Origin of the sequence: Flexivirga sp. (genome assembly GCF_051955415.1) — a bacterium.
In the GTDB taxonomy this organism is placed as follows: Bacteria; Actinomycetota; Actinomycetes; order Actinomycetales; family Dermatophilaceae; genus Flexivirga.
In genome coordinates this window covers 1-51,064 of record NZ_JBQCGS010000009.1, presented here as the reverse complement: position 1 = coordinate 51,064, position 51,064 = coordinate 1, and the positions used below count along the sequence as shown (strand labels likewise).

Here is a 51,064-nt window from a genome sequence, read left to right as displayed (position 1 = left end):
CGCCCTGAACGACCGCTACGCCTGATTCCCCTGCTTCGCCTCCTCCACAGGACGCCAGCGGCATACCGGCCGCTCAACGAACCGACACCATAAGACAGAGAGGGGACGGTGGTGGTGGGCCCCATGGGGGGCCCAACAACGTGTCCTCTCAGTCGTATGGTGTCCGTTCGGTGAGCGGCCGGTATGCCGCTGGCGTCCTGTGGAGGAGGCGAAGCAGGGGAATCAGGCGTAGCGGTCGTTCAGGGCGTCCCACATCGGCTTGTCGACCAGGCGCTGCCGCTCGGCGAAGCCGACGACCAGGTTGTCCTCCTCGGTGACGCGGCCGCGGTCGCGCAGCGCGGTGAGGGCGTTCTGCATGCCGAAGACCGCACCCTGCAGCGCCGCGTTGGCGTAGAGCACGATGCCGTAACCGGCTTCGGCCAGCTCCGGTGCCGAGACCATCGGCGTCTTGCCACCGATGACCAGATTGGCCAGCAGCGGCTGCTCGACCAGGCTCGGCAGGTTCAACACCTGCTCACGGTCGGTCAGCGCCTCGACGAAGAGGATGTCCGCGCCGGCCTCGCCGAACGCTCGCGCCCGCTCCACGGCCGCCTCGAAACCGTGCACGGCGGCGGCATCGGTGCGCGCCATGATCAGCAGGTCGTCGTCACGCCGAGCGTCGACGGCGGCCTTGATCTTGTTCACGGCCTCGTCGTCGGAGATGACCGACTTGCCCTCGAAGTGGCCGCATCGCTTCGGTGCGACCTGGTCCTCGAACTGGATGCAGTCGGCGCCGGCTCGCTCCAGCACCCGCACGGTGTGCCGCACGTTGAGCGCGTTGCCGAAGCCGGTGTCCGCGTCGACCAGCAGCGGCAGGTCGACGGCGTCGCGGATCCGGGCGGTGTGGTCGGCGATCTCGGCAAGCCCCATGAAGCCCTGGTCCGGAAGGCCGAGCGACATGTTGGTCACCCCGGCACCGGTGACGTATGACGCCCGGAAGCCCAGGTCCTGAATCACCTTCGCCGACAAGGGATTGAACGATCCGGGCACGACGACACCGGCCCGCTCGTCGACCAGTGCACGCAGTTGCTGCCTCGTCGAGGCCTGCATCAGGCGCCCTTCCCGAAATCGTTGTCCGCTGTCACGAAGAGGTCGACATACTCGTGTACCGGGGTGGCGGCGAGTGTGTCCTGGTCGAGCGACACCTCGGCGATCCGCTGCTGGCGGGTCTCGTCGAAGCGGCGGGCCAGATTGCGGCGGAACTTCGCTTCCAGCAGCGGCAGGCCCTCCTCCCGGCGGCGTCGGTGCCCGATCGGGTACTCCACGACGACCTCGTCCAGGGAGGTGCCGTCGGTGAATTTCACGGTCAGCGCGTTGGCGATGCTGCGCTTGTCCGGGTCGTGGTAGTCCTTGGTGAACTGCGGATCCTCGGCGCAATGGATCTTGGCGCGCAGCGCGTCGATCCGCGGGTCGGCGGCGACGTCGTCCTCGTAATCCGCGGCGGTGAGCCGACCGAAGATCAACGGGACGGCGACCATGTACTGGATGCAGTGGTCCCGGTCGGCCGGGTTGTTCAGCGGGCCCTGCTTGTCGATGATCCGGATGCACGCCTCGTGGGTGCGGATCGTCACCTCGTCGATGTCGTCGATCGTCTTGCCGGCGGCCTCGAGCCGGTCCCGCAGCGTGTGCGCGGCCTCGACCGCGGTCTGGCTGTGGAACTCGGCCGGGTAGCTGATCTTGAACAGGACGTTCTCGGCGACATACGAGCCGTAGGGCCGCTGGAACGTGAACGGCTTGCCACCGAAGCTCACGTCGTAGAAGCCCCACGTCGGCGCGGTCAGCACGGTCGGGTAGCCCATCTCGCCGGTGCGCGCGATCAACGCGAGTTTCACGGCCCGGCTGCACGCGTCGCCGGCGGCCCAGCTCTTGCGGCTGCCGGCGTTGGGTGCGTGGCGGTAGGTGCGCAGCGACTGGCCGTCGACGAAGGCCAGCGACACGGCGGCGAGCGTCTGCTCACGGTTCAGGCCGAGCAGTGTCGAGACGACGGCGGTGCTGGCGACCTTGACCAGGATGACGTGGTCGAGACCGACCGCGTTGAAGGAGTTCTCGAGCGCGATGACGCCCTGGATCTCGTGCGCCTTGACGATGCCCTCGATGACGGCTTGCATGGTCAACGGCTCCTCGCCGCGGGCGACGCGCTCGCGGGAGATCCAGTCGGCGACGGTGAGTATGGCGCCCGCGTTGTCGCTGGGGTGGCCCCACTCGGCGGCCAGCCAGGTGTCGTTGAAGTCGAGCCAGCGCACCAGGGCACCGTTGTCGAACGCGGCCTGGACCGGGTCGAGGACGTAGTTGGTGCCGATGACGCGGGCGCCGTTGGGCACCTCGGTGCCGGGCACGATCGGGCCCAGCAACTTGGTGGCGGCGGGGTATTCGAGGGCCTCCAGTCCGCAGCCGAGCGCGTCGATCAGGATGTTGCGGGCAGTGCTCAGCGCGAGCTCGGAGTCGATCCGGTAGTCGCGGACGTAGTCGACGATGTCGACCAGGACGTCGTCCCAGGCGCGGCCGCCGGTCGCGGATTTCGTTGTGGTGGAGTCGTTTTCACTGCTGGACAAAGCTGTTCGCCAATCGTGGATGGGGTGTATGTCGAAGAAGCACGCTGGTCGAGTAGCGACGAAGGAGCGTATCGAGACCAAGTATGTCGGTCACGAGGTCTCGATACGGGCTCGCCTAGCGGCTCGCCCTACTCGACCGACGTGGGCACGCTGGTCGAGTAGCGACGAAGGAGCGTATCGAGACCAAGTATGTCGGTCATAAGGTCTCGATACGGGCTCGCCTAGCGGCTCGCCCTACTCGACCGACGGGATCAGCGCTCGGCGAGGGGGACGAACTTCTGGTCCTCCGGGCCGACGTAGTTGGCACTCGGCCGGATGATCTTGTTGTCCGCGCGCTGCTCGAGGACGTGCGCGGCCCAGCCGGTGGTGCGGGAGATGACGAACAACGGGGTGAACATGTCCGTCGGCACCCCGAGGGCGCGGTAGCTGACCGCGCTGAACCAGTCGAGGTTGGGGAACATCTTCTTGGCGTCCCACATGACCGACTCGATGCGCTCGGCCACGGCGAAGAGCCGCTCGTCACCGGTGCCCTCGGACAGGTCCTGGGCGACCTTCTTGATGATCTTGTTGCGCGGGTCGGAGATGGTGTAGACGGGGTGGCCGAAACCGATCACGACCTCCTTGCGGGCGACCCGCTCGCGGATGTCGGTCTCCGCCTCGTCCGGGGTGGCGTAGCGCTGCTGGATGGTGAGTGCGACCTCGTTCGCGCCGCCGTGCTTCGGCCCCCGCAGGGCACCGATCGCACCGGTGATCGCGGAGTACAGGTCCGAGCCGGTTCCGGCGATGACGCGGGCGGTGAAGGTGGAGGCGTTGAACTCGTGCTCGGCGTACAGGTTGAGCGAGATGTTCATCGCGCGGACCTGCTCGTCGGTCGGCGCGGTCCCGTGCAGCAGGTGCAGGAAGTGCCCGCCGATCGAGTCGTCGTCGGTCTCCACGTCGATCCGCTTGCCGCTGTGGGTCCAGTGGTACCAGTAGAGCAGCATGGAACCGAGCGATGCGATCAGCCGGTCGGCGATGTCGCGGGCGTCCGCGTCGTTGTGGTCGTCCTTCTCCGGCAGGGTGCAGCCGAGCACCGAGACGCCGGTGCGCATGACGTCCATCGGGTGACTCGCTGCAGGCAGCGCCTCGAGCGCCTCGCGGACCGCGAGCGGCAACGCGCGCTTGGCCTTCAGTTGCGCCCGGTAGGTGTCCAGCTGGGCGGCGGTCGGCAGCGTGCCGTGGATCAGCAGGTGAGCGACCTCCTCGAAGCTGCAGTTCTCGGCCAGGTCGTTGATGTCGTATCCGCGGTAGGACAGGTCGTTGCCGTGCTGACCGACGGTGCACAAGGCGGTATTGCCTGCCGGCACCCCCGAGAGCGCGACGGATTTCTTCGGTTTCGGGGTGGTGGCTGTGTCGGCCATGACGACTCCTTGTGGGCTTGTCGGTCGAGTTGTCGGGGTTCCTTGCGTCCTTCACAACATAAGCAAACAGCTCCGTCGCGGAAACCAGCGCCCTGCTGCGAAGTTGCGACAGTTTGGGCAGTGCCGTTGCGAACTTTGCGAAGATTGACGCGTGGTCACTGGGGAGTACGCCGGGTTCGTGGTGCGCCGTGCTCGGGAGGAGGCGGGTCTGACCGGCGCGGCTCTGGCGCGGCGGTGCGCGATCTCGGCCAGCTACCTCAGCCAGATCGAGCACAACGCGCGGGTGCTGACACCACAGCTGCGCACGCGCATCGCGGCCGTGCTCGGCGTGGAGGTGCAGGAGCTGACGATCGACCCCAGGGCGCGCACCGCGGCCGCGCTGGTCGACAGTTTCGCCGAGCACCCGGAGCTGCGTGCGCTGTCGTTGTCCGAGGTGCGCCTGGTCGCCGATCAACTGCCCGGTGTCGCGTCGGCGTTGTTGAGCCTGGCCGGCGGCCGCAACGCCGACCGTGAGCGCATCGAGGCGCTGGAGCTGCGGCTCGGCGGCGACCGCGACGACGACATCGGGCCCGTGATGCCGTTCGAGGCGGTGCGCGACTTCATCGCCCTGCACCGCAACTACTTCGACAGCTTGGACCGCGGCGCGGAGGAGTTGGCCGCGCGGCTGCAGCTGCGCCCTCGCACCCGTTACGAGCAGGTCCGCGCCCACCTGCAGACGCTCGGTGTCGATGTCGTCGAGCGCCCCCGCGAGCAGTTGCACGGTCAGCGGTTGTTCGAACCGCAGGAGCGGCGGCTGCTGGTGGCCGCCGAGCTGAGGCCGGCGCAGAAGGCATTCCAGCTGGCCAGTCAGATCGCCCTGCTGACGATGGAGGAGCAGATCGCGGCATACCTGTTCACCGCGCCGTACGCCGATGAGGTGACGACACGGCTGACCCGGATCGGGCTGGCCAACTACTTCGCCGGGGCGCTGCTGCTGCCCTACCGCACGTTCCTCACCGCCGCACGACGGCTGCGCTACGACATCGAGATGCTGTCGGAGGAGTTCGACGTCGGTTTCGAGACGATCTGCCACCGGTTGAACACGCTGCAACGGCCGGATGATTCGGGCATCCCGTTCGCGCTGGTCCGCGTCGATCGCGCCGGCAACATCTCCAAGCGGCAGTCGGCGACACCCTTCCACTTCTCACGCACCGGCGGCACCTGCCCCTTGTGGACGGTGTATGACGCCTTCACCCGTCCCGGCCAGGTGCTGCGGCAGATCGCTGAGATGCCCGACGGGCGCGCCTATCTGTGGATCGCGCGCACGGTCACCAGTGGCGCGGTGGGTTTCCGCGCCCCGAACAAGACGTTCTCGGTCGGTCTCGGTTGCGACCTGTCCTATGCGCCGCAAACGGTGTATGCCGCCGGCCTGGACCTGCAGGACCGCACCCTGCGGGCGAAGATCGGCATGGGTTGCCGCGTCTGCGAACGCCCGGCCTGCCCCCAGCGGGCGGTGCCGTTCGCGGGACGGACGCTGCAGGTCGACGAGAACCGGACGCACCTGTATCCCTATGTGCACGAGGGTGATCCGGACTGACGTCAGGAACGGGATTCATCGCCGCACCCAGTTCAGCACGGTCTGCGCCTGCGACTCGGTCCACGCGGTGTGCGCGGGGGAGTCGAGCGTCCTCCTGCCTCGCGCGTCCATGAAGGAGCGCAGCTTCGGCGGCACGGAGCCCGCCCGGGCGTAGGGCGCGGCCTCCAGCACGAAGCGCTCGTCGCCGGCGGCGTCGATGAAGAACACCTCGTCGGAGTGCTGGACGTCATAGGTCAGCGCAGCGCCGGTGCGCCAGTTGTGCGGGACGGATCCCGTGGCGTCGGGGACCCGTTTGCGCCATACACCGAAGTAGTCCCAGAGTGCCTTGACGTTCTTGGCGCTGCCGGTCCACGCCTGCCAGTCCGAGGGCGGACGGGTGAAGAGCTTGCGATAGGCGGCCAGTTGTGCGGTGGTGTCCCGGGCCGGATCGACGGTCAGCGACACGAACAGCGGGGGCCGGCCGGAACTCGTGCTCTGCTCGGCCCGGGCGGTCTGGACCAGCGTCGCGGTGTCGATCGGGCACGTCTCCTGACAGAGCGTCATGACGTCCGAGAGCACCACCGTGCGCCCGGCCAGATCCTCCAGGCTGACCCGCTGGCCGGCGCTGGCGGTGAACGACAGATCGCGAACCCACTCCGGAATCTTCGAATCCATCGGCGTGCCAATCCGATTGAGCGACGCCGGAGTCGCCGGCTCGGCCGGCTTGGGCTTGGCGGCCGGCGCCGCCGAGCACGCCGTGAGGCTCAACGCGACCATGCCCCCGCCGATGCCCCCGACGAGCGCCCCGTGCCATCGATGCATGCGGCGACCCTGGCATGCGCAGCTGAACTCCGGCTGGACGGCACGCATCACTGCACAGTGCAATAGTTGCTCTATGCTGCACACATGGCCGATTGTCATGATTCCGTGTCCCGCTCGATCGACGCCGAACTCGCGGACGACGACGCGGCGAGCATGCTGGCCGGACAGGCCGACATCGTCGACGCGGTCCTCGCCGCCAACCGGGTCTTCGTGGCGGTCGCGGCGGGCGCGCTGGCCGGCCTGGAACCGGAGGTGACGCTGCCGCAGTTCCGTGCCCTGGTGTTGATCGACATCCACCGCTCGATGACCGTCGCGCAACTGGCCGACGCACTCGGGGTCGTCGCCGAGATGACCGGCAACCTCACCATCCTGGCGCCGGCGATGGTGGCGGTCGGACTCGCCTACCTGATCGTCCGGCATGACGACCGGACCATCTACCGATCCCAACTGGTCAACCGTGGCGAGGCCGTCGCGGCACGGCTGACGACCAGATCGCCGATGCAGCCAACGGCGGAGGCGATTCCGGGTGCACCGGTCGTCGATGGCGAGCGACGGTTCATCGGCACCGTGCGGCTCTTCGACGACGGAGCCGGGCGCAGCGATCAGCCGACGAACTGGAAGTGGTAGCTCTCGCCGTCGGTGCCATAGGGGAACGGGTTGGTGAAACCCCACCGCTGGGCGTTGGCCGACAACCATTTCTGGCCGGCGCCGCCCCAGCCGAACTCCTCGCCCGGTTGGTCGGTCTCGCGGAAGTCGACCGCGATGCCGTAGCCGTGGTTGGACGTGCCGGGGTATGCCGCGCGCGGGCTGCCGAACTTGTCGTACCAGTACCACTGTTCGTTGATGCTGCGGTAGGTCAGGTCGATCGCGGCGTAGTGGCCGAACTGTGCTTTGTAGGCGTTCTCCATGGCAACCAGGTAGGGCTGGACGTCGCAATTGAGATAGCGCGGCGTCGTCGCGGTGTAACCGGGGTCGAAGCGGTCCGGGGAGTTGTATGCCGCGGGGACCTGGCACAGGTTGCCCGCGGGGATCCGGCCGTTGATCGACGACGGGTCCGACGTCGAGGTCTCCAGATTGCCCTTGTGCACGTAGCCGAGACTGGTGCGCAGCCACGGGCCCGTGCCGACGCGGGTGCCGGTCACCTGGGCGTGCGGACCGTAGCTGCCGACGACGTTGTACTTCAGGCCGGGACCGGACCGGATGGTGGCCTTCGATCCGGCCGCACCCGCGTCGGCCATCACGTAACCGGTGACCGTCGTGCACCCCGGAAACCCGCCCAGCAGGTCCCACGTCATCGGACCGACGACGCCGTCGGCGACCAGGCCGCGCCCGGTCTGGAACGCCTTGACCTTCAGCAGGGTCGCGTTGCCGAAGTAGCCGTCGGCGGTCAGCCCGCCCAGCCGTTGCTGCAGAGTCCTGACCAGTGCGTGGTGCGAGTCGCCATACCGGATGGTGATCACCGAGCAGCTCGAGGTGGCCGCATGGGCGGTGCTCGCCGCCGTGCCCGCGGCCACCGGGCCGAGGCTGCTGAGGGCGAGCACCGCCACGCCGGCGAGGGTGAGTGACGCGATCTGCTTCATGAGGACGATCCACCTCGTGACACGTGTGACGACTGTGACGCTGAACCGCAACACTGTAGGGCAGGTCGTCCGATGAGTCAGCCCATCGCGCCGGCACCTACCTCCCATCGAGCAGCGGACGACGTCAGGTCCGCGAGGCGGCCGACCGACTGAGCGCCGTGAGCCTCGTTGGCGCCGAGGATCACTGCGGCCAGTTGCTGCCCGAGCGTGTCACGGTCGGATCCCAGTGCTCGCAACGTGTTCTCGGTTCGTGTGTAACTCGTTTCACTCGCGCTGACGCTCCTGACCCCGGCCGTCGACGCCTTGAGCATGTGCATCGCGAAGGTGCCGGTCGGCGCGACCAATTGCTTGTATGCCGCCTCCGTTGACGTGAGCTGAGACCGGTGTGCACGGGCGGCCGAGAAGGTCGTTGTGCGCGCCGGTGCGGACGCCGTGCGCGAGGGCAGGTAGTCGAGTCGATCATCCACCCGCAGGAACCCCGATGGGGCGAGTTCGGCCCAAAATCTCTTCCCGCGTGCTGACGGGCCGGCAGCACCTCGCGGTGCTACCGACCCATCGGTCCCCCCATCAGTCGGCCCGTCGTGGCGGGCCTGGCTGCAAGGTCAGGCTGATCCGGCTGGTGTTCCGTGACGAGAGACGAAGGTCTCGTCATCGGTATGTCCACCACGCGGGGCAGTGGCTTGACTCACGTGAGCGACCACGGCGACCGGGCACACGGCCCGGCGGATCACCCGTTGACTGACTGCTCCGAGAACGAGGCCGGCGATTTCGCGGTGGCCTCGGGTACCCACCACGAGCAGCGACGCGTTGACGCTACGTTCGACGAGTGCGTCAGCCGTCGGCGCGCATTCGTCGTGAGCCGTGACCTGCACGTTCGGATACCGGCCGGACGGGCCGGCCAGCGCCTTCGCCAAGTGCGCTCGGTGCTGCTGGTGGGCTGCCTCCATGTTGCCACCAGGCATCGGGATGCCACTGGCGAAGTCGAACCGGTCGAGTTGCCAGCACAGCACGGCGATCAGTGGCACCTTACGGCGATCGGCTTCGGCGAAAGCGAACTCGAGCGCCGCGACCCCGTCGGGCCGAAGGTCGACACCGACGACGACCGGGCCGTTGGCCTGTTTGTCTGTGACCGGTGCACGGACGATCAGGACGGGGCAGTGGGCCGCGCCGGAGACCCGTGTCGTCACCGAGCCGAGGACGGCACCGCGAACCGCGCCGACTCCTCTGGTGCCCAGTACAACCTCGCTGGCGAACCTCGATGCGTCGACCAGCGCCGCGATCGGCGAGTCCGCCGGCTGCGACCAGGTGACTGCAAGTGAGGGGTTCCGGTCAGCCAGCATGCTGACGGCTTCATCGCTGATGTTGTCGATCGGCTCGACATCCGCCGTCGAGGAGTAGTGGGAGAACAGCGTCCCCTCGGCATGGAGGATGTGCAGGGGGTTGTCGGCCTGTTGTGCTCGGTCGGCGGCCCACCGAAGGGCATGCCAGCCCTGCGCAGATCCGTCGACGCCGACAACGACGGCGCCTTGTGGGACGTGGCCGGTCATGATTCCTCCTCGATCGAGTACTGGTCGTTGGGTACAACTTCAGGATGGACGAGCCTTCGCCTCGCTCGGAGGGCCAAAGGTCCCGATTCCGCCCGCTGGGTGTCGCCGACGAATCCGGCGAACTACCGTGTCGGTATGAGCCCAGAAGATGGTTCTGACAGTGGTCCGTCACTGGTCGCCCCGGCCGCACTCGAGCTGGATGATCTGATCGGAGAGCTTCGGGCGCGCGCGCAAGCGTCGAGCCGGTCACACGAGCGGTTGGCGCACCTGTTGGACGCGGTCGTCGCAGTGACCGCTGATCTCGAACTCAGTGACGTCCTGACGCGAATAGTGCGCGCCGCCTGTGAACTGGTGGACGCCAAGTACGGCGCTCTCGGTGTGCTGGACCGCGATCGCGAGCACCTGATCGAATTCTTCACCCTGGGTCTCACCCCGGAGGAGCGGACGGCGATCGGGGACCTGCCGCACGGCAAGGGTGTTCTCGGTCTGCTGATCCGCGAGCCTCGCCCGTTGCGGCTCACCGATCTGGCGAACCATCCGGCGAGCTACGGGTTTCCGCCCCATCACCCCGCCATGCATAGCTTCCTCGGCGCACCGGTCCGGATCCGGTCCGAGGTCTTCGGCAACATCTACCTCACCGAGAAGGCCGACGGCGGCGAGTTCACCGAGGACGACGAAGCCATCCTGGTCGCACTAGCGGCGGCCGCCGGCATCGCGATCGACAACGCGCGCCTGTACGAGCGGTCGCGTCGGCAGCGTGCGTGGGTCGGAACCAGCAGCGAGCTCAGCCAGCGGCTGCTGGAGGGATCCTCCGAACGTGACGCGATGCGCTTCCTCGTGGCGGAGGGGGTGGAGCACTCCTATGCGCGCAACGGCTTCGTCGCATTGCATGACGAACTCGGCAACCTGCACGTCGTCACCTGCGACGTCGAGGCGAACGGGGGCGCATGCGACACGGTGCTGCTCGCCCCCGGCTGGCGGAGCCTCGTGCAGAAGGGCGAGCCGGTGCTGCTGGGCGTTTCGGACACTCCGGCGTCGGAAGAGGAGCAAGATCTCCTCGCCGAGTTGGAATCCGTGCTCGGGGACGGGAATGGTGAGGTCGCTGTGTTGCCCGTCGTCGTCGGCACCGAGGATGTCGGCGTGCTCGTCGTTGTCTGGGACAAGGACAGTGCCTCCCTGGCGGCGGAGATGCTGGAGCTGCTGGGCGGACTCGCCGGACAGACCGGTCTGGCACTGACCGCGGCACGGGCCCAACGCGACAGGTCGCGGCTCGTTCTCCTGGAGGACCGCGACCGGATCGCGCGCGACATGCACGATCACGTCATCCAGCGGCTCTTCGCGACCGGGTTGTCCCTGCAGGCTGCAAGCCACTTGGCCACCCATCCGACGGTGCGCGCTCGGGTCGACGACGCGGTTGATGACCTCGATCGCGCGATCAAGGACATCCGGCACGCGATCTTCGAGTTGCACGACGTCGGATCGTCGACCGCCCGGCAGGCGGTGGAAACGTTGATCACGGATCTGACCGAGGCGTTGGGCTTCCGACCCGAGATCAGGATCGAGGGGCCGGTCGATCGCTTGCCGGCGGGTGTCGTCACTGATGTGTTGGCGGTGGTGCGGGAGGGGCTTTCGAACATCGCTCGGCATGCGCGCGCCGACAGCGCATCGGTGGACATCGTCTGCGATGAGGAATTGGTCGTGCGGGTGCGGGACAACGGCATCGGCCTGCCACCCGGCACCCGCCGAAGTGGCTTGGACAACCTCGACCGGCGCGCCCGAGCGCGCGACGGCGCGCTCACGGTCCAACCGAGCGGCACGGCCGGCACCGAGTTGGACTGGCGCATTCCTGTCGACAGCGCGTTAGCAACAGCGACGAGGGAGGGCATGCTCTGATGACGATTCGCATCTTCCTGCTGGACGACCACGAGGTGGTCCGCCGCGGCATACGTGACCTGCTGAACATCGAACCCGATTTCACCGTGGTGGGTGAAGCGGCGAGTGCCGGCCAGGCCCTTCGGGAGATCGTCATCTCTCAACCCGATGTCGCCCTGCTCGACGTTCGGCTGCCTGACGGCTCCGGAATCGACGTGTGCAGAGACGCTCGATCCGCCCTCCCCAGCATGAAGGCGCTCATGTTCACGTCATACAACGACGCGGGGGCGCTGCAGGCCGCGGTGCTCGCCGGTGCTGCCGGATACCTGCTCAAGGACATCAAAGGCCCGAGCCTGGCCGATGCGGTGCGCTCGGTTGCGGCGGGGCAGAATCTGCTTCGCGACGACGAGGTCCAGCGGCTGCGTCGTTCGTGGCAGGCACCCGACACGAACGATCAGCGGTTGCGGCTGCTGACCCCGCAGGAGCGCCGCATCCTGGACAACATCGCGCAGGGTATGACGAACAAGCAGATCGCGGAGACGCTGCACCTGGCCGAGAAGACGGTCAAGAACTACGTCACCGCCCTGCTCGCCAAACTCGGCATGGAACGGCGCACTCAGGCCGCTGTGTTCGCGGCCACTCACGCCGACGAGGCACGGCGGCGGGACCAATGACCCTGGACCGGCAGCCCTGTAGAGAGCAGCGTCGATGGCATGAACTACAAGAACACTGACTCAAAGATCACTGACACAAGTACGGTCGAGTTGCCGGCATCCGAGTGCTGGGCGCTCGTGCGCTCCGTCCCGGTCGGTCGGCTCGCGGTCCTTGTCGACGGCCGTCCCGACATCTTTCCGGTGAACCACGTCGTCGATCACGGCACGGTCGTGGTGCGAACCGGCACGGGCACCAAACTGGCCGCCGCCGACCGGCAGCCGGTTGCGTTCGAGGTCGACGGGTATGACGTCGAGGCAGCGCAGGCATGGAGCGCCGTCATCAAGGGTGTCGCGCGGACCGTCGACCGCATGCACGAGGTGGTCGACGCACTTCAGCTCCCGATCTTCCCTTGGCAGGGCGGTCCGAAGCCGTGTTTCCTGCGGATCGAGCCGGAGTCGATCACCGGGCGGCGGATCACGGTGCAGGGCGGGGTCGGCTCGAGCGCACGCAGCGCCGGCGAGGGCCCGAAGCCGGTGTGACCGGAGCCGGTCAGCTGTCGAGGCGGACGGTCTCTCCTAGGCGCGGCACCACCACACACCATCCGGTCTGCTTACAGATCCGTTGGGCCAGCGCCCGTCGCGATGCGTCTTCGCCGTGCACCAGGTAGGCGAATTCGGGCGGAGTAGGCATCTCCTGGACCCAGGACAGGAGCTCGTGCGCATCGGCGTGTACGGAGATCCCTCGGCTGCAACGATCTGCGCCCAAACCGGGACGTAACGGCCGTACAACCTCAGCTCGGTTGCGCCGTCGCCGAGCAGTCGGCCCGGTGTCCCGCACGCCTGGTATCCGGTGAGGACCACCGCGTTGTCGGCATGCGGAAGCACGCTCTGCAGGTGGTGCACGACGCGACCGCCGGCTGCCATACCGGAGGCCGACACGATGATCGAAGGTTGGGGTGGCGTGTTGAGGGCGATGGACTCTTCAGCGCTCCGCGCCAGGCGCAGATCGAGATCACCCACGCTGCCAGCGCCATCGGGCTGTCGACATACACGGCACCTTCGCGGTCGAACCGGGGCGGGTGAGGTCGTCCAGCGTTCGCAGCACGATCTCGGTCCGGTCCAGCGCGAAGGGCGGGATCAGGATCGACCCGCCTCGCCGGATCGTGTCACGCACCGTCTGGGCGAGTATGTCGTGCGCCGGTGCAACCGGGTGGGTGCGTGCGGTCCCCGTAGGTAGACTCCAGGACCACGGCAGCGGCTTCCAATTGTGTTGTCGCTGCTGCCGATCCCCCGATACATGCCGCAGTCGACCAGCACTTCGCGACCTCGCGGCGGAGCAGGAACCCGCTCCCGGTGACGCCGCCCGCGGCGCCCTCGAAGGTCAGGATGACTGGTGTCGTATTACCCGTCATCACGGTCGCCTTCGGCGTCCACGGTCTCCGACCCGGACCCGGCCCCGGGGAGTCGCACAGTGCCGCTGCGGGCGACCAGCACCGGGCACGCGGCACGCCGCAGGAGACCCTGACCGACGGAGCCCAACACGAAGCTCGCAGCCTCGTGACGGCCGTGCGAACCCAGCACCAGCAACGATGCCTCCGCGCTGTGCGCGACCATCAACTCGGTGGGATCGCCCTGCGGGAAGCGGACTTTCACCGCTATCCGGGGGTGACGCTGCTGTTCGGCGGCAACCAGGCGCTCGACATCGGCGTGTTCCAGGAACCCGTAGTCGGTCGCGTGCACAGCCACCAGGGCTCGCTGGAACAACTCCGCCTCCTGGAACGCCGCGTGCAGCGTCTCGCGGTCGTTCCTGCCGCCGTCCAGACCGACGACTACAGGTCCTGACCGCTTACCGCCGGGTGCGGTCCGCACCACGACGACCGGGCAGCGCGCGTCGGCGATCAGCCCGACAGCGGTCGACCCCGTCACGACTTGCCGAAGCGGTCCGTGTGCGCGAGTGCCCACGACGATCAGCGTGGCGAAACGGGACGCCCAGGTCAGTGCGGGCAACGGCGAGCCGTACGGCTGACTCCACGTCACGGCGAGTCCGGCGCAGCTGTCGGCGAGGGCCCGCAGGGCCTGCGTGACACAAGCCGTCGGCTTCTCCTCGAACTGACTCAACCCGGGCGCATCGGGCCATAGCGGGGGCTGGACCATGTGCATCAGATGCAGGGGGAGTCCGCGGGTCACGGCCTCGGCGGCGGCCCACTCGAGAGCGGCCGCGCTGTGCGGCGAGTGGTCCAGGCCCACCACGATCGCGTGGGTCGGGACCGCCGCTTGGTTGTGGTCTTCCATCCGTTGCGCCACTGGACGCGACGGATCCGTGCCCGCGGTGCCGGCGTTCTCGACCGTGCTCATGAGTGCGCGCTCGCTGCCTTCGCGTCCGGGGCGACGGCAATCGCCGTTCGGCCCCCGCGGATGACGAGGACCGGGCAGTTGGCGGACCGGACGGCGCTCTGGCTGACGGACCCGAGGACGGCACCGCTGATTCCGCCGTGGCCCCGCGATCCGACGACGAGCAGGGCCGCACCGGTGCTGTAGTGGTTCAGGACTTCAGCGGCGCCGCCATGCACGGCGTGAGTGCTGACCTCGACCCCCGGGTGGCTTCGCGCCAGGGCCGCGACTGTCCGCCGCAGGAGCGCGGCTTGGTGTTCCTGGACCTCTTCGATCGGAAGGCCTTGCAGTTCAAGGCCGTCCACGATCGTGGAGGCGTCCACTTGCCAACTGTGCACGACGACCAGGTCGACGTGTCGGCTCGCGGCTTGTTCGAACCCGGCCTCGAGTACCTCTGTGAGGGACTTGCCGTAATCCACACCGACGACCACGGGCGCATCAGGGCGTGGGATCGGGGTGTCCGCTCGCAAGACGGTCACCGGGCATCGGGTCTGCGCGAAGAGGTGGGTCTTCACCGACCCGAGCAGCGCGTCCCTCACAGCCCCGCGCCCGTGCGAACCGACGGCGACCACCCGGGCGGCCCGGGCGCCGGCCGCGAGCCGAACGGCCGGGTCCCCGGCGGGCTGTGACCAGCTCACCTCCAGGTCGGGGTGCCAGTCGCTGATCATCACCAGGGCGTCGCGGACGACGCGCCGCATCGGCTGACGCGTCGTGTCGGAGATCGAATAGACCCAGGCCTCGTCGTTCACCACGTGCATCAGGTGCAACGGCCAGCGACGCCGGCGAGCTTCGGTGGCGGCCCAGCTGAGCGCTCGTGCGCTCTCCGCAGACTCGTCCAACCCGACCAGAACCGCCCCGAGGGGGACAGTGGTGGCGTTCATGGGAAAACCCCTTCCGTTGTGCTGTCTCCGCTCAAGCGTCGACCGAGCCCCTCCCGCCGACCAGGGACGAACGTCCTTCCGTCAGCGGAAGACGGGCCATTGGTCCCTGGGCGCCACCTCTCGCCGAGCGTGTACTCGTCGGTGACGGGTCCGTGTCGGGTCCGTGCGAGGGGCTCTTCATGACCATCAGCAGCGAATCAGCAACAACACCAGGACGATCGGTGTCGTCACCAGGTGGCGACATGATGCACGCCGTCGTGTACCACGGCGCGGGCCGGATGTCCTGGGACGAAGTGCCACGGCCGGTGATCGAGGCCAGCACCGACGTCGTCGTCCGGGTAGACGCCGTCACTGTCTGCGGAACAGACCTGCACATCCTGCGCGGCGACGTGCCGGAGGTGACACCCGGCCGGATCCTCGGTCACGAAGCGGTGGGAACTGTGGTCGCTGCGGGTTCCGGCACCGCCGGCGGCATCGGGGACCGAGTGCTGGTTTCCTGCATCTCCGCGTGTGGCAGCTGCAGCTATTGCAGGCGAGAGCGCTACGGGTTGTGTCAGGGCGGCGGAGGCTGGATCCTCGGGCACACGATCGACGGCACTCAGGCAGAGTTCGTACGGCTCCCGTTCGCCGATCGCTCGACGTACCTCCTCCCGCCGGAAGTCACGGACGAGGAAGCCCTGATGCTCGCCGACATCGGACCCACTGGTTACGAAGTCGGTGTCCGTAACGGTCGTGTCGAGCCCGGCGACACGGTTGTCGTGGTCGGGGCCGGCCCGATAGGCCTGTCCGTCATACAGAGCGCACGGCTGTTCAGTCCGTCCCGGATCATCGCTGTCGACCGGGCAACTGCACGGCTGGACGCCGCTCGACGATTCGGTGCCGACATCGTGGTCGACAACTCCCACGAGGACCCCCTCGCGGTCGTCCGTGGGCTGACCGACGGATTCGGTGCGGACGTCGCGATCGAAGCGGTCGGAACCAACGAGACCTTCGAGCTGTGCGCGCAGCTGATCCGGCCTGCCGGACGGGTCGCCAACGTCGGCGTCCACGGCGGCCCGGCGACCCTGCACCTCGAGCAGCTGTGGCCGCGCGACATCACGATCACGACCGGGCTGGTCGACACGTACTCGACTCCGACACTCCTGCGACTGCTGCAGCAACGGCTGCTGGACACCGGCCGGTTCGTGACCCACCACTTCGCGCTGCACGAATTCATGGAGGCGTATGACGTCTTCGCCCGAGCCGCCGATACCGACGCGCTCAAGGTCGTTCTCAGCCGCTGAGCCGGCACGACATCATTCTCAGGAGGAACTCATGCCAGTCGTCACCGCACGGGCCACCGCCACCGACGTGACCACCTCCGACGCGATCACCATCCGCGGATTACGTAAGAGGTATGGCGACGCCACGGCACTCGCTGCGCTCGACCTGCGAGTGGCGGCAGGGGAGGTGCACGGACTGATCGGACCGAACGGTGCCGGGAAGTCCACCGCCATCCGCATCCTGCTCGGTTTGCTGCGTGCCGATTCCGGCAGCGCCCGTGTCCTCGGGCTCGACCCGTGGACGCAGGCGACGTCGTTGCATCGGCACTTGGCCTACGTGCCCAGCGAGGTCGCCCTGTGGCCGAACCTGACCGGTGGTGAAGCGATCGACCTCCTCGGCTCGTTGCGAGGGGGCGTGGCGAGTGCACGACGTGACCAGCTGATCGAACGCTTCGAGCTGGACCCGACACGCAAAGGGCACACCTACTCGACCGGGAACCGACAGAAGGTGGCCCTCGTGGCCGCGTTGGCCGCCGACGTCCGCCTGCTGTTGCTGGACGAGCCGACGCGTGGCCTGGACCCGCTGATGACGCGGGTCTTCCAGCAGGTCCTCGCTGAGCGCAAGCAGGCCGGCCAGACCGTGTTGCTGTCCAGTCACATCCTCAGCGATGTGGACGAGGTTGCCGACTCCGTGTCCATGCTGCGCGCCGGGGTGGCCGTCAGCAGCGGCAGTCTGCAGCACCTGCGGAGCCTGGCCAGGACCAAGGTGCGCATGGACTTGCGCACCGCTCCGACGCAGAGTGAGCTCACCGTTCTCGAGGGGCTGCAGAACATCGCACTCTCCGACCTGCCCGGCCCGGGTCCGGCGCACCACCGACTGACCTTCACTGCCGTCCCCGGGAAGGTGGGTCCACTTGTCACCGCGTTGAACGGGTACGGCATCACCGCGATGGTGTGCTCGCCTCCCTCGCTGGAGGAGCTGTTCCTGGAGCAGTTCCGGACGACATCATGAACCGCCTCGCCGGGACCCCTACATTGCTGAAGGTCGCGCTACGCAGGGACCGGGCGATGATCACCATCACGCTGCTGTTGGTCGCCTTCCTGGTCACCGCCTCAGACCGCGCCACGCGCAATCTCTATCCGCCAGGCACGGCTGTCCCGGCCGGGCTGCTCGCCACGATGCGCAACTCGGCGTTCGTGGCCGTCTACGGCCAGTTGCCGCATGCGGCATCCATCGACGCCATCGGTGTCTCCAAGGCGTTGGTGCCGGCCGGGATCGCCGTCGCGATCCTGGCCCAGGTGATCGTGCGCCGGCACACGCGAGCCGACGAAGAATCCGGGTTGGCCGAGCTGATCGGCGGGCAAGTCGTCGGCCGGCACGCTGCGCTGAGCGCTGCGCTCGTGCTCGCGACGGGAACGGTTCTCGCCGGCACCGCACTGTCTGCGATCGGGCTGTGCCTCGTCGGCGCGCCGGTGAGCGGTGCCGTGGACTTCGGCTTGTGCCTGACGGTCGTGGGATTGACGGGCGCCGGGATCGCAGCAGTCAGCGTGCAGATGGCGGCCAGCACCTGCGGCACCGGGCAGCTCGGTCTCGGTGCGCTCGGCATCCTTTACCTGGTTCGCATGATCGGTGACACGACCGATCCAGGGCTGAGTTGGCTCAGCTCGATCGGATGGGCGGAGAAGTCGGCACCGTTTGCGCAGAACAACTATTGGATCGTCGTGCCCGGCCTGATCGTCTTCGCGCTCCTGGTGCAGGCGGCCTACCTCCTTCTGGACCGCAGAGACCTCGGCGCCGGCCTCGTGCCACCGCGTCGGGGGCGGGCGAGCGGACGGATCCGGGGAGCTCCCGGCCTGACGTGGCGGCTGTTGCGCGGCACGGTCGCCGGGTGGCTGGTGTGATTCGGTCTGCTCGGGCTCGTCGTGGGCAGCCTGAGCAGCACTCTGACGGAGTCGGCAGACTCCGCGGTGCAGAACATGCTCCGTACGCTCGGTGGCGGGCATGGCTCCTTCATCAACCTCTATCTGGCGACCGAGATCTCGGTCTGTGCGCTGATCGCGACGGCAGCCGGCATCGCCGTCACCGGCCACCTCGCCGCGGAGGAACGCGCTCGACGGCTGGATCAGCTGCTCGCCACCCCGCTGAGCCGCCGGCGGCTGCGTAGTTCGGTGGTCTTCTCTCTCTGCCGGCGTGGGCGCGCACGTGGTCACCCTTCGACCATCTCGCCACCTTCCCGGCGAGCCACCTCGATGTCGCGACGATCTCTGCGACGACGATCGTCGCCGTGCTCTTGACCACGGCAGGCAGCTACTTGTTCACGCGGCGCCAGATCGACTGAGAAGCAACGCATTTCGCACATTTCTGGGTTCCGGGACTTTGGTCCATGTCGGACGGATTGCGCACCGGCGACAGTGGATAGGTTCGAACAACCGTGTCGGACCATCACTTTCGCACTGTGGCCCAAGGAGCTCACCATGTTCACGTCCACCACCTCGGCAAAGCCTTCGCGGCGGCACAGAAGGGAGGGCTGCGAAGCCGCCGAACCGGTGAGCCGGGCCGCGTGGTTCCAACTTGTCCTCGTGACAGTCGGATTCGCGATCAACTTCTGGGCGTGGGCGCTGATCAGCCCGCTCGGACCGCTCTTCAGTCCTGACAGGAACAAGCTCGCTCCGGCGGCCTACGACAAGGCCCTGCACTGGTTGCCGTTCAGCGACCACCACCCGCTCACCGCCGGACAGGCGAGTCTGCTGGTCGCCGTTCCGGTGGTCGTCGGGTCGATCGGCCGGATCCCGGTCGGTGCGCTCACCGACAAGTACGGCGGCCGCGTGATGTTCCCGCTGGTTTCCGCGGCCACCATCGCACCGGTTCTGGTGCTCGGCTTCTGGGCGCAGACCTCGTATGTGGCGATGCTGGTCGCCGGCGTGTTCCTCGGCATCGGCGGCACGTCGTTCGCGGTGGGTGTGCCCTTCGTCAACGGCTGGTTCCCTCCGGCGAAGCGCGGTATGGCGCTCGGTGTCTTCGGCGTCGGCATGGGTGGCACAGCGATCAGCGCATTCACGACGGTGAGCCTCTTCAAGACACACGGCGGGGCGACACCGTTCGTCGTCGTCGCCGTCGCGCTGGCGCTCTATGCCGTCACCGCCCGCCTGCTCCGGCGCGACGCGCCGGGGCGCGTCATCCCGAAGACACCGCTGGTCAAACGGCTCGTCGGCACCGCGAAACTTCCGGTCACCTGGCAGGCCGGGCTGCTGTACACGGTCGGCTTCGGCGGCTATGTGGCGTTCTCGGTCTTCCTGCCGCTCTACCTGAAGAACACCTACACGCTCACGGCGGCGGATGCAGCGACCAGGATGGCCGGGTTCGTCGTCGTCGCGGTGATCATGCGGCCAGTCGGTGGCACGCTGGCTGACCGGCTCGGCTCCGTCCCCGTTCTCGCGAGCTGCTTCGCACTCGTGGCTGGGTGCGCGGCCATCGCGGCCGGGGAACCTCCGCTGCAGGGTTACGGGACTCCCGTGTTCCTGGCCCTGGCCGCGGCGCTGGGTGCCGCGTCGGGGGCGACGTTCGCGTTCATCGCCCAGGTAACTGACCAGGCCCGGGTCGGCGGAGTCACCGGACTCGTCGGTGCAGCCGGTGGCCTGGGCGGTTTCGTGCCGCCGTTGGTGATGGCGTACATCTACAGCACCACGCGCTCGTACTCCGTCGGAATGTGGTTGCTCGCCGTCTGCTCGATCGGAACTCTCGTGCTGGCACTGACGGTTGTCCGTCGTACCGTGCACGGGACTGCGGCACTGGACGGTGGCGGCGTCGTACCGCATCGTCCGCTGGCACGACACCCCGGGACCAAAGACCCTGTCGACCAAGGCAGTTCAGAAGCGATTCTGTGACCATGCAGACATCGACACACTCACGCACCCAGCAACTGACCACCGAGCAGTGCATTGACCTGCTCACGAAGGCCCCGGTGGGCCGGCTCGGCGTGGTCGTCGCCGGACGTCCGGAGATCTACCCGGTCAACCACTCCGTCCACGAGGGCGACATCCTCTTCCGGACGGGCTCGGGCACCAAGCTGGACGCCGCAGTCGGCGAGCACGTCTGCTTCGAGGCCGACGGCTTCGACGCCGAGACCGAGACAGCATGGAGTGTGGTCGTGACCGGTGTCGCGACCGAGGTTGCTCGACTGCATGAGGTCCTGGACCTGTTGCGACTGCCGGTCTTCCCCTGGGAGCCGGGTGCGAAGCCTCACTTGGTGCGGATCCACCCGGAGACGCTCACCGGCCGTAGTTTCGGCGCCGTCGACCTGTTGCGTACCTTCGCGACCTGACGGCCTCGGGGGTGGACACTCGGTTTGTGAAGACGCAACCCGCGATCCGCGCACGGCATCTCGACGTGTCGCTGCACAGCCACCCGGTCTTGCACGACCTCACGTTCGACGTGCCCGCGGGTGCGGTGGTGGGCCTCATGGGTCCCTCCGGGTGCGGCAAGACGACGCTGATGCGCTCGATCGTCGGCGTACAACGCGTGGCGTCAGGCGAACTCACCGTTCTCGGGCAGCAGCCCGGGTCTGCCGCTCTGCAACATCAAGTCGGATACGTCACTCAGGCGGTGAGCGTCTACCGCGAGTTGACTGTGTCGCAGAACGCGACGTATTTCGCGGCACTGCAAGGGCATTCGCGGGAGAGCGCCGACCGGGCTGTCGCAGCTGTGGGGCTCGCCGACCTGGCCGGGCATCGGGTGGATCGGCTGTCCGGCGGGCAGGCGAGCCGCGCGTCACTTGCTTGTGCGCTCGTCGGTGCGCCGGCGCTGCTGGTGCTCGACGAGCCGACGGTTGGTCTCGACCCCGTCACCCGCGAGGAGATCTGGCGTCAGCTGCAGTCGATGGCTGCGCAGGGCGCGACGTTGCTCGTCTCGAGTCATGTGATGGACGAAGCCGCGCGGTGCGACAGCGTGCTGCTGTTGCGCGACGGCCGGTTGCTCGCCCAGCTGTCTCCTGCCGAACTGCTCGACCGAACCGCCGCGTCGTCATACGACGAGGCGTTCCTGCGGCTCATCCGCTCCGGGGAAACAACGTGAACGCGCGGATCCTCGGCGCCACCATTCGCCGCATCCTGCAGCAGCTGCGTGCCGACCCACGCACTGTGGCGCTGATCGTCGTGGTGCCGGCTCTGCTGTTGACGCTGCTCTATTTCGTGTATGGCGGCGGCACCGTGTTCAATCGAATCGCACTGACAATGCTCGGCATCCTTCCGATGTTGGTGATGTTCCTGGTCACCTCGGTGGCGATGCTGCGCGAACGGACCTCCGGCACGCTGGAGCGCCTGTTGACAACCCCGCTACACCGTGCGGATCTCCTGGCTGGATATGGCATCTCGTTCACCCTGGCCGCCACCGTCCAGTCCGTCGTGCTGGTGGCCGTGAGTGTGTGGGGACTCGCCGTGACCACGGCCGGCCCGATCGTCTGGGTGCTGCTGGTCGCCGCGGTCTCCGCGGCGGTCGGGGTGGCCACCGGCTTGTTGGCCAGCGCCTTCGCACGCACGGAGTTCCAGGCCGTCCAGTTCATGCCGCTGGTGATCGGTCCCCAGATCTACCTGTGCGGTCTGCTCGTTCCGCACAACTCGATGCCGCGCGGCCTGCAGGTGTTCGCCGACATACTGCCGATGACGTATGCCGTCCGTGCGCTCGACGCCATCGGCGATCAGACGTCACCTACCGGGGATGTGCTGCGGAACGTCGCGGTGCTCACGGTGTTCGCGCTGGCGGCCCTCGCGCTCGGTGCTGTCTCGATGCCCCGTCGTACTCGCTGAATGACGACGACGCTTGCCGAGAAGTTACCGATCTCTCTCATCAGGAGCGCACACACGTTGCCCCGGCCATGGACCTTGGTCGCTGTTTCTCAGGAGAGATTGATCTGGCGAAGGTCATTGTGCTTTGGGGACTTTCGTCCTCACGTGGGAGCCCGTGGCAGTTGGAACATAGTAGTGGGACCAACGAGGTCCCTCCGTTCAAACTCAAGGAGAAGGCCATGCGTTCCACACTCGACAGACTCGTCTCATGGATGGGACTCGGGCTCGCTGTCGTCCTGCTCGTCGCCGGTGGGATGCTCACATGGGCCCACAACTTCATCGGCAACGAGGTGCACCAGCAACTCTCGTCGCAGGCGATCACGATGCCCGGCGGCCCTGCGCTCACCACGCAGGACATGAAGGACAACCTCGGCAAGTACGCCGGTCAGACGATGACCACAGGTCCGCAGGCCAAGGCTTACGCCAACCACTTCATCCTCGCCCACATGAACGAGGCGGCGAAGGGGCAGACGTACGCCCAGGTGAGCGCGGCGCAGATGGCTGCTGCGAAGGCCAACCCGAACTCTGCGCAGACCCAGCAGCTCACCGAGCTCAAGACCACCCTCTTCCAGGGCGACACCCTCCGTGGCCTGCTGCTCTACGGTTACGCATTCGCAACCATCGGCACGATCGCCGGGTATGCCGCGATCGCGGCCTTCGCCGGTGCGGCACTGATGCTGGCGCTCGCGGCGTTCGGTCTGCGGCACGCGGCACTCGCCCGGCGGGAGTCGGTCGTCGCAACGCGCGTCTCGGGGAAGGCCGTCCCGCACACCGTGTAGTACCGATCGGGTTGTAGTACATATCGAACCCGCCACGAGACCTGATGGTCTCGGGGCGGGGTCTCTGTGCACATGCTGTATTTCATTGGGCCGCCAGGAGGTTCGCGAGCACACGCCTACCGGCTCTCCGCCAGTTCTCGTTTCCCAGCGGGATCCGAAGTCACCTAGGGTGCGCTACTGAAGCCTCCGGCTGCTGGTCGATCTTGTCCCGCCGGGGCCCGGGACCTTCGGCCCTGACCGCCAGATCGTGCCCGGCACAGCCTGGAGACATGACACAGACACACGCACAAACAGAGCAAACCACCGACCATCAGCTGAAGACCGTTGTCACGGAAGAACTTTCGTGGGCCTCCAATGTCAACGCCGACCACGTCGGCGTGTCGGTGAACGGGGGTGCGATCACCCTGTCGGGGGAGGTGAGCACTTACCCCGAGAAGACAGCCGCAGTCGCTGCGGCTCTGCGGGTCGCGGGCGTGACCTCCGTCGCCGACGAGATCGTGGTCCGATCCCGCCGCACCGACCGCGACGACACCGGGATCGCCACGCACGCCCGACAGGCACTCCAAAGCAGTTCCTCTGTGCCGCACACCGTGCAGGCCGTCGTCCATGACCACCAGGTCACGCTCACGGGTTCAGTTCCGTGGAACTACCAACGCAAGATCGCCGGCCGGCTGATGGAGAACCTGCCAGGTGTCTACTCAGTGCAGAACGACATCAAGATCGTCCCGCAACTTCCTTTCGCCACAGACACGGCGAAGAAGAACAACCGAGCGGCCCTGGTTCGCAGCGCCCAGGTCGAAGCCGACCACATCCACGTCAATACGAACGGCACCGAGATCGAGTTGACCGGAACCGCTCGGACGTGGGCTGAACGCAGCCAGGCCGCTCACATTGCGTGGAACACGCCCGGTGTCACGAAGGTGCACAACAACCTTCACATCGCTCCGTGAACCGCTGACCCGCCACGGGCCGGTCGCTTCTTCTCGTCCTCGAGCGCGGCCGGCCCGCGGCGCAATGTCAGGACCGGGCCGAATGCAGTTTCATGTCTCCAGACCACACCTTGACCGGTGCTCCTGCGTCGAAGGTCCCGGACAGTCCGGGCGGTAACCGCGACGCTTGAGGCTCAGCGTCGCGTCAGGAGTTTGCCGAGTTCGGCGTCCCATGCACGCAATCGACGTCGGTCGAGCTGCCACCGTAGAAGTCGGTGTGCTCCGTAGGCGGCGAGGCAGACGTCCACCGCGGCATTGATGATGAGCATGCTCGTGTCGAGCGCACGTGAGCCGCGGGGCCGCGCAGCCGTAACACGGTCGCCAGACGCTGTCGCCCATATACGGATCTTGGAACCCCGGCGGGGTGCGGCGACAACTCTCACCGACTCGCGTCGGACAAAACCCGTGCTGGTGATCCAATGCACCTGAACGGCATACATCCGGTGGAAGTCGACCGCGGGGGAGGACCCGACAACAACCGGCGCCTCCGCCACGTGTTCCATCACGGCGGTCGTGGGCGCCATGGTTGGTAACTGCCAACTGTCGACGATGGCCGGCACGACGGCGATGCTGACGACGGGAATGGTCAGCAGCGCGGCGACGAACTATGCCCATGCTGAGATCTGCTGCAGCCGGTCACTCTTCCGGCACAGTGGGTTGCGGCGCAACGGCACACCTCCGGTGCGACGGCGCAACCACCACGTATGGATCACGGTCTTCTTCATGACGACCTGCGGCGAGCACGACGTGACACCGTGACTCGTCGGGACCGTGACGCGTCTGGCTCAGGGAGTGACGCGAATGTTTTTGTGCACATTCGTCACCCCTGGGGTTTTCCAGGCAACGTCGGCGGCTTGTTGCGCTCGGCGGTCTTCGCCGCAAACGGCAGCTGCGGGACGACCACGCCGCCATGATGCTGGTCCCGGCCGTGCTGTGTTATACGCCGCCGAGAGAGCGGGGACGTTCGTCCCTACGACTGCGGCGCAGGGCAGACCAGAGTGATCACTGGAAACCAGCCATGAGAGGAAACCAGCAATGAGTGACAAGAAGCGCGTCGTCGTCGGAGTCGACGGATCGGCGGACGGAGACAAGGCGGTGCTCTGGGCGGCCGATTACGCCGAGCAGATCGGCGCGGATCTCGTCCTGGTGACCGCGTGGCAGTGGCCGTCGTCGTATGGCGCTCCCGTCGTCTGGCCGGACTTCAGACCCGGCGAGGAGGCACGAACCGTCCTCCAGAAGGTCAAGGCGAACGTCCCGCAAGGGCACGCCGTGGTCGAGGCCGTGGTGTACGAGGGCCGGGCCGGAAGGGTGCTGGTCGAGGCGGCGAAGCACGCGGCGGCGCTGGTCGTCGGTAGCCAGGGCCACGGTGCCGTGGCGGAGGCGTTGCTCGGGTCAGTGAGTGCTTACTGCGTCCGGCACGCGCACTGCCCGGTCGTCGTAGTCAGGTGACGGCGGGAGGACGGCGGAGGTCTACCGCTCAGCGAGCTGGGTGTGTCGTCCGCCGTCCGCCGGCATCGGCAGTACGACCACTGGACAAGCCGCCATTCGTGAGCAGTACTCGCTCGTCGATCCGAGCGCCGCGTGGCGGACCGAGCCGACGCCGTGGCTGCCGATGACGAGCAGGCTCGCATGCTCGGACCGGGTCACGAGGACCTCCTCCGGGTTGCCCGTCTCGATCTCCTCACAGACCAGGGGGCTGTCGGCCAGGCCGGCGCAGGCCTGCTGGACGACGCGCGCCTGGAGTTCCTCCGCGGCGTGACGAGTGCCGACGCCGTTCGAACCGGTCCGCCATACAGTGACGGCTTCGATGGCGCAGTCGCGCAGAGCGGCCTCGTCGATGGCCCAGCGCATCGCCCTGAGCGAGCCCGCTGACCCATCGACACCGACGACGATGACGCGGCTGTGGTGCTCGGTCGGCATGTCCGTCTCCCTTCCTGTTCAGCGCCGGAGCGCGGACTGTTCCTTGAGGAACTCGTCCAGGTCGATCTGTCCCCGTGCGAGACGCAGTCGCAACTCACGCTCTGCCTCGGAGAAAGGTTCCTGCGAGCGGTCCCGGTAGGTCATCTGGATCAGCATGACTGTGCACACGAGGAGCGCGACACCGACCACGATCCCGCAAATCGCCATCCACGTGCCGGCGCCGTGAACGCCGTCTGCCCAACTCATCATTACGAACCTCCCGCTGAACGGTTTGTGATCAGTCTGGGCCTCGGATGCCGATCGCCACAGGGTCGAAGGTCCTGACGTGCCCATAGCCGTTCCTGAGGGGGTTGAGAAGTTTCGCCCCGAGGATTGAACGAAGCTCCGGAAAGGAATCCACCATGATCGCCGCTCTTCGCAATGCACGTCGGGTCAGCCGTGCTTCGCTGGGTCTGGGCGCCATCGCCGCACTCGCACTCACCGCACATCTCGCGGTCGACGCGCCCGCGAGTTCGGCGTCGACGAAACCCTCGACGACCCGGTCGATACCGGTCACACCGACGCCGACGGGGACATCGACGTCCTCACGGACTTCGTCGGACGATTCGTCCTCATCGTCAGCCCGCACGTCCCAGTCGGCATCTTCGCCGGCCCGTACGTTCAGCCCGGCCCCTTCGGTGAGCGCGCCCTCGTCGACTCAGGCAACGCACGCTCAGTCGCATTCGTCATGACCGGATCCGTCGAGTTCCGCGCGCTCGGTGTCGACTGCCGGATTGTGGCGACCGACAAGAGCACACTGACTGCCGCCCGGGATCTCGCGATCGGCTGGTTGGACCAGCTCGATGCCACGGCGTCGCGGTTTCGCGCGGACTCCGAGGTGATGCAGTTGGCAGCGATGCCGTCCGCAGACCGGACGATCACCGCTCCCGCCAGTCCGCTCCTGCGGTCGCTGATCCAGGACGCGTTGTGGGCGGTAGAGGTGACGGACGGCTTGGTCGACCCGACGCTCGGCCGCGCCATGGAGGCCAACAGGTATGACGCCGACTTCGACGTCATACGCTCTCGGCAAGAGGGTGAAAGTGGTTCCACAGCAAGGGAATCCACGCCCCCGGTGAGCACGTTGCTGGACCTGAGCCTCGACCCGGCGGCGGGCACCGTCACCTTCGCGACCGGCACGTTGATCGATCTGGGGGCGACGGGCAAGGCGACGGCTGCGGATCGGATCGCCGCAGACCTCGCGGCAGAGGAACCCGGTGGCTTCCTGGTCGATCTGGGCGGTGACCTCGCGGTCGCCGGTGAACCACCCACTGGCGGCTGGGTGATCTCCACCGATAACAGTGCGGGTGCCGAGAATGCGCGCATCACGATCACCGGACACGGTGTCGCAACCTCCGGCACCGATCGACGCCGTTGGCAGGTGGGCGGATCCACGCGGCACCATCTGCTCGACCCGGCGACCGGCCGACCGGTGCCGCGCACCTGGTGGCGGGTGAGTTGCGTCGCCGTGTCCGCACTCGAGGCGAACACCGCGACGACGGCCGCCGTAGTGCTCGGCGATGCGGCGGTCGCCTGGCTGACCAGCCGGGGCATCCCTGCCCGCCTGGTGTCCGAGCAGGGTCAGGTGCGCTTCACCCCCGGCTGGCCCCGCGTCTTTCTGAGCGAGCGGGCGTCCGCATGAGCGAGCGAAGCGAGCGACCCGACAGGCACAGGGCGAATGGGGACTCCCGACGAAGGAGGGCGTCCGCATGAGCTTGCTTTGGTATCTGTCGCGGGCGACGGGCGTGATCAGCATCGTGATGATGACGACGGTCATGGTGCTCGGCCTGTTGCTCTCCGGCGCTCGTCGCAGTGCCGGCACCCGTACGACGATCGTGCAGGCCGTTCACCGCAGCCTGGCACTCGGCATGCTGGCCTTCCTCGTGCTGCACATCGCGACCGCGATCATCGACACCTACGTGCACATCGGTGTCGTCGCCGCGGTGCTGCCGTTCACGTCGTCATACCGCCGATTCGCCGTCGGGCTCGGTGCGCTCGGTTCCGATGTGCTGATCGCCGTCGTCGTGACGTCCTTGCTGCGGCGCCGGCTCAGTGAGCGCGTCTGGCGCCTGGTGCACCGGGCCAGCTTCGTGATGTGGCCGCTGACGCTGTGGCACGGCATCTCGATGAGCACCGGGAACGAGCCGTTGCTCCGCTTCATCACGATCGGCTGCGGCGTCATCGGCACGGCCGCGGTGCTGTGGCGGCTGGTCGGGACCCATCACGACAGCGCCCGCCGGCGCGAAGTCCTACGGCAGGAGTGGACATGAACCTGATCGACTTGCTCGAAGAGGCCGGGTTGACCGGCCGTGGCGGTGCGATGTTCCCGACCAGCGTCAAGCTGCGGGCCGCCTTCGACGCACGCGCCGACCTGATCGTCAACGCTTGTGACGGAGAAGTCGGCACGCACAAGGATGCGATGGTCGTCGCGGAGCATCTGCGCGAGCTCGAGCACGGAGCCGGGCTCGTTGCCCGGAAGGTCCACTGGGCGGCCCACCGCGGCAGCGACACCGAGGACCGTCTCCTGGACGCCGGCCTGCCCGTCCTGTCGCTGCCGGCACGGTATGTCGCCTCGGAGGAGTCGGCGTTGGTCAACCTGCTGCACGGAGGGCTGGCTCGCCCCGTCATGCGACGCGCGCCGATCGCGCGTGGTGCAAGGGACTCGCGGGGCCGCCGCCTGCCTCCGACGTTGGTGCTGAACGCCGAGACCGTATGGCGGATCGGTCAGATCGAGCGGTACGGGCCGGGCTGGTTCCGCAGTGTGGGAACGCCGGACGAGCCGGGCCCGCGACTAGTCACCATCGGCGGCAGTGTCGAACGGCCCGGTGTGTATGAGACCGCCGCGGGTGTTCCGCTGCGTGAATTGCTCACAGCGGCAGGCGCTTTCGCCGTCGGTGCGGTTGGCCTCGGCGGTCTCGGCGGCGGCTGGCTCAGCGCCGGTGACGCATGGTCGGAGACGTGGTCGGACGCCGCGCTGGCCGCGCACGGATTGCGCACGGGTACCGGTGCGATCAGTGTCCTCGAGCACTCGGCGTGCCCGCTGCTGCACGTGGCGCAGTTGGCACGTTTTGCCGCGGGGGAGTCCGCCGGGCAGTGCGGCCCGTGCATGTTCGGCGTGCCCGCGGTGGCCGCGCAGGTCGCTCGACTTGCCGACGGCGTGCTGCCTTCCGCCGAGTTCGCGCAGCTGCAGCAACGACTCCAGCTGTTGTCGGGCCGCGGTGCGTGCCGGTACCCGGATGGCGTCGCCGGATTCCTCTCGTCAGCGCTGCGTACCTTCCGGGCCGACGTGAGCGCGCACCTCGCCGGAGCCTGCATCGTGATGAAGGAGCGGGCCGGTGCGGCCGGCTAGGCGGCGGCCGGTCGAGGTCGTCGTCGACCGGGTCGCCTGCACCGCGCACGGTGTCTGCGCGGTCATGTCGGACGGGGCGGTCGAGCTCGACGAGTTCGGCTACCCGATTCCCTCCCGGCTGACCCTGACCCCCGACGAGGCGCGTGTGCTGGTGGAGGCGTGCCCCGCCCGCGCGCTGCTGCTGGGTCGCAACGCCTGACGTCATACGGCGCCTGACGTCATACGGCGTTCGCGGGCAGTGTCACCGTGACGGTGGTGTCACCCGGCACACTCGCAATGTCGAGACCTCCGTCGTGTGATCGGGCGACGGCGTGCACGATTGCCAGCCCCAGCCCCGTGCTGTCCGGACTGTCCTGCCGGTGTCGCGACCGCGCGAAACGAAGATGCGCCAGGTCGAGGAGTTCGGGCGGGAATCCGGGGCCGGTGTCGTGGACCCGGAGCGAGACCTGACCGCCGTCCTCCTGCAGGGCACAACGGGCGGCGGTGCCCTCAGGCGTGTGCAGCCGCACGTTCGTGATCAGGTTGCTGACCAGCCGCCGCAACTGCTCCTCCTCACCGCGCACGATGACCGGGCGCTCCGGCACGTCCATGGACCAGTGGTGGCTCGGGGCAGCGACCCGCGCATCGTCCACGGCCTCGAGCACGAGCCTGGTCAGATCGACGTCCTGCGGGTGCGCGGCGCGCGCCTGATCCAGCCGCGCGAGGAGCAGGAGGTCGTTGACGATGCTGCTCATCCGACCTGTCTCGTCGCCGATGCGGCGCAACGACCGATGGACCTCCGGGGGCAGGGCGACCGACGACATGTACTCCCGCAACAACTCGGCGTGGCTGCGTGCGACGGCGAGCGGCGTACGTAACTCGTGGCTGGCGTCGGCGGCGAAGTCGCGCAGTCGCCGCTCGCTCTCGTCGCGCTGCTGCAGCGCCAGGTCCACGTGCCCCAGCATCGCGTTCATCGCCCTACCGACCTGTGCGACCTCCGTCGGTTCGAGCATTTCCTCGGCCCGCACGGGGATGCGGCTCTGACCGGACTCCAACGGCAACTCGGTGACTCGTCTGGCGACCGTGGCCAGGTGCTGCAACGGTCGCATCGACCGGCGGACCGCGAACGCTCCCACAGCTGCGACAAGCACGACCGCCGCGGCGAGCGCCGCGACCTCGAGGACGATCAGCTCCCGGATCGTGTGGTTGACCCGTTCCTGCGGCACCCCGGTCACCAGTTCGGCACCATTTCGGGTGTGAAGGGTGAGCACGCGGTAGTCGCCCAGCGTCGGTAGATGGGCCGTCGCCGGATGGTCGGTGCCGGCCACGTGTTGGACCGCGGTGCGATCGGCGCGCGTCGGCAGATGATCACCGTCCAGGTCCGCTGCCACGACGAGGTCGGTCATCACGCCATGCGAGATGTGCCCGGTGATCGTGCCGGGTGGCAGTCCCGCGTTGTTGTCGCTGAGATTGTCGGAGTCGCGGTCATTGCTGCCGGGCGCCTTGAGGGTGACGTTGCGCGCCGCGGCCTGGTGCAGTTCACTGTCCAACTGGCTCATCAGGAATGCTCGTATGCCGATCGTCCCGGCGAGGCCTGCGACAGCGCCGCCGAGCAGCACCAGGCCGGCGAGGAGCAGCGCCAGTCGCGAGGTCAGGGTCTTCGGGACGATCCTCATGTCAGCGGCGGCCGCATGACGTATCCGGCTCCGCGCACGGTGTGGATCAGGGGCTCCATGCCGTCGAGGTCGACTTTCTTGCGCAGGTAGCTGACGTAGAGCTCGACCACGTGCAGCGTGCCGTCGAAGTCGGCGCCCCAGACCTTCCGCAGCAGTTCCTCCTTGGACAGCACGCGGCGCTGGTGTGCCGCGAAGTATCGCAAGAGGGTGAACTCCGTGGCCGTGAGCTGCAGCGAGCGCCCCGCGCGGCGTGCTTCGTGGGCCTCGACGTCGACGACCAGGTCGGCGACCTGCAGCTGCGATCCCCGGCGTTGGCGCAGCAGGCCGACTCGGCGCATCAACCCACGAGAACGGGCCAGCACCTCGGACAGGTCGAAGGGTTTGGTGATGTAGTCGTCCCCACCGATGTCGATGCCGTGGACCCGGTCCTCCGGAGTGTCGCGCGCTGTCAGGAACAGCGCCGCGACCTGCGGGTTGCGTGCCCGCAAGGTGCCGAGCAGTTCGAACCCGTCACCGTCCGGCAGCATCACGTCCAACACCACGAGGTCCGGGGCCGACAGTCGGAAGACCTCGGTCGCCTGCGCCACAGTGCCCACGCTCTCGGCCTGCCAGCCACGGAATCCGAAGGCGGCGACCAGTGCCTCCGCCAGGCCTGTCTCGTCCTCCACCACGAGAACCCGCAACGGGCGGCCGTCCGGTGCCAGCGGTGGGGGATCATCGGCAACAGCCATGACGTCACGATATCTGCGGAATGTATGCCGAAACCCTGGTTCCAGCCGTCATGACGGAATGGTGATGCAAACGTCAGGCGGCTCAGAGGAAACCCAGAGGAACGGCCGGAAAGGTCGTACTCGGCACAACCGCATCGTGGGCTTCATCCGATCGCGGACCTCAACCGATGCGAAAGGCTGCATGATGCCCCGGACCCGGGTGTCCACGCACCGCCGCGGAGGCCGGCGCTCGGCCCGACTGACCGGGTCGGTCGCCGGAGCCGCGCTCGCCGTCGCGGCATTGGTTGCGGCGTGCGGCTCGCCCGCGTCGGTTCATCGGTCGGTTGCCACCACAGCGGCCGCCTCCCGGACTTCCTCCGCCGGGCCGAGCGCACCGGCCGTCGTGCACATCGCAGCCACCTCGAGCCCGCTGCGATTGCGGACGCCGCTGGCCCGACCCGCGGTCGCCGTGACCGGCGGCCACATCCTGGTCGCCGGAGGGCTGACCGACAAGGGTGAGAGCACCTCCGGCGTCGAGGTCATCGACCCCGGGCGGGGGACGGTGCGGGCGGACGGACGACTGTCGCAGCCCATCCACGACGCCGCCGGCATCATCGCCGGCGGTCACCCGTTCGTCGCCGGCGGCGGAACGCAATCGGTTTCGGACGTCGTGCAACGGATCATTCCTGGCGGCAACGGTTCTCAGGCAGGTCGACTCCCCACGCCACGGGCCGACCTGGCCGGTATCAGCACTGCCACCGCCGCGTACCTGATCGGTGGGTATGACGGCAGCCGTGGCCTCCCGCAGGTACTGCGCACGGCGGACGGGACCCGCTACCAGGTGGTGGCCGACCTCCCGGTTCCCGTGCGCTACCCGGCGGTCGCCCGGTGGGGGTCGGCGATCTGGGTCTTCGGCGGTGAGCACGACGGGCGGCTGACCGACGTCATACAACGAATCGACCTGAAGACGTCCCGTGCAACGGTCGCCGGGCGACTCCCGGCGCCGCTGGGCCATGCCGGAGCATTCGTGATCGACGGTCAGCTGCTCGTCGCCGGCGGCAAGACGCGGCTCACACCGGCCGACACCGAGACCGCCCAGGTGCTCGCGTTCGACCCACGCACCCGGACCACCCACCGGGTCGGAACCTTGCCGGCACCTGTGTCCGACTTCGGGGTCGCAGTCCTGCACGGCATCGGATATCTCGTCGGTGGTGAACACGGAGGGCCGGTGAGGAGCATCATGAGCCTGCAGATCAACGGAGGGCACGCATGAATCACGTAGCGACCATGGCGGATCCAGGTCGCCGGCGTCGGACGGTGGTCGGCGCCTGCGTGACGGTGGCGCTTGCCCTGGGCCTGATCAGCGGATGCACCAGCGGTAGCGCACCGCACGCGGCGAAGACCTCGGCGCCCGTGCCGGTGGTAGCCCACACATCGCACCGGGCGCCGCAGACCTACCTCGACACGTTGGCCGCCAAGGTCAAGGGGGCGGGTCACTTGCAGCCGGGATCCGATCCGGCTGCGCTGCCTTTCCCGATCCTGATCGCCGACAAGCTCAACAACCGGCTGATCATCGTCGACCCGCACGGTCGGCTCATCTGGCAGTACCCGCAACGGGGCGACCTGAAGAAGGGCCAGACCTTCAAGATCCCCGACGATGCGTTCTTCACCCCGGACGGGACGAAGATCATCGCCACCGAAGAGGACGACAGCATCATCCGGGTCATCGACATCCGCACCCGCCGGGTGACCTTCCACTACGGCCACTCGGGTCATCCCGGCTCCGCGACCGGCTACGTGCACAATCCGGACGATGCGCTGATGCTGCCCGACGGCACGGTGGTCAGCGCCGACATCATCAACTGTCGGTGGATCGCCATCTCGCAGCGGACCAAGAGCATTCAGCGCCAGTTCGGCCGCACCGGCGACTGCCTGCACAATCCGCCTGCGACATACGGCAGCCCGAACGGCGCCTTCCCGCTGACCGACGGCAACTTCCTGATCACCGAGATCAACGGCAGCTGGGTGGACGAGGTCACCCCGAAGGGCGCGGTGAAGTGGAGTGCGCACCTACCCTCGATCGCCTACCCGTCGGACAGCAACGAGGTCCGGCCAGGGGTCTACCTGACCGTGGACTACTCGACGCCCGGCCAGGTGGTGGAGTTCAACAAGACCGGGAAGATCCTGTGGCGTTACGCGCCGCGAGGCGCCGCCGCGCTGAATCACCCGTCCCTCGCGCTGCCGCTACCCAACGGCAACGTCCTGCTCAACGACGACTACAACCACCGGGTCATCGTGATCGACCGGCACAGCGACAAGATCGTCTGGCAGTACGGCGTCGACCATGTGAGTGGCAGAGCAGCAGGCGAACTGGACAACCCGGACGGCGTCGACCTGTCGCCACCGCACTCGCTGATGATGACCCACGCTGCGACTGTCGGTCACCCGTGACGGATCGGCAGCGCCGCCGTTCGCTGAGAGGACGCGAAGTGCCGTTGGCGCAATCAGCGCCGAGCAGAGCAGACGTAAGAGATGATCGCGCCCCCCTCTCGGAAAACCCGGCTGAAGACTCGTGCAGTGCGGGTCGCCATCGACGAGTTGACTGATCGCACACCGCGCTTCGATCCTGTGGCGCCCCGCGTCGGAGGGCCTGCCGGTAACGCCCGGCTGACCGCATGGACCGGTCTTGTCCTGCTGGTCCTTCTGGCGATCGAGGGTTTCACCATCCTTGATATCAACGGCCTGATCGACTGGCACATCGTGGTCGGCTTGCTCCTCGTTCCACCGGCGCTGGTCAAGGTCGGTACCACGGGGTGGCGCATCGTGCGGTACTACGCAGGCGACACGGCATACCGGCGAGCCGGCCCACCACAGTTGATGATGCGGATCCTCGGCCCGTTGGTCGTCTTCTTCACCCTGGCCGTGCTGGCGACCGGGATCCTCATCGGAGTGCAAGGGCCGGCCGAGCGGCACAGTGCCTTGCTCGGCGTGCCGGTGACGGCGTTGTTCCTGCACAAGGCCACGTTCTTCGCGTGGCTCGCGGTGATGACGATCCACGTGCTCGGCCGCACGATCCGTGCCGCCAAAGTCGTCGCGGGCCGGGAGCGGCGGCGAGTCGCAGGTGGGGCGGCCCGTCTCGCCGTCCTTACCGGTATGGCGGTTTGCAGCGTCGGCCTCGCGATGTTGCTCGCCGGGCCGTGGATCAGCGCGTGGCAGCAGCACGGTCCGCGGTTCCACCAGTAGGCCAGCAGGAGAACGGGTCCGGCACCGATGCGCCGAACCCGTTGTCGCGCAGTGACACCGCGGCGGTTCAGGTCCGCCGTAGCGCCGAGCAGTCACCCGGGATGCCTGGGTCGGGTCCACCGGGTTCCGCGGGCATACTGGCGACGACGCGACGCTGTGGGACATTGGAGGTCAGCTGTGGGTGAAAACGACACGGGCGAGGTCACGGCGAGTCTGGGGTCGACGGTGATCGCCCACAGTTGCCGCACGGTCTTTCTTGAGGGCAATCACAATTTTCCGATCTCCGACATCGACATGGACTGCTTGTCCCGGACGCGATTGAAAACGGTGTGCCCCTGGAAGGGCGTGGCATCGTATTACACCGTCTCCAACGGGGAGGAGACGAGCAAGAACGCTGCGTGGATCTACCTGCATCCTTCGCCCCTGGCTCGGAAGATCAAGGACCACGTCGCATTTGCTGGGAGCGTGCGCGTGTACCCGGCGGGACCGCCGGTCGTCGGTCACTGAGCGGAGGGTGGCGCGCGCCAACGTCGTCGACGGAGCACGGGAGCCCGCTGCGGGCTATTGCTGGAGCCGGTGACAGGAGTCGAACCTGACTCACGGAGCCATCATTAGGCACCTGACCTGCGACGGGGCAAAAAAGCAGTGATTAGGGCGCCCTATTCGTGCCTTAGCGATTCTTAGCTTCCCGCGCTCCCGCGACGTCTGTGCCTAGTCGCACATCGGAGGCCCTGTGTGCCGGCACAACAATACGCTCGGCTGTCATCGGCGCCGCACATCTTCGGCCTTCCAGGCTTCCAACACGCTCAACGGCATCGCCCACCTGTGCTGCCGCTGCAGTTGGGCAGGCGATTCCCGGACGTCGCTCGGCGACCGACGTGTCCTTAGGTGTGATCGAGAGCGTCACGCTCGGACGGCTACCGGACCTGGGCGCCGAAACTAATTGGGGAACGTCGCGCAGCTGCTCGAGCTGCCGACCGCTACTGTCGCAGATGAGTACATCCGAGGAGGCGAATCGTCTCCGCCAAGGCGCGAACGCGATTCACAGCGCCGCCGAAGCCGCGATGCGTTACGAGCCTGTGGTCTTGTCGGGATGCCGACGCGGCGACGAAGCTGCCGCGGTTACGGTCACCTGGACTGCGTTGGCGAAGGACTCTGCCCTGGGTCGTGTCGGCGAAGTGTGCGGCCGGTAACTACGCGGCGGAATGACGCTCAGGGGCACTCGTGCGGTGGGGCAGCATGCGACCCTTTCCATCGGCAGATGGTCCGGCGGGGTTCGTAGCGTCCAAGGATCGGGTGCGGGTTGGAGAAGTCAGGGAGTCAGCGAACACGCTTGTCGTGCTGCGCATGGAGACGAAATCGACAAGTCGGTAGCAGCCTGATCTGACGGGTTAGTGGACGATCGGCGTGGGGAGGTCGCTCTCATTGAGGCGAATCAGCCGCTCAAGCTCAACGGCGTCGTAGACGGACGGAGCGTTCGTTGCGATGACGGTGGTGTCCCACATCCGAGTTCCGTCTGGGCGTGGTGTGATCAGCACGCCGACCGACCACACCTCCTCCGGATTCCTCCCGGAGCTCTCGAGGTACTGCTGACGGCGCACTTGAAGCCACGTCTTGTAGAACTCGCGGTGGTAGCCCGTTAACAGTGAATAAACGCTGAATGCCAGATGGACGTTGCCGTTATCGAGGATCGCGATTCGGTGCTGTGCCTTGAACGTGCCAGCGGGCGCGAGGGCGCAGTCATCGATGCGACGTAGGAGGGTGCGTCCAAGCTCAGCCCGGTAGGTGACGGCGTACCTGTCGATCTTCGCCAATGTCTCGAGACGGACTAATTCCTCTCCGGTGAAGTCGGTCTCGGCGATGTCGTCGAGGATCTGCCGAAATACTGCGTGGGCGGAGGTGTCGGAGGCGTGTGCTGGCTCGGTCGGGAGGGTGGGGCCGTCGAGTTGCATTGCGCCGGTCATTGCGATCCGCTCTTCAGGTGGTTCCGGCTTTGCGGCGGCATCCTTGTCTGCAAGGTCAAAGTACCGGTTCGTCTCTGTACCGATTGGGATCGGGTCCTCGTCGGCGACGCGGTGGACGTAGTCGACGACGGCGGCAGTCGAGCGGAGCTGGTTCCAGAGGAACTCCCAGTCGCGACGCGTGACGATCATGCCCCGTTTGCCAGTTTCGGCCTCGACGAGCACCTCATCGGGTACTTCTGCGTGGTCGAGGATTATGACGGGGACCCAGGCGATCGTTTCGCCGTCGAAGGCGACTTGGCGTCCACGGAGGTTCGTCAGCTTCACATCCGGCTTCGCTAGTGCGGTTCGGATCGTTCCACGCGCCTGTCTGAGACCGTCGACCGCCTTCTTGCAGAGCCACGATGCTTCGCGATCAGGATTCTCAGTGATGTTTTCGCGCGCTTTGACCTGGAGCGCGAGACCGCGATTAGCGGTGACGATGGTGCCGTCACCGATCTCGCGGGTCGCAGCGCCCTTCGTGGTCATTTCGGGCATGAAGATGAAGTCAGGAAGCCCCCAATCGGCGGCAGCTTCCAGGGCGGCCTGCTCGATGCCGATACCGAAATCCATACTCTCGACCGGCGGGGTCGCCTGCGGGATCTCACGACCGACAACCGCCGCGTCGTCGCGACGCAAAAGAATGAGGACGCCGTCGTCGTTGCGGTAGCTGGCGATGTTCAGGTCGGACGCGCCCAGCGCGGCACGCGCATATTGCTCGTCGGCCGGGTCGTCGAAGACTACAGGAAGCCAAACGCGTTCCTTGCCCGCCGGATTGAGCGCGTCGAGAGATCCGAACCGTTGGAGGAACGTCGGTGCGCTGACCGAGTTCTCGAGGCCGTCGATTAGACGCTCCGCGAGCACCAGAAGAACACGAGTGCGTTTGTCGAGGTTGTCGTCCATGTCGCTCGGCCATGGTTCAGCAGCGAAGATTGGATCAAACGGAACCTGCGGATTCACGCGCACTAGCCGTGCCAACTCGGGAGGGGCGGCATGGAATGTGAGGAGCTTCTTCTCAGGGACGGCGATGCCGGCGGCTTCGACCTCAATTGGTCCCAGGGTGACTCCGGACAGAGGCTCGAACACTGGATCCGCGCTCGAAGCCCAAGCGGTGACGAGAGCGACGCCGGATGTGATCAGCTGTCGGCAGGCGACGAGGTGAGACATCAGGCGGCCGACGACGTCGCGTCCTTGAGTGCCGCCCTGGAACGGCTGGAAGGACCGCACCACCGTCACTTGATCGGGCCGCAACCCGGGCAGCAGATCTGCAAGGACACGTGCGTCGAACTCCGCCGGGTCCGACAGCAGAGGCATCCGATGCAGATCGGAGTCGATCGACATACCCGGGCAGTTGATGCTCGCGGTTGCGTAGATGGCAGTGTTCATTGCCGCGGTGATCGATTGAATGAATGCCCGTGCATGTGTCTGCAGGGCGGCACCGGCTATGGACAGATCCGCCCGTGCATACACGCATCCGTAGCCGTCGCCCTCGATCTGGACACGCAGGTTGAACGCGTCGTATACGCCCAAGGAGTTCCAGGCGTCGAGCAGTTGCGTTCGCGCGGCGGCTGCCGCGGCGAGCCTGTCGCGGGCGGGCTGGAACGAGCCGGACGGGTCGGTCTGGTCAGTCGCGTCCACGGGTGCATCATGCCCGAGGGCACCGACAGGGACAGGCCGCCGATCTTTAAGTTCTGGACTGCAGCGCTGGCCAGGGCTTCGTCAAGTCGTCATCACCGGGCAAGGCGCGGACTCGCTCGAGACCTTCGCGGGTGGAAGCAGGCTCATCGAGATCTCGCCCGGAGTCCACTCGGCAGCGGGCGGTGACTCTTTCGAAGTCACGTTTTGCCCTGCGAGGCTTAGGTCATCCCTGGGATGTATGTAAGGCTCATTTCAACCTGCGATGCACGTCAGACTTGGCGGATCCGGTCTTCATGAGGTTGGTCGTTCAGCCGCCCGACGACACGGATGGTGAAGAAGTGGATGCCGTGGTGGTCGGGGTTGCTGCGGGTGCGGTCGTAGTGTTCGGTGGAGCGCGGGTCAGCATGACGAGCCAGGATTTGCGCGGGACGACACTGTCACGCCAGTGTCCAAGGGCGTTGGCAAGCAGCTTTGTCGACAGTCCACTGTTGCCGCAGGCTGGCCCGGGGCTGACACGGCGACTCCTTAGCCGGAGGCCGTTTTGGTGCGAATATTCTGTGACAGTTAGTGGACGATGTTCGCCCGGGAGAGATCGAGTTTCTCCAGCGGGAACAGCTCGAGTTCTAGCATGTCCGGGGAAACCTCGATTTCCATGGGAACTTCGGCAACCATGGCCGGCTGGCGGGCGCGCCACACTGTGTAATCGCCATGTCCCTGACTTCGTGTGGCGGACAGGATCGACCGTGGCAGGGTCGCGATCCTCGCGGAAGGTCCTACGGTGATGTTTTGCCCTGCTTCATCGCGAAGCGTCGCAAGGAAGAGATTTGCGATGACGGCCGGTGTCGCTTCTCTCCGCAATGCGTCCTTCAGAGCTATTGCAAGTTGTGCTTCTCGCGCGAGGTCGATCTGACCTGTGGGCACCCAGCCTCCAGCTGCCGGAAGTCGCTTCCAGGCATGTTTGAACGCATCCAAACGCTCGAAGGTTTTCGGGTGTTGGTTCGTGACTGACGCGACAATCGCCGTCAGAGCATCCGAATCGTCGAGCACCCAGCCGGCGATAGTGACTGTCAGTGTTAGGCCCCGATGCTGTCGGCGCTCGAAGCGGCCGTCCAATTCGCGTGCCAATGCGCTCAGTGCGGAGTCCATGTCCGGCGCGGGTCGCGCAAACCGCTTATTCAGCCACTCAATCGTGGGGATGCGTGCGAATGCTGCTAGACCCGCGAAGCAAACCAAAAGGCCGCCGACGTGCTCAAGCTTGACGGCGTCCTCGGAAATCGGCTCGTAGGATCCAGAAGCGTCACGCGTGCAGAGGCGAGTGTCGCCAACCATCAGCGCAAAATCATCCGACATGAACGTCAGCACCAGTGTCATATGTCGCCATCTCCACTTCGTCGCCGATTACCATGCCGCCGAGTGTCCTCGATGGCAGCGGTCCATTATGCGTTCTACCGGCGCGTAGCAGTGCATCCATCCGGCGGCTGGAGGAGACGACATGGACCTGGCCAGCCGACGACGAGTGGTCGTGATAAGCGCCACGTTCGTTATCGCCGTGGCGGTCACGAGTTGTCGAGATGCACCCAAGATTGGCGGCGACACGCCTTGCAGATTGTTCAAACTGAGGCCCCCAGCTAGCGAAGGTCAACCTAGGGCGGGCACTGCGCGGCGGCTTGACCCGGGACGCGACGACCTTGGGCGGTCGACACTTCCGCTCTTGCTGGTGGTGCTCACCCGGCGCCGGCAATGTCGAAAAAGGGCGCGCGGATGCCTCTGAACATTCGAGGTGGGTTGGAGAACAGCTTCCAGCAGACGCTACCTACTAGCTCTTCTGCCTGCTGTTTACGTGACGCCTCGCGTCTTCGACCTAGCCGCGAAACGGGATCGCGGATGCTGTGACCTTCACATCCAAATACCCGTGGTCGCGAAGAAGTCCGGTGATCTCGCGGATCTCGCGGTCAACCTCCGACCCGTAACGCGGTCCGACTCGAACGGTTCGCACGGGAAGGGGGACCGCACTCTGGACGCTGTACGAGTCGAGGTCACCGTCTCCGGCGACAGCGATCTTCATATAGGCCGTGCGACCCGACGAGTTGAACCCTCCGGCTCTCTCATAAACGAAGCCAGGAAAGGGTGGCTCGACGAACACCAGGCGAGCTTCTTCCTCTTCGGCGTACGCCTCATGTTTGTTAAAGCACACCGAGGCGAGGTAGGCCTGCTCCAGATGTTCCCAGAAGGCGATCTCATCGGGCCTCTCATCCCTTTCTCGCGCGGCGAACTCGTTGAGGGCGTGCTCCATGATCCCTTCGCGGCCAAAGAGTAGGTTTCCGCCTCGGGACGTCCGTCCGTTCTCGTAGTCGCCGTATGTGACCGGCCGCCACCACGGGGCGGGGGCAAAACCCGGCCAGTACAGAGCGCGCCCCGACGGAGGTTCAAGTACGCGGAACTCACGGTTCCGGTCGAACTCGAGTGCATATCCGCGTCCACGGGCGTAGGACTTCCAGTGCTGGAGCTTGTTGCCGTCATAGCAGGTGGAAACGAAGAAGAAGCGCCGCCGAGCGACCTCCGCGGTGATGCCGCGCAGCCACCGATCCGCCTCTTCGCCGGGTGCCTCTGGCTTCAGGTGCGCGACTGACCGTTCCCAGGTTTCAAGGAGACTCTGACCCGCCCGGACGACCTCGCTCGGGTCGTTCAAGCCTCCGTTCTCGGTCGCCCACAGCACATTGCTGGAGAGGATGCCTTCTAGCCCCTGCCTATCTGTGTAGTGCCAGGGATCGATGGCGAACTCGGTGTTTCGGCGAGTCGGGAGGTACGGATGGGGGACCAGCCAGCGATCGCTTCGGTTCTGGTTCTGTCCGCTCGCGTAGTCATCCACGCCGAGAAGTCTCCAGTAGACCAGCAGCCCTGACAAAGGCCCCCAGCGTCGTCCCATTCTTAGGTCGTGACGCACACGGTGTTGAGGAGTGATCCGACGAAGATTGCCATAACGAACGGTCCGTGAACCGAGGCGGCGTCCGCGGCCATCAACGGAATCGAGGCACTCGCACCGGCCGGCACACCGAGACGGCCACGAAATTCTCACATAACTTTCAGAGCGCGAGCCGTCCGGGAGAAACTACGCTCATGGCGTACGAACCCCCACGAGGACTCATCGTCAGTGTCACCCGCGCTGACCACCCCACAGGTCCCTCCCGACGGTTCCACCTCAGTCTCTCCTGCGGCCAGCAGAAGGCCGCCGAGAAGCAGCGCGCACTGGCGAAAAAGGGCGTCGATACAACGGTCACTCTCTCCGCGCCAGTACTGATCGGAGTGGCACGCGGAACACGTGGCGTCGTGATCTGCAACCGCTGCGTGCCCAAGGAGATGCGACTGGAGCATGCGGCCAGCTCAGACCGCGATATCCGGACGGTCAGTGGCGGACTGCCCACGCTCGGAAAGCGTCCCTGATCCGCTGCAGACCTTCGGCGCTATCCAGCGGCGTCATGCGGACGCTAGAAAACATCGTCCACAGGTCTTGACAATGACTCCGGAGACGCCGCCTGGGTCTTGTTCGACGGACGTCCCGTGCGGCTTATCGTCTCAACTACCGCCGCCACCAGCGCCCTCAAGAATGAGATCGGGCGCGGCGACCGACCTCGAACAGCGCGTACTCGGCGATGTGAAGCGGTGCGTTCGGAGCCCAGATGTCTCGCACGGCCGCAGCGGTCTCGAGATATGTCCGGTAGGTGCTCGATGACCAACCTGTGGTCCGCCACCCCAGTGCACGTGCGACTTGCTGGTCCAGGATTAATGGCGCCGGTCCGTTCCGTTGCTCCCAGGTGTCGTACGCGGAGAAGTACAGCCACTTGGTGAAGAACGCTGGGCCGAGGTACTTGATGCGTTCGTGGTCCCACGAGTACATGCGCCGATACGCCTCGGCTGGGTCCCCGTCACGCACAACTCGATGCGTTTCCAAGAGCCTGGCGGGCGCCGATGGTTGGTCGAGCACACGCGCAACGCGGGCGATGCTGCGAGCTTTGGTGCCGGTTCCCCAAGCCGCCACGAGCAAGAACAGCTCGACCGCGTCGGACTCCGTGGTCACTGATCGCGCTCGGTCGAAGACATCCTGCCTCGTCAGGTGCGGCCGTTCTGGCGCCTCGGCCAGGCGTCGCGGCACCGACAGCGCGGCCGGCCACCGTTTACGCCACTGGCCGGCCGACCACGTAAACCCTTGGGCGCGGACAGCCTCGTCTGTCGGCGGACCTTCGGGAAATTCTCGCTCGAGTGTTGGCAGAAGCACCTCTGCCGAGGTTGGCGTCACAGCTTGAACGTGGCTCATCGCTCTTACTCCTTCAGCCTGCTTGCCCGCGGATGGCGTCGTAGGTACCAGAGAGGTAGTTCAGCAGCACGCGTTGAAAGTCGGGGTTGGCGAAGAACTGTTGGAAGAGGGCACCGTTCTGGTCGTGGCGCTCGAGCATCAGATCCTTGATGCGTTCCTCGAGGACGAGCTCGAATTGGCTGCGGTCGTTGTTCAGTGCGACGGCGTTCATCTCGTCATCGCCCATGACGACGGTCCACTGTTGGTCGACCCAGATCTTGTCGGCATCACCAAGATCGGCGCCGTACTTCTCGTTCATCACCGCGATCAACGCGGACAGCTTGTCCAGAATCGGCTCGGCGACCGCGCCTTTGCCCTCGCCCGGAAGCGCAACACCTGGCTCATCCGCGGCCTCCAACGCGATCGCACCCTCGCTGGTCACCGACAACCGCAGGTGCGTCAGTTGCACGCTCTTACTGAGCTGCGGCATCGGATCGTCTTCCCGCGCAGGCAGATCCGACAACAACAACTTCCCGAAGAGGAACAGCCGCTCCAAGTCCGCGTCGGCCCAGGGCATGATCTGCGCGATGAACGCGTACGCCCGACAGAAGCTGTTCAGCGTGCCCCGGAACGACTCCTGGTCATCAGCCTCCAGAGACACGAACCGGCCAACCGCCGGCTCGACGTTGGAGTAGATGACCGGCTGCTGCGTGGGATCATCGGACAACAGCGCGGTCGTCGCCGCATTCATCTCATCCACGGACAGCACACCGGCGGACATGAGCTCGTGCTCCATCGCGTAGAGCACGTTCGGATCGGTCGGCTCCGCGATCGACTGCTCGTAGAACGGCTCGAACGCTTCCTGGATCTCCTCCGCCGTGTTGGCGAAGTCGAGCACGAACGTGTCGTCCTTGCCAGTATGGGTCCGGTTCAACCGCGACAAGGTCTGGACGGCCTTCACCCCGGCGAGTTTCTTGTCGACATACATCGTGTGCAACAGCGGCTCGTCATACCCGGTCTGATACTTGTCCGCGACAACCAGCACTTGGTAGCCCTCGCGGAACCGTTCCGGCAGTTGCGATTCCGGGAACCCGTTGAGCATGGACTCGGTGTAAGAGATCTCCGGTGCGTCCGGGTCCGTCACCGTCCCGGAGAACGCCACCAGCGTCCGCAACGGGTGTGTCCCGGTGTCGTACCCCTTCTGCTCGATATAGGCGTCGATCGCCGCCTTCGTGCGGACCGCGTGCAACCTCGACCGGGTCACGACCATCGCCTTGGCATTCCCGTCGACCTTGTGGGCGGTCTTGGCGCGGAAGTGCTCCACGATCACTTCTGCCTTCGCGTCCATCATGTACGGGTGCAGCGACGCGAACCGCGCCAACACCGCACGCCCCTTGCCGGAGTCGACCTCCGGGTCGTTGCGCGGGTGACTCGTGGCGAGCTTGTAATAGGTCGCGTATGTCGTGTAGTTCGCCAGCACGTCGAGGATGAACCCTTCCTCGATCGCCTGCCGCATCGAATACGTGTGGAACGGCTTTTTCAACCCGTCGGACCCGAGCTGCCCGAACGTATTCAATGTCTTCGGCTTCGGGGTCGCGGTGAACGCGAAATACGACAGATTCGAGTGCTTCCCGCGAGTCTGCGCCGATGCCAACACCACGTCATCAGCAGCAGTGGCAGCCTCAGCCTGCGCCTCCGCGACTTCGGCCTCCTCCAGTGCGTCGCCACCCAGGACGTGCTTCAGCTTCTTCATCGAGTCACCAGTGGTCGAGGAGTGTGCCTCGTCCACGATCACCGCAAACCGTTTGCCGGCAACACCTTTCGCCTCACCCTTGGCCGCCTCCTTCGCGGCGAGCTTCGCCACGACCGGGAACTTCTGCAGCGTGGTGATGATGATCCGGGCCGCGTTGCCCTGCAACGCGTCCTTCAACTGATCGGACTGCTTGTCGATCCGCACGATCGTGCCCGGTGTGTGATCCAACCCGGCGACCGTGTCCTGCAACTGCCGGTCCAACACCCGCCGGTCGGTGATCACGACCACCTTGTCGAAGATCGGCTGATCCGCTTCGTCATGCAGCCGGGACAGCGAATGCGCAGTCCAGGCAATGGTGTTCGACTTCCCCGACCCCGCCGAATGCTGGATCAACCGATCGACCCCGGCACCGTCCGCTTTGGTCGCAGCCAAGATCGACTGGACCGCGTGCCACTGATGGAACCGCGGGAACAACACCGTGCCGTCCGACACGTGCACGAACGTGCCCATCAACTCCAGCCACGCGTCCCGGTCCCACACCTGCTCCCACAGGTACGCCGTCTGATAGCCCTTCGACGGCGGATTCCCCGCCGCACCAGGCTCCCCCGGCCCATTGGTGCCCTCGTTGAACGGCAAGAACCGAGTGTCCTGCCCAGCCAACCTGGTGGTCATCGCAACCTGGTGTGGGTCCACCGCGAAATGCACCAGCGTCCGCTTCTCGAAGATCCGATCGTGCGGATTCCGATCCGTCCGGTACTGGGTCATCGCCTGCTCCAGACCCTGCCCGGTGAACGGGTTCTTCAACTCCGCCGTCGCCACCGGGATCCCGTTGACCACCAGTGTCAGGTCCAGCGAGTCCGCCGGAGCCGACTCCGAATGATGCAACTGCCGCACCACACCGAGCCGGTTCGCCGCATACCGTTCCAGCAACTCCGGGGCCAGCGTGTTGGCCGGCTTGAACCAGCACATCCGCACCGTGACGCCCGAGTCCTTCACCGTCCCCCGCAGCACACTCACCGTGCCGCGGTGATCGATCGCGTCCGCGACCACCTTGAGGAACTGCTGGTATGCCGTCGCCTCGCCACCGTGCCGCAGCACCAGCTGCTGCCACGCCTTCGGCTGCGACGCCTGCACGAACCCGACCACCTCGTCCGGGAACAGCCCCAACTCCCGGTCGTATGACGCGGGCGCGACGCTCGTCCACCCGTGCGCGAGCAGGTGCGACTCGATGTTTCCTTCGAACGTCGCCTCCGTCGTATTGGTCACTGCACTCACCCCGGGATGTTCGAACCTGCAGTCGTCACGTCCAACTCTCCCGTCACAGCAGCCGTGATCAGCGACCCCTTGTACTCATTCAGTAGATAGACAGACTCGTTAAGCCCTGCGATCAGCGCGTCGAGCTGCTCGCGCCGCTTCGACCACGCAGCCGCATGGTCGGTCTGCACCGGATGTGGCGCAAGAGGAAGTTGAGCGTCGCGAGCGATCTCGGTGTTCAATCTCGCTCGTGTCGCTCCCCTACCCAGCACTGCCAGGCGTGAGCGAATAGTAGGGCTGGAGATCGCTATCGCAGCGAAATGGTGCGATACGGAATCCGTCAGGCGAATTCGGTAGCAGTCAGCCTTCACAATGGCTCGACCAATGTCCGGCACGACAGCGCAGCGCCCCAGGGGCCAGCGTTCGTCGCCCAGCCCAGCCATCAGGAGGTCGCCGGCCTGTACCGCGTGGCTTGAGAGACTCTCCGCATACTCGTCGGAGATATACACCCGATCGAGGTCCCGAAATGAAGCCACTCCGATGTTGCCCAATCGAATCACCCGGGTTCCGGAATCCGTGTAGTGCTTGGACGCCAAGGATGACCCGAACGGACCATCGGCAATGGATACGAGAACTCTACGAAGGGGCACCACCGGGTACTCCGAGAGCAAGCCTCGAGTGTCAGCGTCCCACCACGCCTCGAACGCTTCCCGAGCTTGATCGCTCTGCCTGCGACGGGCGACGATAACCTTGTCGATCCGGGAGACATGGTCGTCGAGGAAGTCGGCGATCCGCCGCTGTTGTTCAAGCTGCACTTCCGGGATCGGCGCCGACCTGAGGTCTGCGAGTCCGATGCCGTAACGAGAGATCCCGGTTGCATGTGTCCCGAAATGGTCCAGGACTGGCCGGCTGCGGAGCGACCAGTTCAGGAATCGAGGATGCGTGCCCCCACTCGGTCGGGCGATCGCCAGGTGATACCCGCAGACGAAGTCGTCGGCGGTGCCGTCCACGTATGCGGAAATGCCGATGTCAGTCGGGTCTTCGGAGTCTTTCGTGAAGACTGAGTCACCTACTTCAAGGTGGTTTCGACCGATCTCGTCCGATGACGCCGTGGCACGCATCAGGCCAGGATTGGGCTGAACTGTGTCGTTCCTGTATGTGTCGGTGTAGTTGCAGAGCTGGACAGATCGCTCGCCGTCAACGCTGTGCTTGTCGACGCTGCTGGTCCAGACGTGAGCGACATACCGGAGTGGCACAGTCGAGGTCACAACCCCAGCCCCTTCATCCAGTCCTGGATCTTCGCTTCGAGACCCTTGATCTCGGCGGCTATTTCGTCGACCGGCCTCGGTGGTTCGTAGACGTAGAACTGCCGGGTGAAGGGGATTTCGACGCCAACTTTGGTCTTTGAGTGGTCGATCCACGCGTCGGGCACGTAAGGGTGGATCTCGGTGGTGAGATGCTGCTCGGCGGCTTCTTCGAGGACCTTCGGACGGTCGTCGTCGGGCAGGTCGAAGAACCCGGCGGGCAGCGGAACGTTCTCCTGGTCGCGCAGGTCTGGATCCGGCTCGGGTTTGCCCATCTTGGTGATGACCGGAGCCTCAGGGTCCGCGATCGCGCAGACCTTTGCGAACGCCTTCTTCTGCACAGCGGTGAGGTCGGTGGTCTCTGCGAGTAATGCCTTTTCGGTGTCGAACCGCCGCCCCACCAGGTCGGCGAACCGGGTGAACGGTTCAGTAGCAACGGCTTCCGCGGTGACTTCCCAACGCCTGCGGAGCGGCCGTTCGACGCTGATTCGCTGGAAGCCGAACTCCTCGCGTTGCAGCACCCGCACCCGCGGGTCACCCGCGAACTCGTCGCGAGCCCCGCCATACAACTTGGTGATGTCCGTGATCGCGCCCGGGGTGAGCTCCTTGCGTTTGTCGCCGAGGGACTTGCGCATCTTCGTGCCCAGCTCGCGGCCGTCGACCAACCGGACCAGGCCACGGTCCTCGGTGGCTTTGTCGTTGGTCAGGATCCACACGTAGGTGGAGATGCCGGTGTTGTAGAACATCTGATCCGGCAGCGCGACGATGCCTTCGAGCCAGTCGTTCTCCAGGATCCAGCGGCGGATCTCCGATTCTCCGGACCCGGCCGCACCGGAGAACAGCGGCGACCCGGACAGCACGATCCCGACACGGGAGCCACCCGGCTTCATCTTGGACAGCATGTGCTGCAAGAACAGCAGCGACCCGTCCGAGATCCGCGGCAGGCCGGCGCCGAACCGTCCGTGCTCGCCCTGCTTTTCGTGCTCCTCCTTGATCGGCTTGGCGTAGGACTTCCAGTCCACGCCATACGGCGGGTTCGCCAGAATGAAGTCGAACGTCTTGCCGCGGAACGCGTCCTGCGTCAGCGAGTTGCCGTAGGCCATCTGCTCCGGGCTGGTGTCCTGCATCATCAGATCCGATTGGGCGATCGCCCACGTCTCCGGGTTGAGCTCCTGTCCGTGCACCTTCACCGTTGCGGCATCGTTCGCGGCGCTGATGCCATGCGCGGCACCCATCAGCATGCCGCCGGTGCCGGCGGCCGGGTCGTACACGGTGCGAACGGGCTTCGGGTTCGCGGTCAGCTCCTGTGACGTGCGACCATGCAGCAAGAGCGCGACCATCAGGTCGATGACCTCGCGCGGGGTGTAGTGCTCCCCGGCGGTCTCGTTGCTCATCTCGGAGAACTTCCGCAGCAACTCCTCGAAGATGTAACCCATCGTCTCGTTGCTGACCGCGCTCGGCCGCAGGTCGAGGTCGGCGAAGTCGGCCAACACCGGGTAGAGGATCTCGGCACGATCCATCCGGGCGATCTTGTCGTCGAAGTTGTACGCCTCCATCACGGCATACGCGTCCTTCGACAACCGGCGGATGTAACTCGCCAACTGCAGCGCCAACTCCTTGTCATTGGCCAGCATCGTCGTGAACATCAACGGCGACAGGCTGTAGAACCGCTGCCCGGCAGCCTTCTTCAAGATCAGGTCCATGCCCGCATCGACCGGCTTGCCGCTGGTCTTGCGATCAGCCTCGAGCGCACCGAGAGCGACCGCCTGATCCAGCACCGCGTCCTTCGTCGGCGCGAGCACGGCGTCCATCCGGCGTAGCACCAGCAGCGGCAACATCACCGAGCCGTACTCGTGCTGCTTGAAGGTGCCGCGCAACTTGTCGGCGACCTTCCACACGAACGCGACCTTGTCTCCGAACCCGACCGGCGCCATCTCTCCCCTTCGTGACTCTGCAGTTGCTCGTCACTCTAGAGGTGCTCGAGCGTGCTCATTCAATGGCTCGGCGGTTCCCGTACGCGACCCGCCGAGCCGACGATGGGCGACGCCACAGGTGCTCGGTCCGAGCGCAGGGCCCATATACGGGCATATACGGGGACCGTCTGTATATGCCCGTATATGCGTCGTTTCGCGGTGCAGCACCGCCCGGAAGGCCCGGTCGGGATAAGTGCGTATAACTTCGGCGAGTTATACGCAGCAGACAGCACGCGCCCAGAGCAGCTCACCTGCGCCTGCCGGAGGAAGACCCCTTGCTAGCCCGTGGGCGTCTTGATTCAAGCCATGAACCGGCTGATCGCGATCATCATCGCCTCGCGGTGACCGGACTGCAGGGAGTCACGAAACTGCACGTACCGTGCCCGACCTCGAGAAGTCTCGTGGACTCCTGACCGGCTGGTGCTGGGGTGTCCCGCAGCCCAGTGGTCCCAGACCCAGTGCCAGATCAGGTCACGGCTACCGGCGCGAGTCCCCGGGCGGAGCGCCTGTAATGCGTGCAGCAGTTCGTCCAGGCCTGCCTGCCCGAGTCCACGAACGACACGTTCTCGGGCGCGGTAACCGACCTTTTCGATCGCCAACTGGCGGCCCACTTGCTGCAGACGTCTGATCCACGCGTCGGTGCCGATCGTCAGGTGTGCGCTGGCGGTGCGTGCCAGATCGACACCGACCGGTCCTGGTAGCTCGAGAAGTGTTGCTGCCTCCGCCCACGAACCGGTGCCGGTCTGTGCTTTGGCCAGGCACAGGCTGGCGAATCCGCGCGCCGACGCCGCGCTCAGCCCGCACCCGTCGACAAGAGGACTCAGCTGGGCGGGGAGGCGTTGCGGGATCCACGCCGACCGTAGCCGCAGCCCGGTCTCGCGGGGCAGCCGGTGGGAGAGGCGTTGCCGCGGGGTGGACGCGGCGAGCAGGATCCGGGTGAGGGTCGGGTCGGCGTGGGTGTGGTCTGCTGCCCAGGACACGCGCCCCTCCCAGGCGGGTGGGATGGCGTCGAACCACGGCATGAACCGCGCGGCCGCGTCGTCAAGAGACTGTGCGGTGAGGATGCGGTCGGCGACCGCGAACACGGCCGCCCGGGTGATCGGGTCGCGAGGCGGGTGCAGCCCCCACCGCCGCGTTCCCCCCTCCTGCTCGTGCAGCTCGAACCTGGCCGGTGGGTCCAGTGAGGCAGTGTTGATGTGCAGGAGCAGCACGGCCAGGTTCCGCACCGTGTCCCGGGACGACGCCACCGCAGCAGGCTGCCCGAGCACCATCACTTGTCCGGTGCCTGATTGTTGTGCGCGGGCTTGCTGCTCAAGCACCTCGTCGGGCGCGGGCGTTGGTGGGAGCTGGGCGAGGTCGGTGCGGCAGCGTGGGCCGAGCCCGACCGAGAGGGCGTTGTCACAGCGGGTGCCGGTCCCGGCCGGGCGCAGTGGCCGGTGCATGGTGTCTTTCACCGGCCGCCGGCACCCGGGGCATTCGGTGATCAAGTAGCACCCGTGCGTCAAGCAGACGGTCACCATCGGGTCATACCAAGCGTGGCGCCATGCCCCGTCGGCGGCGAGGCACACCGGGCACACCTGAGCGATCGCACCCGGATCCCAACCCTGCCGCCTCGGAGACCTCGCCTGTACCGGTGAGTTGAGTCCCGCATAGTGGTGTAGCGCGGTCGCCGTGATCGTCCTGGTATTGGACGTGGTGCGGCCACCGCGTGATCCTTCGAGTGAACCTCTCACAGCACTCTCGAATGGAGTCATCACGATGACCGCACCACACAT

Annotated in this window: 49 protein-coding genes and 2 pseudogenes; 24 read left to right on the top strand and 27 right to left on the bottom strand. The window is 66.5% G+C overall.

Annotated elements, in window-relative coordinates; genetic code table 11:
* Positions 1-222: 222 nt before the first annotated feature.
* From ACTHL4_RS01155 to prpC, 3 genes are all read right to left on the bottom strand, one after another.
* A complete protein-coding gene (locus ACTHL4_RS01155) occupies positions 223-1,089 on the bottom strand; it encodes an isocitrate lyase/PEP mutase family protein (RefSeq protein ID WP_440280892.1) in 867 nt (288 codons plus the stop codon).
* A complete protein-coding gene (locus ACTHL4_RS01150) occupies positions 1,089-2,591 on the bottom strand; it encodes a bifunctional 2-methylcitrate dehydratase/aconitate hydratase (RefSeq protein ID WP_440280891.1) in 1,503 nt (500 codons plus the stop codon). Before ACTHL4_RS01150 ends, ACTHL4_RS01155 begins: the two co-directional genes overlap by 1 nt.
* Before the next feature lie 251 nt (positions 2,592-2,842).
* On the bottom strand, positions 2,843-3,991 hold the full coding sequence (gene prpC / locus ACTHL4_RS01145) for a bifunctional 2-methylcitrate synthase/citrate synthase (protein ID WP_440280890.1): 1,149 nt from the start codon (positions 3,989-3,991) through the stop codon (positions 2,843-2,845).
* 151 nt (positions 3,992-4,142) lie between these two features.
* On the opposite strand from prpC, the gene ACTHL4_RS01140 reads away from it, so the two are divergent.
* Complete coding sequence (locus ACTHL4_RS01140; RefSeq protein ID WP_440280889.1) at positions 4,143-5,567, top strand: helix-turn-helix domain-containing protein; 1,425 nt, start codon at positions 4,143-4,145, stop codon at positions 5,565-5,567.
* A gap of 15 nt (positions 5,568-5,582) precedes the next feature.
* Here the strand turns inward: ACTHL4_RS01140 and ACTHL4_RS01135 are convergent, their stop codons facing one another.
* Positions 5,583-6,368: an SCO family protein gene (locus ACTHL4_RS01135; RefSeq protein ID WP_440280888.1), complete on the bottom strand. Its 786-nt coding sequence runs from the start codon at positions 6,366-6,368 to the stop codon at positions 5,583-5,585.
* Positions 6,369-6,452: 84 nt separating this feature from the next.
* On the opposite strand from ACTHL4_RS01135, the gene ACTHL4_RS01130 reads away from it, so the two are divergent.
* Positions 6,453-6,995 carry a hypothetical protein gene (locus ACTHL4_RS01130; RefSeq protein ID WP_440280887.1) on the top strand — a complete coding sequence of 181 codons (543 nt, stop codon included), beginning with the start codon at positions 6,453-6,455 and terminating at the stop codon, positions 6,993-6,995.
* Here ACTHL4_RS01130 and ACTHL4_RS01125 read toward each other — a convergent pair.
* The 3 genes from ACTHL4_RS01125 to ACTHL4_RS01115 form a co-directional block, all read right to left on the bottom strand.
* On the bottom strand, positions 6,971-7,948 hold the full coding sequence (locus ACTHL4_RS01125; protein ID WP_440280886.1) for a peptidoglycan-binding protein: 978 nt from the start codon (positions 7,946-7,948) through the stop codon (positions 6,971-6,973). The genes ACTHL4_RS01130 and ACTHL4_RS01125 overlap by 25 nt on opposite strands.
* Before the next feature lie 77 nt (positions 7,949-8,025).
* Positions 8,026-8,415: a hypothetical protein gene (locus ACTHL4_RS01120; RefSeq protein ID WP_440280885.1), complete on the bottom strand. Its 390-nt coding sequence runs from the start codon at positions 8,413-8,415 to the stop codon at positions 8,026-8,028.
* 135 nt (positions 8,416-8,550) lie between these two features.
* The gene (locus ACTHL4_RS01115; RefSeq protein WP_440280884.1) at positions 8,551-9,495 is read right to left on the bottom strand and encodes a universal stress protein; all 945 of its coding nucleotides are present in this window, start codon (positions 9,493-9,495) and stop codon (positions 8,551-8,553) included.
* A gap of 135 nt (positions 9,496-9,630) precedes the next feature.
* Here ACTHL4_RS01115 and ACTHL4_RS01110 point away from each other — a divergent pair, with 135 nt between their 5' ends.
* The 3 genes from ACTHL4_RS01110 to ACTHL4_RS01100 are packed head-to-tail and all read left to right on the top strand — an operon-like array spanning position 9,631 to position 12,560.
* Positions 9,631-11,388, top strand: a complete 1,758-nt coding sequence (locus tag ACTHL4_RS01110; protein ID WP_440280883.1) for a GAF domain-containing protein — start codon at positions 9,631-9,633, stop codon at positions 11,386-11,388.
* Complete coding sequence (locus tag ACTHL4_RS01105) at positions 11,388-12,041, top strand: response regulator (RefSeq protein ID WP_440280882.1); 654 nt, start codon at positions 11,388-11,390, stop codon at positions 12,039-12,041. The genes ACTHL4_RS01110 and ACTHL4_RS01105 overlap by 1 nt, the downstream gene beginning before the upstream one ends.
* Positions 12,042-12,080: 39 nt before the next feature.
* Positions 12,081-12,560 (top strand): pyridoxamine 5'-phosphate oxidase family protein, encoded by a 480-nt coding sequence (locus ACTHL4_RS01100; protein WP_440280881.1) that lies wholly within the window; start codon positions 12,081-12,083, stop codon positions 12,558-12,560.
* Between the two features lie 10 nt (positions 12,561-12,570).
* On the opposite strand, the gene ACTHL4_RS01095 is transcribed toward ACTHL4_RS01100, so the two are convergent.
* The 5 genes and pseudogenes from ACTHL4_RS01095 to ACTHL4_RS01075 all read right to left on the bottom strand — a co-directional run bounded on the left by ACTHL4_RS01095 (position 12,571) and on the right by ACTHL4_RS01075 (position 15,292).
* Entirely contained in the window at positions 12,571-12,711 is a 141-nt protein-coding gene (locus ACTHL4_RS01095) for an MBL fold metallo-hydrolase RNA specificity domain-containing protein (RefSeq protein WP_440280880.1), read from the bottom strand.
* Between the two features lie 185 nt (positions 12,712-12,896).
* A pseudogene (locus ACTHL4_RS01090) lies at positions 12,897-13,040 on the bottom strand (hypothetical protein); the annotation flags it as partial.
* Positions 13,033-13,194 carry a hypothetical protein gene (locus tag ACTHL4_RS01085; RefSeq protein WP_440280879.1) on the bottom strand — a complete coding sequence of 54 codons (162 nt, stop codon included), beginning with the start codon at positions 13,192-13,194 and terminating at the stop codon, positions 13,033-13,035. The pseudogene ACTHL4_RS01090 and the gene ACTHL4_RS01085, both read right to left, overlap by 8 nt.
* A 227-nt stretch (positions 13,195-13,421) precedes the next feature.
* A complete protein-coding gene (locus ACTHL4_RS01080) occupies positions 13,422-14,375 on the bottom strand; it encodes a universal stress protein (protein ID WP_440280878.1) in 954 nt (317 codons plus the stop codon).
* A complete protein-coding gene (locus ACTHL4_RS01075; protein ID WP_440280877.1) occupies positions 14,372-15,292 on the bottom strand; it encodes a universal stress protein in 921 nt (306 codons plus the stop codon). The genes ACTHL4_RS01080 and ACTHL4_RS01075 overlap by 4 nt, the downstream gene beginning before the upstream one ends.
* A 242-nt stretch (positions 15,293-15,534) precedes the next feature.
* Between ACTHL4_RS01075 and ACTHL4_RS01070 the strand changes: the two genes are divergently transcribed.
* The 9 genes from ACTHL4_RS01070 (at position 15,535) to ACTHL4_RS01030 (ending at position 24,124) form a co-directional block, all read left to right on the top strand.
* Complete coding sequence (locus ACTHL4_RS01070; protein WP_440280876.1) at positions 15,535-16,575, top strand: zinc-binding dehydrogenase; 1,041 nt, start codon at positions 15,535-15,537, stop codon at positions 16,573-16,575.
* A 31-nt stretch (positions 16,576-16,606) separates the two neighbouring features.
* Positions 16,607-17,566, top strand: coding sequence for an ABC transporter ATP-binding protein (locus tag ACTHL4_RS01065; RefSeq protein WP_440280875.1), 960 nt, complete (start codon positions 16,607-16,609; stop codon positions 17,564-17,566).
* Positions 17,563-18,456: a hypothetical protein gene (locus tag ACTHL4_RS01060; protein WP_440280874.1), complete on the top strand. Its 894-nt coding sequence runs from the start codon at positions 17,563-17,565 to the stop codon at positions 18,454-18,456. Before ACTHL4_RS01065 ends, ACTHL4_RS01060 begins: the two co-directional genes overlap by 4 nt.
* A 678-nt stretch (positions 18,457-19,134) precedes the next feature.
* Entirely contained in the window at positions 19,135-20,439 is a 1,305-nt protein-coding gene (locus ACTHL4_RS01055; protein ID WP_440280873.1) for an MFS transporter, read from the top strand.
* Between the two features lie 2 nt (positions 20,440-20,441).
* Complete coding sequence (locus tag ACTHL4_RS01050; RefSeq protein ID WP_440280872.1) at positions 20,442-20,876, top strand: pyridoxamine 5'-phosphate oxidase family protein; 435 nt, start codon at positions 20,442-20,444, stop codon at positions 20,874-20,876.
* Positions 20,877-20,902: 26 nt separating this feature from the next.
* Positions 20,903-21,625 carry an ABC transporter ATP-binding protein gene (locus ACTHL4_RS01045; protein ID WP_440280871.1) on the top strand — a complete coding sequence of 241 codons (723 nt, stop codon included), beginning with the start codon at positions 20,903-20,905 and terminating at the stop codon, positions 21,623-21,625.
* Complete coding sequence (locus ACTHL4_RS01040) at positions 21,622-22,356, top strand: ABC transporter permease (RefSeq protein WP_440280870.1); 735 nt, start codon at positions 21,622-21,624, stop codon at positions 22,354-22,356. Before ACTHL4_RS01045 ends, ACTHL4_RS01040 begins: the two co-directional genes overlap by 4 nt.
* Before the next feature lie 218 nt (positions 22,357-22,574).
* On the top strand, positions 22,575-23,174 hold the full coding sequence (locus ACTHL4_RS01035) for a hypothetical protein (protein WP_440280869.1): 600 nt from the start codon (positions 22,575-22,577) through the stop codon (positions 23,172-23,174).
* 269 nt (positions 23,175-23,443) lie between these two features.
* Positions 23,444-24,124: a BON domain-containing protein gene (locus ACTHL4_RS01030; RefSeq protein WP_440280868.1), complete on the top strand. Its 681-nt coding sequence runs from the start codon at positions 23,444-23,446 to the stop codon at positions 24,122-24,124.
* A gap of 173 nt (positions 24,125-24,297) precedes the next feature.
* Here the strand turns inward: ACTHL4_RS01030 and ACTHL4_RS01025 are convergent, their stop codons facing one another.
* Positions 24,298-24,723 carry a hypothetical protein gene (locus ACTHL4_RS01025; RefSeq protein WP_440280867.1) on the bottom strand — a complete coding sequence of 142 codons (426 nt, stop codon included), beginning with the start codon at positions 24,721-24,723 and terminating at the stop codon, positions 24,298-24,300.
* Here ACTHL4_RS01025 and ACTHL4_RS01020 point away from each other — a divergent pair.
* The gene (locus tag ACTHL4_RS01020; RefSeq protein WP_440280866.1) at positions 24,713-24,922 is read left to right on the top strand and encodes a hypothetical protein; all 210 of its coding nucleotides are present in this window, start codon (positions 24,713-24,715) and stop codon (positions 24,920-24,922) included. The genes ACTHL4_RS01025 and ACTHL4_RS01020 overlap by 11 nt on opposite strands.
* A gap of 276 nt (positions 24,923-25,198) precedes the next feature.
* Positions 25,199-25,612: a universal stress protein gene (locus tag ACTHL4_RS01015; RefSeq protein ID WP_440280865.1), complete on the top strand. Its 414-nt coding sequence runs from the start codon at positions 25,199-25,201 to the stop codon at positions 25,610-25,612.
* 21 nt (positions 25,613-25,633) lie between these two features.
* Here ACTHL4_RS01015 and ACTHL4_RS01010 read toward each other — a convergent pair whose 3' ends face one another.
* The 3 genes from ACTHL4_RS01010 to ACTHL4_RS01000 are packed head-to-tail and all read right to left on the bottom strand — an operon-like array spanning position 25,634 to position 26,711.
* Positions 25,634-26,083, bottom strand: coding sequence for a universal stress protein (locus ACTHL4_RS01010; protein WP_440280864.1), 450 nt, complete (start codon positions 26,081-26,083; stop codon positions 25,634-25,636).
* An 18-nt stretch (positions 26,084-26,101) separates the two neighbouring features.
* On the bottom strand, positions 26,102-26,329 hold the full coding sequence (locus ACTHL4_RS01005) for a hypothetical protein (RefSeq protein WP_440280863.1): 228 nt from the start codon (positions 26,327-26,329) through the stop codon (positions 26,102-26,104).
* Positions 26,330-26,360: 31 nt separating this feature from the next.
* Positions 26,361-26,711 (bottom strand): hypothetical protein, encoded by a 351-nt coding sequence (locus ACTHL4_RS01000; RefSeq protein ID WP_440280862.1) that lies wholly within the window; start codon positions 26,709-26,711, stop codon positions 26,361-26,363.
* Positions 26,712-26,810: 99 nt separating this feature from the next.
* On the opposite strand from ACTHL4_RS01000, the gene ACTHL4_RS00995 reads away from it, so the two are divergent.
* From ACTHL4_RS00995 to ACTHL4_RS00980, 4 genes are all read left to right on the top strand, one after another.
* Positions 26,811-27,761: an FAD:protein FMN transferase gene (locus ACTHL4_RS00995; protein WP_440280861.1), complete on the top strand. Its 951-nt coding sequence runs from the start codon at positions 26,811-26,813 to the stop codon at positions 27,759-27,761.
* Between the two features lie 67 nt (positions 27,762-27,828).
* Positions 27,829-28,389, top strand: a complete 561-nt coding sequence (locus ACTHL4_RS00990; RefSeq protein ID WP_440280860.1) for a ferric reductase-like transmembrane domain-containing protein — start codon at positions 27,829-27,831, stop codon at positions 28,387-28,389.
* On the top strand, positions 28,386-29,468 hold the full coding sequence (locus ACTHL4_RS00985) for an NADH-ubiquinone oxidoreductase-F iron-sulfur binding region domain-containing protein (RefSeq protein ID WP_440280859.1): 1,083 nt from the start codon (positions 28,386-28,388) through the stop codon (positions 29,466-29,468). Before ACTHL4_RS00990 ends, ACTHL4_RS00985 begins: the two co-directional genes overlap by 4 nt.
* Positions 29,455-29,667 carry a ferredoxin gene (locus ACTHL4_RS00980; protein WP_440280858.1) on the top strand — a complete coding sequence of 71 codons (213 nt, stop codon included), beginning with the start codon at positions 29,455-29,457 and terminating at the stop codon, positions 29,665-29,667. The genes ACTHL4_RS00985 and ACTHL4_RS00980 overlap by 14 nt, the downstream gene beginning before the upstream one ends.
* A 19-nt stretch (positions 29,668-29,686) precedes the next feature.
* On the opposite strand, the gene ACTHL4_RS00975 is transcribed toward ACTHL4_RS00980, so the two are convergent.
* Together ACTHL4_RS00975 and ACTHL4_RS00970 are read right to left on the bottom strand one after the other, a co-directional pair.
* Positions 29,687-31,123 (bottom strand): sensor histidine kinase, encoded by a 1,437-nt coding sequence (locus ACTHL4_RS00975; RefSeq protein WP_440280857.1) that lies wholly within the window; start codon positions 31,121-31,123, stop codon positions 29,687-29,689.
* Positions 31,120-31,854 carry a response regulator transcription factor gene (locus tag ACTHL4_RS00970; RefSeq protein WP_440280856.1) on the bottom strand — a complete coding sequence of 245 codons (735 nt, stop codon included), beginning with the start codon at positions 31,852-31,854 and terminating at the stop codon, positions 31,120-31,122. The genes ACTHL4_RS00975 and ACTHL4_RS00970 overlap by 4 nt, the downstream gene beginning before the upstream one ends.
* 181 nt (positions 31,855-32,035) lie before the next feature.
* Between ACTHL4_RS00970 and ACTHL4_RS00965 the strand changes: the two genes are divergently transcribed.
* The 4 genes from ACTHL4_RS00965 to ACTHL4_RS00950 all read left to right on the top strand — a co-directional run bounded on the left by ACTHL4_RS00965 (position 32,036) and on the right by ACTHL4_RS00950 (position 35,583).
* The gene (locus tag ACTHL4_RS00965) at positions 32,036-33,106 is read left to right on the top strand and encodes a hypothetical protein (RefSeq protein ID WP_440280855.1); all 1,071 of its coding nucleotides are present in this window, start codon (positions 32,036-32,038) and stop codon (positions 33,104-33,106) included.
* Entirely contained in the window at positions 33,103-34,284 is a 1,182-nt protein-coding gene (locus ACTHL4_RS00960; RefSeq protein ID WP_440280854.1) for an outer membrane protein assembly factor BamB family protein, read from the top strand. Before ACTHL4_RS00965 ends, ACTHL4_RS00960 begins: the two co-directional genes overlap by 4 nt.
* 126 nt (positions 34,285-34,410) lie before the next feature.
* Entirely contained in the window at positions 34,411-35,076 is a 666-nt protein-coding gene (locus ACTHL4_RS00955; protein ID WP_440280853.1) for a hypothetical protein, read from the top strand.
* 177 nt (positions 35,077-35,253) lie between these two features.
* On the top strand, positions 35,254-35,583 hold the full coding sequence (locus tag ACTHL4_RS00950) for a DUF427 domain-containing protein (RefSeq protein WP_440280852.1): 330 nt from the start codon (positions 35,254-35,256) through the stop codon (positions 35,581-35,583).
* An 884-nt stretch (positions 35,584-36,467) separates the two neighbouring features.
* Here ACTHL4_RS00950 and ACTHL4_RS00945 read toward each other — a convergent pair.
* From ACTHL4_RS00945 to ACTHL4_RS00905, 9 genes and pseudogenes are all read right to left on the bottom strand, one after another.
* Entirely contained in the window at positions 36,468-38,714 is a 2,247-nt protein-coding gene (locus ACTHL4_RS00945; RefSeq protein WP_440280851.1) for a hypothetical protein, read from the bottom strand.
* A gap of 564 nt (positions 38,715-39,278) precedes the next feature.
* Complete coding sequence (locus ACTHL4_RS00940) at positions 39,279-40,085, bottom strand: hypothetical protein (RefSeq protein ID WP_440280850.1); 807 nt, start codon at positions 40,083-40,085, stop codon at positions 39,279-39,281.
* Positions 40,086-40,575: 490 nt separating this feature from the next.
* The gene (locus ACTHL4_RS00935; RefSeq protein ID WP_440280849.1) at positions 40,576-41,583 is read right to left on the bottom strand and encodes a hypothetical protein; all 1,008 of its coding nucleotides are present in this window, start codon (positions 41,581-41,583) and stop codon (positions 40,576-40,578) included.
* Positions 41,584-42,312: 729 nt separating this feature from the next.
* Positions 42,313-43,026, bottom strand: a complete 714-nt coding sequence (locus ACTHL4_RS00930) for an 8-oxoguanine DNA glycosylase OGG fold protein (RefSeq protein WP_440280848.1) — start codon at positions 43,024-43,026, stop codon at positions 42,313-42,315.
* Positions 43,027-43,039: 13 nt separating this feature from the next.
* On the bottom strand, positions 43,040-46,024 hold the full coding sequence (locus ACTHL4_RS00925; protein WP_440280847.1) for a type I restriction endonuclease subunit R: 2,985 nt from the start codon (positions 46,022-46,024) through the stop codon (positions 43,040-43,042).
* A 5-nt stretch (positions 46,025-46,029) separates the two neighbouring features.
* Positions 46,030-47,133 carry a hypothetical protein gene (locus ACTHL4_RS00920; RefSeq protein WP_440280846.1) on the bottom strand — a complete coding sequence of 368 codons (1,104 nt, stop codon included), beginning with the start codon at positions 47,131-47,133 and terminating at the stop codon, positions 46,030-46,032.
* Between the two features lie 143 nt (positions 47,134-47,276).
* A complete protein-coding gene (locus ACTHL4_RS00915) occupies positions 47,277-49,250 on the bottom strand; it encodes a type I restriction-modification system subunit M (RefSeq protein WP_440280845.1) in 1,974 nt (657 codons plus the stop codon).
* 338 nt (positions 49,251-49,588) lie between these two features.
* Entirely contained in the window at positions 49,589-50,743 is a 1,155-nt protein-coding gene (locus ACTHL4_RS00910) for a hypothetical protein (RefSeq protein ID WP_440280893.1), read from the bottom strand.
* Between the two features lie 42 nt (positions 50,744-50,785).
* A pseudogene (locus ACTHL4_RS00905) lies at positions 50,786-51,043 on the bottom strand (TniQ family protein); the annotation flags it as partial.
* Positions 51,044-51,064: the final 21 nt, after the last annotated feature.

Bases quoted from the DNA above. Each gene is read 5' to 3' on its own strand.
- ACTHL4_RS01095 (WP_440280880.1), bottom strand. From the start codon at position 12,711: ATGCCTACTCCGCCCGAATTCGCCTACCTGGTGCACGGCGAAGACGCA.
- ACTHL4_RS01135 (WP_440280888.1), bottom strand. From the start codon at position 6,368: ATGCATCGATGGCACGGGGCGCTCGTCGGGGGCATCGGCGGGGGCATG.
- ACTHL4_RS01080 (WP_440280878.1), bottom strand. From the start codon at position 14,375: ATGAGCACGGTCGAGAACGCCGGCACCGCGGGCACGGATCCGTCGCGT.
- ACTHL4_RS00920 (WP_440280846.1), bottom strand. From the start codon at position 47,133: ATGCGTGCCACGGCGTCATCGGACGAGATCGGTCGAAACCACCTTGAA.
- ACTHL4_RS00965 (WP_440280855.1), top strand. From the start codon at position 32,036: ATGATGCCCCGGACCCGGGTGTCCACGCACCGCCGCGGAGGCCGGCGC.
- ACTHL4_RS01125 (WP_440280886.1), bottom strand. From the start codon at position 7,948: ATGAAGCAGATCGCGTCACTCACCCTCGCCGGCGTGGCGGTGCTCGCC.
- ACTHL4_RS01020 (WP_440280866.1), top strand. From the start codon at position 24,713: ATGGCCGGCACGACGGCGATGCTGACGACGGGAATGGTCAGCAGCGCG.
- ACTHL4_RS01030 (WP_440280868.1), top strand. From the start codon at position 23,444: ATGACACAGACACACGCACAAACAGAGCAAACCACCGACCATCAGCTG.
- ACTHL4_RS00940 (WP_440280850.1), bottom strand. From the start codon at position 40,085: ATGACACTGGTGCTGACGTTCATGTCGGATGATTTTGCGCTGATGGTT.
- ACTHL4_RS00930 (WP_440280848.1), bottom strand. From the start codon at position 43,026: ATGAGCCACGTTCAAGCTGTGACGCCAACCTCGGCAGAGGTGCTTCTG.
- ACTHL4_RS00995 (WP_440280861.1), top strand. From the start codon at position 26,811: ATGACCGGATCCGTCGAGTTCCGCGCGCTCGGTGTCGACTGCCGGATT.
- ACTHL4_RS00915 (WP_440280845.1), bottom strand. From the start codon at position 49,250: ATGGCGCCGGTCGGGTTCGGAGACAAGGTCGCGTTCGTGTGGAAGGTC.
- ACTHL4_RS00990 (WP_440280860.1), top strand. From the start codon at position 27,829: ATGAGCTTGCTTTGGTATCTGTCGCGGGCGACGGGCGTGATCAGCATC.
- ACTHL4_RS01070 (WP_440280876.1), top strand. From the start codon at position 15,535: ATGATGCACGCCGTCGTGTACCACGGCGCGGGCCGGATGTCCTGGGAC.
- ACTHL4_RS01050 (WP_440280872.1), top strand. From the start codon at position 20,442: ATGCAGACATCGACACACTCACGCACCCAGCAACTGACCACCGAGCAG.
- ACTHL4_RS01155 (WP_440280892.1), bottom strand. From the start codon at position 1,089: ATGCAGGCCTCGACGAGGCAGCAACTGCGTGCACTGGTCGACGAGCGG.
- ACTHL4_RS01115 (WP_440280884.1), bottom strand. From the start codon at position 9,495: ATGACCGGCCACGTCCCACAAGGCGCCGTCGTTGTCGGCGTCGACGGA.
- ACTHL4_RS00985 (WP_440280859.1), top strand. From the start codon at position 28,386: ATGAACCTGATCGACTTGCTCGAAGAGGCCGGGTTGACCGGCCGTGGC.
- ACTHL4_RS01130 (WP_440280887.1), top strand. From the start codon at position 6,453: ATGGCCGATTGTCATGATTCCGTGTCCCGCTCGATCGACGCCGAACTC.
- ACTHL4_RS01110 (WP_440280883.1), top strand. From the start codon at position 9,631: ATGAGCCCAGAAGATGGTTCTGACAGTGGTCCGTCACTGGTCGCCCCG.
- ACTHL4_RS00970 (WP_440280856.1), bottom strand. From the start codon at position 31,854: ATGGCTGTTGCCGATGATCCCCCACCGCTGGCACCGGACGGCCGCCCG.
- ACTHL4_RS01035 (WP_440280869.1), top strand. From the start codon at position 22,575: ATGCGTTCCACACTCGACAGACTCGTCTCATGGATGGGACTCGGGCTC.
- ACTHL4_RS01065 (WP_440280875.1), top strand. From the start codon at position 16,607: ATGCCAGTCGTCACCGCACGGGCCACCGCCACCGACGTGACCACCTCC.
- ACTHL4_RS00960 (WP_440280854.1), top strand. From the start codon at position 33,103: ATGAATCACGTAGCGACCATGGCGGATCCAGGTCGCCGGCGTCGGACG.
- ACTHL4_RS01005 (WP_440280863.1), bottom strand. From the start codon at position 26,329: ATGAGTTGGGCAGACGGCGTTCACGGCGCCGGCACGTGGATGGCGATT.
- ACTHL4_RS01010 (WP_440280864.1), bottom strand. From the start codon at position 26,083: ATGCCGACCGAGCACCACAGCCGCGTCATCGTCGTCGGTGTCGATGGG.
- ACTHL4_RS01100 (WP_440280881.1), top strand. From the start codon at position 12,081: ATGAACTACAAGAACACTGACTCAAAGATCACTGACACAAGTACGGTC.
- ACTHL4_RS01060 (WP_440280874.1), top strand. From the start codon at position 17,563: ATGAACCGCCTCGCCGGGACCCCTACATTGCTGAAGGTCGCGCTACGC.
- ACTHL4_RS01105 (WP_440280882.1), top strand. From the start codon at position 11,388: ATGACGATTCGCATCTTCCTGCTGGACGACCACGAGGTGGTCCGCCGC.
- ACTHL4_RS01015 (WP_440280865.1), top strand. From the start codon at position 25,199: ATGAGTGACAAGAAGCGCGTCGTCGTCGGAGTCGACGGATCGGCGGAC.
- ACTHL4_RS00975 (WP_440280857.1), bottom strand. From the start codon at position 31,123: ATGAGGATCGTCCCGAAGACCCTGACCTCGCGACTGGCGCTGCTCCTC.
- prpC (WP_440280890.1), bottom strand. From the start codon at position 3,991: ATGGCCGACACAGCCACCACCCCGAAACCGAAGAAATCCGTCGCGCTC.
- ACTHL4_RS01075 (WP_440280877.1), bottom strand. From the start codon at position 15,292: ATGAACGCCACCACTGTCCCCCTCGGGGCGGTTCTGGTCGGGTTGGAC.